Here is a 54,656-nt window from a genome sequence, read left to right on the forward strand (position 1 = left end):
GGGTGTGTGGCTTGGTGAGCGTGTCCTATGCCACCACTCACTCCTCCCCTCTTCCCCCCCCCCCTCACTCTGACGCGATCCCGCGGCCCGGTTGGGTTTAAAAAAGTGTTGGGGGGAGATTAGTTGGGGGGAGAGAAGTTAGCGGGTTAGGAAGGCTAGGACGGTGGCTTCCCAGGCGGCTTTTTGTTCGATCATTACCCAGTGGCCGCATTTCGGGAAGATGTGGATTTCGCCTTCGGGGAGGGTGCGCATGGGGAGCAGGGCCATGTCGACGGGGCTGACTCGGTCGTCTCGGCCCCAGGTGATCAAGGTGGGGATGGTGAGGTTGTGCAGGTGTGCCCAGGGTGGGGTTTCTGGGCTGCGCGAGGCCATTTTGGCCAGGGCTGTTGCGCCGTACATTCTGCGGGAGTTTTCCAGGGTGGCGGGGTCGGTGGCTTGGGTCCAGCGTTCTTCGATGAGTTCCTCGGTGATTGTGGCCTGGTCGTAGACCATCGAGCGCAGCCAGGCTACTAGGGCTTCGCGGGTCGGGTTTTCTGCGAATTCGCTGAGGCGGACGATGCCTTCGCCTGGCTGGGAACTGAAAATCGGGGTTCCGATGCCGCCGATTGTGACCAGGCGTTCGACGCGTTCGGGGGCTGAGAGGGCGAAGTCCGTCGCTACGAATCCGCCCATCGAATTGCCTATCAGGCGTACGCGGTCGAGCCCTAGACCGTCCAGGAACGCGCGTACTGCGGTCCTGGCGGACTGCATTGGATGCGCGGCGCCGAAATCGTCGCTGACTCCGAAACCGGGGAACTCCAGCACGATCGTGCGGTAGTGCGGGGCGAACGTCGGCAGATTAGCGCCGAAGTTGCGCCATCCGGTCACGCCGGGGCCGGAACCGTGCAGCAGCACCAGCGGCGGGCCGTCGCCGCTTTCGCGGTAGCGCAGGACGCCGTGTTCGGTGGGGAGTTCGAGCAGCTCGGGGGTCATGGTTCGACCTTGCCAGCGAGAACCGGGGTATCCGCGCGGCTCTCCCGATCAGCGGACGCCCGCGCTGATCCGCCCGTAACGGCCGCGGAAGAAGACCAGCGGCTCGAGATCCGACGAGTGCAGATGCCGCACCCGGGAAACGACGATCGTGTGGTCGCCCGCCGCGTGCTCGGTGTCGAGTTCCGCTTCGATCCATGCCAGGGAATCAGTCACTACTGGCGCACCTGACGGTGACGGCGTCCAGCCGATTCCGGCGAACTTGTCGGCGCCGCGGGCCGCCAGCCGACGGCACACTGCTTCCTGGGATTCGGACAGGATGCTGATCGCGTAGCAGCCCGCGGCCCGTACTCGCGGCCATGAGGTGCTGCTCGCGGCCACGCAGAACGCGACCAGCGGCGGATCGAGCGACACCGAGGTGAACGAGTTCGCCGCCAGGCCGGCCGGCGAACCGGTTTCCGGGTCGATGCCGGTGATCGCCACGACGCCGGTCGCGAAATGACCCAGCACGGTCCGCATCCGCGCAGGGTCCGATGTGGACGGTCCGGTCATTCGGCTTCTCCTTTCGCCGCGGCGATTCCGGCCCTGCGCCCGTAGAAACTGCCGTCTCCCAGCGAAGCGCCGCTGACGTAACCTCCGGTGCAGATGCCCGCCGTACAGCGTCCGGCGGCGAACAGGCCCGGGATCGGCTCCCCGGATACGTGCAGCACCCGGGAGTCCAGGTCGGTCCGCAATCCTCCCAAAGGGAATCCGGCGGTGGCGCCTCGCAGGTCGAACGCGGCGACCGCGCCGGTCAGCGGGCGCAGCCACTCCGGTTTCTTGCCGAACAACGGGTCCCGGCCAAGCGCGGCATAGGTGTTGTAGACCTGGACCGTCGTTTGCAGCGCCAGTTCCGGCAGGCCCATGTCGGCCTCCAACTCGGCGACAGTCTCTGCGGCCCAGGTCGGCGGCACGCGGAAGATCGGCGTGGCGGTCTCGGTCGCGAGCGCTTCCTCGTGCGCCTGTTCGTCGATCACCAGGAACGCCTGGTTGTCCTGGTGGAACAGCGTCGCTTGGCCGATCCGGCCCGGGTACGTGTCTTCGGTGACGTAGCGCTGGCCCTGGCCGTTGACGAGAATGCCGCGCGCCATCATCTGCGGATCGGCGAAGAACGCGACTTCGGTGGCGTCCATGTGCGCGGTGGCCGCGCCGAACGCGGTCGCGGCCAGGATGCCGACGCCGTCGTGTTCCTCGATCGCGGCTCCCGGACGGCCGATCAGCCGCGGCGCATGGTCGGCGACCATGCGCTCGGAGTAGGCGAATCCGCCGGTCGCCAGGACGACGCCGAGCTCGGCCCGGACGGCGATCTCGCGGCCGTAGCGCCGCGCGAGCACGCCGACGACCCGTTCGCCGTCCACGATGAGACGGCTCAGGCGGACGTCGTAGGAAACGCGTACGCCGAGCGCTTCGGCGGTCTCCGCGAGCGGCTTCATCAGCATGTAGCCGCCGCCTCGCTCCCCCGTGCGCTTGTTGTGCATCTGCGGCACGTGTCCGCGCGGCGCCGGGCTGGCGACGGCGTTGAACGGAGCCGCGTTCTCGCCGCCGGAATAGGCCAGGCCTTCGTCGTGCGGCGGCTCCCAGCCGGGCTCGTCCCAGAGCGCCTCGAGGAAGGGCACGCCGTTGCCGACCAGCCAGTCGTAGTGCTCCAAGCTGCCCCGGCAGTAATCGGCGATCTTGGCTTCGTCCGCTCCTGGACCGACGGCCGCGAGCAGGAACTTCTCCATGTTCTCCACGGTGTCCTCGACCCCGAGGGCGCGCTGGAGCGGAGTGCCGCCGCCGAGGTACACGAACCCGCCGGCCAGCGCCGCCGCGCCGCCCCAGCCGCTCGTGCGTTCCAGGATCAGCACCTGCGCGCCGGACCTCGCGGCCTCGATCGCCGCGGACACGCCTGCGATGCCGTACCCGGCGATCACCACGTCCGCGGTCTCGTGCCATTCGGCGATCGAGGCGGCCGGGACGGGACGCAGCTTGTCGGTCGTCATGGATCAGTCCTTCCTAGGCCAGGAGGTCCCGCATCATCTGCCAGAGCTTTTCGCGCGCGGGTTCGGTCAGGGACAACGCCGGGATCGTCAGGAAGCCGTGGAACAGGCCCTCGAACCGGTGCGCGGTGACGGCTGTCCCGGCTTCCCGCAGGCGCGCGGCGTAGTCGTCTCCGGCCGTGCACAACGGATCCAGTTCCGCGGTCGCGACCACTGCGGGAGGAAGGTCCACAAGAGACTCCGCCCGGGTTGGCACCAGGTAGGGACTGTCGGTTCCGTTCGGCGCGTATTGCGCCCAGTACCACCGCATGGCGGTCTCGGTGTTGTAGTAACCCTCGCCGTAACGCTGATAGGACTCGGTGGAGAAATCGTCGTCGATCACCGGGTACAGCAGGACTTGCGCGGCGACGCGCGGGCCGCCGCGGTCGCGGGCCGCGAGGCACACCGTCGCGGCGAGGTTGCCCCCGGCACTGTCGCCGGCCACGCCGATCCGCGCCGGGTCTCCCCCGTATTCAGCGGCGTGCTCGGTGGCCCAGACCAGCGCCGCGTACAAGTCCTCCATCGCTGCGGGACCTGGATGTTCCGGGGCTAGCCGGTAGTCGACCGCGATCACCACGGCCTCGACCGCATCGGCCATCGAACGGCAGAACTCGTCGTGGCTGTCGAGGTCGCAGAACACGAAACCGCCGCCGTGCGCGAAGACCACTACCGGAAGCGGCGTTTCGTGGTGCGGCGCGTAGATCCGCAGGGCCAGGTCCCCGCCGGGGCCTTCGATGACGCGGTCTTCCGCTATGCGCATCGCGGGCTGATGCGTCAGCGGTGCCCGGCGGGAGCGGATGAGCAACCGCAGGTCCGCGGGATCGTGCTGGGTCACGTCCGGGAAGTCGGCCAGACCCGCCAGCATCGCCTTCACCTCGGCGGCGGGATCGTCGAGGACGAACCCGCGGTAGCCGGCGGACGCGACCTCGTCGCAGATCGCGCGGTACTTGCCGAGCCCGCCCACGTACGGCATGAACACCCGGGGCTTGCCGGGGATGTTCGCGCCGAGGTACCAGGAATTGGCTGCCGGGAACAACGTCGCCGCAGCGTTGGCGTTGCACGTGGACACCCATTCCGCGACGGCGTCCTCGCTCGCCTCGATCGTCGTCGCGCGGTTCTCGTCGAGATAGTCCACACAGGACGCGATCCAGTCCACGTGCTGTTCGGCGGTCAGCACCATGTTCGCCAGCACGCTCGGACTTCCGGGACCGGACACGACGAACATGTTGGGGAATCCGGAAACCGCCAGCCCGAGGTAGGTGCGCGGGCCTGCCGACCATTCGTCGCGCAGCGTGCGCCCGTCCCGGCCGCGGATGTCGATGCGGGACAGCGAACCCGTCATCGCGTCGAAACCGGTGGCGAAAATCAGCATGTCGAGTGCGTGAAGCCCCGCCGAGGTGCGGACGCCGTCCGGCACGATCTCGGTGATCGGCGTGCGCCGGAGGTTGACCAGTTCGACGTTTTCCCGGTTGTACGCCTCGAAATAGCCGCTGTCGGTGACGATCCGTTTCGTGCCGATCGGATGGTCGTCCGGGATGAGCTGCTCGGCGATCTCCGGGTCGTGCACGAGTTCGCGGATCTTGGCTTCGACGTATTCGCGCGCGGTGTCGTTGGCGGCGAGATTCGTGGTCTGGTCGGGAAAAGCCTTGGCGAACAGGTATCCCCCGCGTTCCCACCACTGGTCGTAGATCCGGGTCCGCTCGGCGGCGTCGACCTCGAGCGCGCCGCGCGGATGCGGGCTGTTGGGCGTGCCGCCGCCGCTGATCCGCGACAGCCGCCGACGCTCGGGATAACTGGCTTTGACTTCCGCGAGGTACTCCGGCGTCAGCGGGCGGTTCCGCGCGGGAATCGAATAGTTGGGGCTGCGCTGGAAAACCGTCACCTGTGCCGCGGTTTCCGCGACAACCGGGATCGTCTGGATTCCGGACGACCCGGTCCCGATCACGCCGACGCGCTTGCCCTCGAACTCCACGGCGTGGTGCGGCCAGGCTCCGGTGTGGTAGAGCTCGCCCGCGAAACTGTCCCGGCCGGGAATCTCCGGCAGATTGGTCGCGGACAGGACACCGGTGGCCAGCACGAAAAACCGCGCGCGGACGGTCCGGGCGGTGTCGGTGCGGATCGTCCACCGTCCGGACCGGTCGTCGTAGTCCGCCGCCGTCACCCGGGTCGAAAACTCGTACGCGGAGCGCAGGTCGTGCCGGTCCGCGACATGGCCGAGGTACCGCAGGATCTCCTCCTGGGCCGCGAATCGCTCGCTCCACGTCCATTCCTGCTGCAGGTCTTCGTCGAACGAGTACGAGTAGTCGATGCTTTCGACGTCGCAGCGCGCACCGGGGTACCGGTTGTGGTACCAGGTGCCGCCCACCCCGGCCGCGCTCTCGAAGCCCCGCACGCGCATGCCGCGGCTGCGGAGTTTGTGCATCGCGTAAAGACCGGCGATACCGGCCCCGACGACGACTGCGTCGAAACTGTTCTCCACGTCAGGCATCCACAGTGGACTCGGCGGCTTTCCGCGCTTCCTTCATTTCCTTCATCCAGAGCCATTCGTGGCCCCAGTAGCTGTCCGCGGTGATTTCCTCGGCGGTGTAATAGCTTTCGTCGACGAGCTGACCGCCGTAGCCGTACTCGATGTCCCAGCCTCCGGGGACGCGCACGTAGAAGGAGATCATCTTGTCGTTGGTGTGCCGGCCGAGAGTGGAGGACACCGGGAAATCGCGCGCCAGCACCTGGTCGTAGGCGCGGCCGACCGCGTCGAGCGAATCGACCTCCACCATGACGTGGATCAGGCCCGGGTCGCGGCCTTCCAGACTCGGCATGATCGCCAGGCTGTGGTGGCGCTGGTTGATCCCGAGGAACCGGATGCGCAGCGGACCGGCTTCGGGCGGGCCGGGCATCCGGAACGCGCCGCGCGAGAGGAAGCCGAGCGTCTCGGTGTAGAAGTCGAAGGACTCGTCGAAGCTGGTGGTCGGCATGACCACGTGACCGAGGCCCTGCGCGCCGGTGACGAACTTGTGGGCGTACTTGGTGACCACGGGGCTGTGTTCGAGCACCGGCCCGTGGAAGAACTCGAGCGGCGTGCCGCCGGGATCCTTCGCGGAGAAGCCAGCCTCGACCTTGCGCCGGTCCGCGAGTTCCTGCGACATCGGCGTGCACTCCACGCCAGCGTCCTCGAGCGTCGCGCGAAGCCGACGCAACGCCGGAGCGTCGCGCACTTCCCAGCCGACGGCCGTCACGCGATCCGCGTCGCCCTGCTCGACGGTGATCCGCGACGGGCGCTCGTCCATCCGGAAGTGCAACGCGTCCTTCTCGTCGCCGAAACCCGGCGCGAAACCGAGCACGTCGAAGCCGAGTTCGCGCCAGCGCTCCAGATCGGTGGCGATGACCCGGACGTAGCCGAGTCCCTTGATTTCGCTCATGAGGGAGTCCTTTCTCAGATCATCACGCGCAGGGGACCCTGCGGGACTTCGACGTTCAGCGACGCCAGCGCGGCGGCGTGGTAGGTGGTGCTGGTGACGTGGATCGCGTGGTGGAGACCGGCGTGCGCGTCCCGCCAGAAACGCTGCAGAGGGTTGTCCATCCGCAGCGCGTTCCCGCCGGCGCGGTCGAAGATCTCGTCGGCGGCGCGAACCGCTCGCCACGCCGCGCGGGCCTGGTCCCGGCGGATCTGGGCACGCGTGGCGAAGTCGATCTCCTCGCCGCGGTCGACTTTGTCCCACACCCGGTCCACATTGGACAGAAGCTGCTGGCGCGCGGCGTCGATCTCCGAAGCCGAATCGCTGAGCGCGTGCAGCACGTACGGGTCGTCTTTGACGAGGGTTCCGGTGGCACCGACCCGGTTGCGCTGGTAGTCGACCCCGGCGGCCAGCACTCCCTCGCAAATGCCGATGGTGGCCGAGGTGATGCCCAGCGGGAAGATGGTCGACCACGGCATCTTGTACAGCGTCTCGGTGACGCCGAACTCCTTCGCCGCTGAGCCGTCGATGACCTTGTCCGCGTCCATCACCCGGTACGCCGGGACGAACGCGTCCTTGACCACGATGTCCTTGCTGCCGGTGCCGCGAAGACCGACGACGTCCCAGGAACCGTCGATGATCTCGTAATCCGAGCGCGGCAGGATCACGTGCATGCTGTGCGGCGGCATCAGCGGCTGCCCGTCCTGGCCGCCGAGCATCGCGCCGAGGAAGATCCAGTCGCAGTGGTCGGTTCCCGACGAGAACTGCCAGCGGCCGTTCAGCACGAATCCGCCGTCCGCCGGAACCGCGACACCGGCGGGCATGTACGGCGACGCCTGCCACGTGTCGGTGTCCGTGCCCAGGATTTCTTCCTGCACCTTCGGATCGGCGAAGGCGAGCTGCCACGGATGCACTCCGACGATGCCGCCCACCCAGCCCGCCGATCCGTAGATGCTCGCGGTCTTCATGACCGTCTCGGCGAACTCGCGCGGGTGGGCCTCGTAGCCGTTGTACTTCTTGCGCTGCAGCAAGCGGATGAGGCCCGCCTGCTTGAGCCGCTTCGCCATGTCGTCGGGAAGGCGGCCGAGCGACTCGCCTTCCTCGGCGGCGGCGCGGAGTTCGTCGGCGATCGCCTCGATATTGTCGAGCACTGAATTCGGCACACGGGCCTCCTAGGTCTTCGCAGTGGGTCGAGCTTGCCAACCAGGAAGCCGGATCGGACCAGGTCTCCTGATGAGTGGAACAGCGGCCTCAGTACTCGATGGCGATCTCGTCGCCGACCGGTTCCGCCTGGCACGCCAGGATGTAGCCCTCGGCGAGATCGTCTTCGGTGAGAATCTCGTTGCGCGCCAAGGCCACCTTCCCTGAGGTCAGCGAGCACACGCACGCGCTGCAGGCGCCTTCACGGCACGAGTACGGCGCGTCGACGCCTGCAGCCAAAAGGGCGTCGAGGAGTTTTTGCCCGGCCGTCCACGGCACGACGTGGTCGGCTCCGTCGAGGGAGGCCCGCACTGTGCAGACGACCTCGCCGCTGCCTGGCTCTGGCTCGTCGGCGAACGGATCTTGCTGCAGAGAAAGGAATCGCTCCGAATGCACCCGGGTCCCGGGCAGCCCGGCGCAGACTTCCGCCGCCAGGTCCATCAACGGCTCCGGGCCGCAGAGGTAGACGTCGCGGCCGGCGAACGGGCGCAGCAGCACGGTCAGCAGGTTCCGGCCGGGATAGCCCTGCAGCGACTCCAGCAGGTGGATCACGGTGAAGCGGTCGGGAAACTTGCTCTCGAGGGCGGCCAGTTCCCCGGCGAAGATCACCGACGCCTCGTCCCGGTTCGCGTAGACCAGCACGACGTCCCCGCTGCCGCCGAACAGGATCGACTTCGCGATCGCGATCACCGGCGTGATCCCGCTGCCGCCCGCGAGCAGCACCACCGACTGGTCCAGCGACGCGGGCGTGAAAGTCCCGGCGGGCGGGAGCACGTCCAGTTCGTCCCCGGCCGCGACCGTGTCGCAGAGCCAGTTGGATCCGTGCCCGCCGCGCACCCGCTTGACGGTGAACTTCATCGCCTGGTCGCTGTGCGGCGAGCTCGACAGCGAATAGCAGCGGGCGGAACCCCTTCCGGCGTCCGGGACCCGCACGGTCAGGAACTGTCCCGCACGGTAGCCGAACGCGGTGCCCCCGACCGGCTCCACGACGAACGAGCGCGCGTCGGCGGTCTCCTCCACGACGTTGGTCACCCGGACCCTCGTCCCGCGCGAACCCGGCACGGTCTCGCGGCCGGTACTCGTTTCGGTGGACATCCACCCTCCTGGTCGTCGTCGCCTGATCGGGACCTGGGGAAGGTTAGGGCCGCACCCGGACGCCGGATGGCCGTCGTTTCGCTGACTGGGAGACCGGTCGGTTCCCACCAAGCGGTTGCTCGGGCTTTTTCCCGGTCGCGGCTGTGCTTGCATCCCCCGCATGCTGAGCATCGACAAGATCACCCAGACAGTCGCGGAGTACGCGCGCAGGCTCGAAGCAGGCGATTCGGCCAAGATCGCTGAGCTCTACGCCGAGGACGCCACCGTCGAAGACCCCGCGGGCAGCGCTGTCCGCAAGGGCCGTGACGCCATCGCCGCGTTCTACGGCGAACTCGACGGCCTCGCTCTCACGGCCGAACTGCTGACCGTCCGGGCTGCCGGCGACACGGCGGCCTTCCACCTGCGCGTGATCACCACGACCGACGAGTTCGTCAGCTCGATCGAGCCGATCGACGTCATGACGTTCGACGAACGCGGCCGGATCACGAGCATGCGCGCGATCTGGAGCCCGGCCGACGTCGTGCACCGACGGCGTTCCAGTCAGTGAACTGCGACCGGGTTCGTCACCCCGGCTCTTGTTACAACCGGAACGCACCGGACCGACAGCCCCCGCCTACCCTTTCCAGGAGAGCGCGATGACTTCTCTGCAACCGGACGAGATCCGCCTGATCGAAGCGGATTCGGCGCCGTCCCGCTTCGCCCGCGGCTGGCATTGCCTGGGTCTCGTCCGCGATTTCGCCGACGGGAAACCGCATACCGTGCACGCCTTCGGCACGAAACTCGTGGTGTTCCGCGGAGCGAACGGAAAGATCAATATTCTCGATTCCTACTGCCGGCACCTCGGCGGCGATCTGTCCCAGGGCGAGGTCAAGGGCGACGAGATCGCCTGCCCGTTCCACGACTGGCGCTGGGGCGGCGACGGCCGGTGCAAGCAGATCCCGTACAGCAAACGCGTCCCGATGCTCGCGCGCACCCGGGCGTGGACCACCTCGGAACAGGACGGCTTGCTGTTCGTCTGGCACGACCCGGAAGGCAAGAAGCCGACCGAGGAGGTCGCCATCCCGCGCATCGAGGGCGCGGAAAGCGACGAGTGGACCGACTGGCACTGGTACACGACCGTCGTGAACACCAACTGCCGCGAGATCATCGACAACGTCGTGGACATGGCGCATTTCTTTTACGTGCACGGATCGCTGCCGACCTATTTCAAGAACGTCTTCGAGGGCCACGTCGCGACCCAGTACATGAACGGCGACGCCCGCGACGACTACCCCGCGCCCGAGGGGCAGCCGAAAATGCTCGGCACCACCTCCGTCGCGTCGTATTACGGCCCGTCGTTCATGATCGACGACCTCACCTACCACTACGAGTTCGGCGATCACCACACGGTTCTGCTCAACTGCCATTACCCGATCTCAGCGGATTCGTTCGTGCTGCAGTACGGGATCATCGTCAAGAAATCGGCGTCGCTGCCGGAGGACGCGGCGATGGCGTCGGCGATCGCGCTCGGCGACTACATCAAGGTCGGCTTCGAGCAGGACGTCGAGATCTGGAAGAACAAAGCCAGGATCGACAATCCGCTGCTGTGCGAGGAAGACGGGCCGGTGTACCAGCTCCGCCGCTGGTACGAGCAGTTCTACGTCGACGTCGCGGACATCCGGCCGGAGATGGTCGACCGGTTCGAGTACGAACTGGACCTCACCCGCCCGACGAAGGCGTGGCACGACGAGGTGGCCGCCAACATCGCCCGGCAGGCCAAGCCGACGGAGACCGCGCCGTGAGCGAACTCAGGACCGACAACCGGCTCGACGACGTGCCGATGCAGCCGCTGCGGTGCCGGCACTGCGCGGCACGGCTGCTGGTGCGCAAGAGCACCGTGCACCAGACGAGCTTGCAGTGGAACGCCGACGCCGTCGAAGCCTGCGCGGAACTCGGCGCTTCGCCGATTCCGGGACCCGCGCTGGCCGGATGTTCGCGGCTCAAGGAATCCCTCGAGGCCGAGGTCGCCGCAGGGCGGCTTCGGATCGTGCAGACGGTGTGACCGCACAGGTGCGCCGTGCCCGGTTTGCCCGGACACGGCGCACTTCTCTGTCCGCGAGCCGGTTTACAGCCGAGTGTCGATGTGCCTACACTCCAAGGTGTCAGATTCTGACAGGTAGTCTTAATCTGACACACGCAGTCTCTGGAGGTGGTGTTGCAATGGCGCACATCGAGGAAGCCCCCGCGGCGATGATCGACCGCGTCGCGTCGCTGCTGGAGTCCTTCGTGGGCGAACGGCCGCTGACCCTGGCCGAACTCGCCCGCCGCTCCCACGTGCCGCGGTCGTCGGCGCACCGGATCCTGCAGCGGCTGGTCGAACTGGGCTGGGTGGAGCGCAAGGAGTTCACCTACACGCTCGGCGTGCGGATGTTCGAACTCGGCTCGCAGTTCACCCGGCGGCGCACCGTCCCCCGCGCCGCCGTGGCGGTGATGGCCGAGCTGCACCGGCGCTGCGGGCTGACGGTGTACCTGAGCATGCTGGTCGGCTCCGAGATCATGCACCTCGAACGGATCGGCTCGTGGCCGTCCGCCTCCGGGCAATGGAGCGCGGGCGCGCGGCAGCCGGTGCCGCTCACCGCCCCCGGCCGGGCGCTGCTCGCCACTCTGTCCCCCGATCATTGGCCCGAACTGCATTTCGGGTACGCGCCCACGCAGTACTCCATTCAGTCGCGCAGCCAGCTCCTGCGCGACCTCGCCCGCATCCGCGACCGCGGCGGGGTGGCGGTGGACGAACAGGGCACTCATCACGGCGTCACCGTGGTGGCCGCCCCGATCACCACGATGGACGACGACGGGCACTTCGCATTGTCGGTGTGCGGGCCGACCCGGGCACTCGATTTGGTCTCGACGATCACCGAGGTGCGCAACGCCGCCGCGACGGTATGGCGGGTCGCCAACGGGGTTCCGACGCTGCGACCTCGGGCGGTGCCGGACCTTCCGCGGTCCACCGAGCCTTCCTCCGCGGTCGAGCTGCAGCTGGCCAACGGCGGATCCGCGTAGCCTTCACCGTCGGGGACGCCGACGGTGAAGGCCGCTCGTCAGGCTGTTTGGCCGCCGTCGATCACGAAGTCCTGTCCGGTGCAGTAACTGCTGGCGTCGCTGGCGAGGAAGGCCACCAGCGAGGCCACCTCGGCAGTCGTACCAGGACGACGGATCGGCTGACCCGCCACCGCTCCCCCGCCCGCCCGCGTCGTCTCGGAAATCATCTGCGTGTCGATCGCGCCCGGGCACACGCAATTGACCCGGATGCCGAACTCGCCAAGCTCCTTCGCCGCGGATTTGCTCGCGCCGCGCAGCCCCCATTTCGAGGCGCTGTATCCCAGCCCGCCTGCGAAGCCGGTCAACCCCGCGGTCGAAGCGACGTTGATGATCGAACCGCCGCGTTCGCGCATCAACGGCAGCACGGCCTGCATCCCGAGAACCGGCCCGATCAGGTTGACGCCCAACGTTTGCGCGAGGTGCTCCTCCTCGAAACTCTCCAACGGCGCCTTGCGATAGAACCCAGCGTTGTTGACGAGCACGTCGACCCGGCCGAACTCGGCGCGCGCACGTTCCATCGCGGCAGCCCAGTTTTGCTTGCTGCGCACGTCCAATCCGACCGTGAGCGTCTCGCCGTCGATCTCCGCCGCCACTGCGGCGACGGCGCTTTCGTCCAGATCGGCCAGGACGACGCGTGCACCTAGCCGCGCTGTTGTCCGGGCATGCTCGGCGCCCTGCCCTTGCGCGGCACCGGTGACGAACACGATTTTGTCCCGCAGGTCCACGAGTTGATCGGTCACGTTCCACTTCCTTCGGCTCGGAGCGCTCAGTCGCGCGAAGGTACCTTCGCCGGAAGGGAGACCGGAGGGCATGCGTCGGCTCAGCGGACACCTCTTTTGGTTGACCGGCACGGCGTGAGCTCGTAAGCTCCACCAAGCGCTTGCTTGTTGTCGGCCGACGGGAGAAGCGGACTTGTGAGGGATTTCCACGGCAAGCGGGGCGTCGCGGTCGTGACCGGAGGCACCGGAGGGCTGGGCACGGCGATCTGCCGGACTCTCGCCGAGCGCGGCTGCGCGATCGCTTTCACCTACCGCAGCAATCAGGAAGCAGCGGACAGTCTGGCAGCTGAACTCGGAGCGACCGCCGATCCCCTCGACCTCACCGATCCCGCGCAGACCAAGGCGTACGTCGACAGCGTGCTCGAGCGCTTCGGGGCGATCCACACCCTCGTCCACGCCGCCGGACCGCTCGTCCCGCAGCAGCACCTGTCCACAGTGGACCCCGACGACTTCGGCAGGCACCTCGCCGCGGAAGCCGCCGCGTTCTTCAACCTCGTCCATCCCGCGTTGCCCGCGCTGCGGGCCAGCAAGGGATCGATCGTCGCGGTCACCACCGCGGCGACCAAGCGTTACCCGGTCCGCGACGGTCTTTCCGCCGGGCCCAAGGGAGCGGTCGAAGCCACCGCCCGTGCGCTCGCGGCCGAGGAAGGCCGGTTCGGCGTGCGCGTCAACTGCGTCGGGCCCGGGATGCTGACCGACGGCATGGCAGCGGACCTGATGGCGCGCGGCGATCTCGACGAACGCGCTCTCGAAGCCGCCCGGCACGCCATCCCGTTGCGCGCCTTCGGAAGCGCGCAGGACGTCGCGGAGGCAGTGTGTTTCCTGGCCTCCGACCGGGCCGGGTTCATCAGCGGGCAGAAACTCGACGTGGACGGCGGATACGGGGTCTGACCGCCGCCGGGGCCCCGGGTCTCCCCGAGGCCCCGGCACAGGTCACTTGGCTTTGTTCTTCATTTCTTTCGCTTTCCCCTTCACCGAACCCTTGGCGTCCTGCGTCGGCGAATACGTCCCGTACAACGCCGGATCCGGCTTCGGCGCAGTACCGGGACCGCCGAGCGGCTTCGGCTCGGCGAGGTACTCGATGCCTTCCCCTCCGAAACTCCAGCCCGCCTTCGCCCCGTCCGGGCCGTCCGACAGATGCCACACAGTGTTGTTGTGGTCCTGGTTTTCCTCGTCGAACAACGCGTTCGGCGCGATGTCGCTTTCCAGGCCGTCGGCTTTCAGCTCTTCGATCGCGGCCAGCCACTGCTTCTGGTGCACGGTGTCGCGGGCGAGGTTGAACTGCAGCATCGCCTTCACGCCGGGGTCGTCGGTCATCCGGTACAGTCGCGCGGTCTGGAGCCTGCCCTGCGCCTCGGCCGCCGCGTTCGCGCGGAAGTCGGCGAGGAGGTTGCCGGAGGCGATGATGTACTTGCCGTTCCACGGCGTGCCGTTCGAGTCGGCGGGCAGCGCGCCGCCGCCGGCCACGATCGCCTGCTGCGGGTCCATTCCGCCGAGCACCGCCGCCATCACCGGGTCCTTCGCGGCTTCCGCCGTCGCGGTGGCCGGTGCTCCTTCGAGCAGCCGCGCGACCATCGTCGCGAGCATTTCGACGTGCCCGATCTCCTCGGTCGCGGTGTCCATGATCAGGTCCTTGTACTTGCCCTCCACGCGGCAGTTCCAGCCCTGGAACAGGTACTGCATGGTCACCGTCATCTCGCCGAACGCGCCGCCGATCAGCTCCTGGAGCTTGCGCGCGTACACCGGATCCGGCTTCTCGGGCTTCGCCTCGAACTGCAGCAGCTTGGTGTGTCGGAACATCAGGGTCCTTCCCCGGGGATTCGAGCCGGGCGGAATACCCGGCGAGTCCGGCACGGATGCCCGCGATCAGCCGGCCTACACGCCGCAATCGGGGTGTGTTCTCACGGAGTCCGTCGGGGCAGCGGCGCGGTGGCGGGTCCTTCGAGCACAGCGCCGTCGACGTCGAACCGCGAACCGTGGCACGGGCAATCCCAGCTGCGCTCGGCGGCGTTGAACCGCACGAAACAGCCGAGATGCGTGCAGCGCAGGGAAATCGCGTGCAGTTCGCCCTCACGGTCGCGGTAGACGCCCTTGCGGCCGCGTCCGTCCGGGAGCACCTTCGCCTGGTCCACGGCGATGTCGTCGGTGCTCGTCGCGTCGGCGTGGGCGAGCCGGTCGCCGACGAAGTCCTTCGCCACCTTCGCGTTCTGCTGCACCAGCTTCGAGGCCGACCTGAGCGAAATCCGTTGCGGGGAAAAGAGATCCCGATGCGGATGCGACGATCCGGTGATCCCGTCGGCTACCACGGCCGCCGCCGCGGTGCCCATCGCCAGCCCCCATTTGCCGAACCCCGTTTCGATCCACAGGCGCCGCGCGCCCAGGAAGTACGGTCCGGCGACCGGGATGCCGTCGTAGGCCTTCGGATCCTGCGCGGACCACCGGTGAGTGACCTCGTCGACGTCGAAGTGGCGGGCCGCGAACTCCCCCAGGCCGGTGTACCGCTCGAAGTCCGCCGGGTCGCCCGCCGGATGGCCCTGGCCGCCGAGGATCAGCCGGTCCCCGTACGAGGCGAAAGACCACAATGGACTCCCGGCGCTGATCGCCAGCTCCTGCGGCGGGGTGCCGGACCGCAGCGTCGCGGCCACGCAGTACGACCGCTGTACCTCCAGCCGGGGGAAGAACAACCCGCGATCGAGGATCGGGTAATGCGTCGCGACGACCACCGTCTCGGCATCGAGCACGCCGTCGTCGGTGGTGAGGCGATACGGCGATGACGAACTCACCTTGCGCACGCGGCTGTCCTCCAGCACGCGCCCGCCTGCGGTCTCGACGGCATCAGCGAGCCCGCGCACGTAGTCGGCCGGATGGAGAGCAATTTGCCCGGGCAGCCGCACCGCGCCGTGCACCGGTACCGGAAGATCCAGCGTCGTCGTCCACTCGACCGGCAGGCCGGCCCGCTGCGCGGCTTCGTACTCCGCGCGCACGGTGTCCACTTCGTCGGCGTTCATCGCGAACGTCGCGGCGGACAGTCTCCGGAGCCCGCAGTCGATGGATTCAGCCAGCTCCGCCACCAGTTCCACCCCAGCGAGCGCGGCTTCGGCATAGACCGTCGCGGTGGCAGCGCCGTGCTTGCGGACGAGCGTCGAGTACACAGTGGACTGCAACGCGGTGACCTTGGCGGTGTTGTTGCCACTGGCCCCTTCGGCGACGCGTCCCGCTTCGAGAACGGCCACGCGCACACCTCGGCGCGCGAGCAGCAGCGCGGTGGTCATCCCGGCGATGCCACCGCCGATGACGGCGACTTCGGCGCGTTGCCTGCCGCGCAGGGATGCCCGGCTGCTCTCCCGGGCGGTCGCGAGCCACAGGGACTGGTCGGCGGTGGTGGTCATCGGAGGCTCCGCCGGATGCCGCACGCCCGGTGCTCAGCGTCCGCGAGCTGGGTGTCGTGCCTGGTGACGAGCTTGCGCGGGGTGCGCCGCGCGACGGCGGAAGTCATGACCGGAACCCTCCCTGAATCGCCCGCGCCGGGTCCGGCGCGGAGCTAGCCGGGTAACCGGTCCGGCCCCGGGCAAACCTCGGCCCGGCTGCCGTCGTCCGGAAGGCGGTTCGAAGCGGGCTGCCGTCACCCACGCGACGAGGAGAAGCGCGACTGGGTGCTCGCGCCGGCCGGGGAACTGCCGGGCGTCCGAGGCTCGATCCGGAAGGATTTGCCTCGACGGCACCTCGACCGCCTGCGATTCTCCGCCGCCGCGCTGATCGCCGTCGTGGTCGTGACGCTGGCGCGGGTCCGACGTCAGCGACACGAACGCGACGTACGCGGCATCCGGGTGGAGCTGCGCAGAACTCGTCGGCGAGGAGTTCACGGCGAAGGACCCGCGCACCTGGCACGCAACGGTCTTCGCCGCGACGAAGGAGGTCGCGGAAGAGGAACTGCGGGAGCGCATCGAGAGGGCCGTGCTCCGACTGTTGCGGCCGGTTTAGCTGCGGCCGATGTCCTGACGTGAGGATTTGCCCCTTAAATCATACGCACCACTAATGGTATGTTGCGCTCACGACGCCTGCTGACCCCGTTCGCCCACCCGAAAGGACCCCGGCCATGACTCTCGCCGGAAAGACCGTCCTGATGTCCGGCGGCAGCCGCGGCATCGGCCTGGCCATCGCGACCCGCGCGGCGCGGGACGGGGCGAACGTCGTCCTGCTCGCGAAGACCGCCGAACCGCATCCGAAGCTCGAAGGCACCGTCTACACCGCCGCGAAGGAGATCGAGACGGCCGGCGGGCAGGCGCTGCCGATCGTCGGCGACGTGCGGTCCGAGGACGACGTCCTCTCCGCGGCCGAAGCGGCGGCGGAGCAGTTCGGCGGCATCGACATCGTCGTGAACAACGCGAGCGCGCTCGACCGGTCCGGCACCGAAGAGCTCTCGATGAAGCGCTACGACCTCATGCAGGACATCAACACCCGAGGCACGTTCTTGCTCAGCAAGGCGGCCATCCCGCAGCTGCGCAAGGCCGCGAACGCGCACATCCTGACGCTGTCGCCGCCGCTGAACCTCGCCCCCGCGTGGATCGGCGCGCACCTGGGCTACACGCTCTCCAAATACGGCATGAGCCTCTGCACGCTCGGCCTCGCCGAGGAGCTGAAAGCAGACGGAATCGCGGCGAATTCGCTGTGGCCGCGCACGCTGATCGACACCGCGGCGGTGCGCAACATCATCGGCGGCGAGAGCCAAGCGCGTACGCCGTCAATCGTGGCCGACGCCGCGTACGCGATCCTCACCCGGCCGTCGCGCGAGTGCACCGGGAACCTCTTCATCGACGACGAGGTGCTCGCCGCCGAGGGTGTCACGGATCTGTCCGGCTATCAGCGCGGCGAGGGCGAGCCGGCGCTGGACATCTTCGTCGACCCGGCCTGATCCCGCATCCGGTCGAACTCCCCCGGCAACACGGCGCCCTCGTTCATCTTGGCGAGCAGCTTGTGCAGGGAATCGTGGGAACGCTGCGGAAGGTCGCTGAGCACGTGCTGGTCGAGATCGGCCAGCAGCGTGTTCGCCTTGCGCAGCGTCTCCCGCCCCGCGTCGCTGAGGTCGACGACGTAACGCCGCCGGTCCTCGGGATCCCGGGCGCGCGCGGCGAGCCCGAGCGACTCCAGGTCGTCCAGGCTGCTGACCATGGTCGCCGGGTCGATCCGCAGGTACGCGCCCAGCGACAGCTGCGACATCGGCCCGTTGTCGGCCAGCGCCTGCAGGACGCTGTAGTGGCGGACCCGCAGGCCCAGGCCGTGCAGCCGGTCCTCGGCGAGCCGGAACACGACCTGGCCGAGCTTGACCAGGAGACAGCTGGTGTGCTCCCCGATCCCACCGGGCACTAACGGACCTGACATCGTTTCCCCTGCCCATCGTTAGCGGACCGTACGATCGCCGATGATACGGGCGCTCCGGGGACCAGGCTGGCGCGCGGGCCCGGGCCGGGTGCGCCGCGCCGGGCCCGGGAGGCGTTAATCTGGCCTGACCCGTCAGCGCGAGAACACGGAACCCAGGTGAACCAGACCGGAGCACAGCCACCAGCCGGAACCCAGGCGATCCGCCGAGCGCTCGGCATCCTGCGGCTCCTCATGGACGAGGACGGGGAACTGACGCTCTCCGCGATCGCCCGCAAGCTGGACCTCACGCCGGGCACGACGCACCGGGTCGTGCGCGCACTGAGCTCCGACGGGCTCGTCGCGCACAACCCCCGCACCGACAGCTACCACCTCGGCCCCGGCGCGATCCTGCTCGGCCAGGCCGCCCAGCGCGTGCACGGGCTCCAGCTGGCGTTGCCGGTCATCCAGCGGATCAACGCGGACACCGGCGAGTCGGTCAACATCACGATCCGCGAGGGCGCCGAGTCGGTGGTGCTGCTGCGCGCGCAGTCGACGCTCCCGCTGCGGTTCGAACAACATCCCGGCGCACGGTTTCCGTTGTACGCCACGGCTTCCGGCAAGGCGATGCTCGCGAATTCCCTCGACGCGGAGTCCTATCTCGCGAGCCTGCCGGAGAAGCTGCCCGCGCTGACGTCGCACACGCTCGCCACCCGGGACGCCCTCGCGCTGGAGCTGACCGAGACGCGCGATCGCGGGTACAGCATCGACAACGAGGAGAACGTCGCCGGGGTGCGGTGCGTGGGTGCGGGGGTCCTGGACGAACGCGGGCTCGCGCGGGCCGCGGTGGTGATCCAGGTGCCTACGGTGCGGTTGCCGGAGGATCGGGTTTCGGAACTGGGTGCGCTCGCGATCGAGGCGGCGAAGGAGATCGCGCCGTTCCTGCCTCCGGACCGGCTCACTCGGTACTGACCTCCGACGCACGGGCGGCCGGGCCGACGAGGCCGCAGCGCACTACAGGGCTCCTCGACGGACACCGGCTCGCCCGGATCACTCCCCATCGACCCCCAACGCACGCGCAGTCAACGAAGCAAGATGCGCGGGCTCGCGGTCAGACAACTGCCGAATCTGCGTCCGGCAGCTGAAACCGTCCGCATGCACCACCGTGTCCTCCGACGCCGCGCGCAACGCAGGCATCAGCTGATGCTCCGCGACAGCAACAGAAACGTCGTAGTGCCCCCGCTGAAACCCGAAGTTCCCCGCCAAACCGCAACAACCCTCGCGCAACACCTGTGTCTGCGACGACAACCGCCCGAGCAATGCCGAGTCGGCGTCATAGCCAAGGTCCGCGTGCTGGTGACAGTGAACCTGGGTAAGCACAGGCGCCGAGGACTTCTTCAACGCAGGAAGCTCCCTCTCCCCCAGATGCTCGGCGAACGTCCGCACACTGCGCTTCAGCAAGGCAGTCCGCGAATCCTCCGGCAACAGCTCAGCCCCGTCCTCCCGCAGGGTCGCGGTGCAACTGGGCTCCAGGCCGATCACCGGAATCCCCTCCCGCAGCCACGGGTCGAGCGCATCCAGCGACCGCCGGAGGACCCGGCGCGCTGCGCCCAGCTGGCCGGTGCTGTGCCAGGTCAGTCCACAACAGACAGTCCGCTCCGGGATGACCACCTCGTGCCCCAGCGCTTCCAGCACGGCGACCGCGTCCCGGCCGACCCGGGGGTCGAAGAAGTTCGTGAAGGTGTCCGGCCACAGGACGACCTTCGACGACGACGCCACCCGTTCCCGGCGGCGGAACCACGAGGCGAAGGTCGGCGAAGCGAGCTGCGGCAATTCGCGTTCGGCGGCGATTCCGCCCAGTCGGTTCAGAGCCGGTCGCAGCGGTCCCCGCGACACGGCGTTGATCGCGCGTGCGAAAGGCGCGCCCAGCCGGAGCCATCGCGGCAGCGCGCCCATCGTGTAGTGCGACATCGGGCGCATCCGGCGTTCGTAGTGGCGGCTGAGGAATTCCGTCCGGTAGGAGGCCATGTCGACGCCGACCGGGCAATCGGATTTGCACGCTTTGCAGCCGAGGCAGAGGTCCAGCGCGTCGCGGACCTCGGGGGAACGCCAGCCGTCCTCGATGACGTCTCCGGCGAGCATTTCGAACAGCAGGCGCGCCCGGCCGCGGGTCGAGTGTTCCTCCTGACCGGTGGCGCGGTAGCTCGGGCACATCATCCCGCCGGACGCCGACACGCATTTGCCCACGCCCACGCATCGACGCGACGCCGCGGCCAGGTCGCCGCCGTCGGCGTGCAGGGCGAGGCGGGCGCGGGTCGGCAGGACGGGCGGGGCGATGACCGTGCGCAAGTCAGCGTCCAGCGGCGCGGGGTCGACGATCCGGCCGGGGTTCATGCCGTTGGCGGGGTCGAAGGCTGCTTTGAAGTCGGCGAAAGCCTGCATTAGCCGCGGCGGGAACATCAGCGGCAAGAGTTCGGCTCGGGCTTGGCCGTCGCCGTGTTCGCCGGACAGCGAGCCGCCGTGGGACACGACCAGTTCCGCGGCCTCGACCATGAACGACCGGTAGGCTTCCTTCGCTTCCGGCGCGGCCATCGGGAAATCGATCCGCACGTGGAGGCAGCCGTCGCCGAAGTGGCCGTAGACCACGCCTTTGCGGCCGTGCTTGTCCAGCAACAGCTCGAATTCGCGCAGGTACGCGCCGAGCCGGTCCGGCGGGACCGCCGAGTCTTCCCAACCCGACCAGGCCTCGGATCCGTCGGCCAGCCGGGTCGCGAGGCCGGCGCCTTCCTCGCGGATACGCCAGAGTTTCCGTTGGGCGACAGGATCTTCCACCACCAAAGCAGTAGCGCCGACCTGCGGGGCGCGGGCCGCGACCTGGTGGGCGACCGCCGCCGCCTCCGCCGCGTCGTCGCCGCCAGTTTCCAGGTACAGCCACGCCGTTCCGTCCGGCAGGGTGCTGCGGTCGCCGGGTTTGCGAGCATCCAACGCGGCGACGAGACCGGCCTCGATGCCTTCCATCGTGAGCACCGGAAGGTCGAGCAGCGCAGGGACCGCGTCGGCGGCGGCGATGCTGTTCTCGAAGCCCAGCACGGCGAGGGCGCGCGTGGCCGGGATCGGAGCCAGGTCGACGACCGCGCTCAGCATGGTCGCACAGGTCCCCTCGGAACCGACCAATGCCTTGGCGACGTCGAAACCGTTCTCCGGCAACAGGTATTCGAGGTTGTATCCGGAGACCCGCCGGGGCAGCTTCGGGTAGCCGAGGCGGATGTCGGCCAGGTATTCGTCGCGCAGGTCTCGCAGGCCGCGGTACAGCGCGCCGGCCGAATCCCCGCGGGCGCAGAATTCCTCCAGCTCGGCCGGAGAGGTGGGGCCGACCTCGAGACGGGTCCCGTCGGGGAGGGCGATTTCCAGCGCGCGGACGTTGTCGACGGTCTTGCCCCACGCCACGGAATGCGAACCGCAGGCATTGTTGCCGATCATGCCGCCGATCGTGCACCGGCTGTGCGTCGACGGGTCCGGGCCGAAGGTGAGCCCGTGCTCGGCGGCCCGTTCGCGCAGCCGGTCGAGCACCAGCCCGGGTTCGACGCGCGCGGTGCGGGAAGCGGCGTCGATGTCCAGCACGCGGTTGAGATGCCGGGTGAAGTCCAGGATCACCGCGCGGTTCGCGGCCTGCCCGCCGATGCTGGTCGCCGCGCCGCGCGGGAGGACCGGCGCGCCGTGCTCCGCGCACACCTTCAGCGCCGCGACCACGTCTTCGGCACTGCGCGGCCGCACAACGAGCAGCGGGATGTGCCGGTAGTTCGACGCGTCGGCGGAGTGGGTGGCGAGCGTGGCCGGGTCGCCGGCGACTTCGCCGGACACCGCCCGCGCGAGGGCTTCCTGCAGTGCCGAATGCGGACGGGCTCGGGCCGGCATGGGCGTCTCCTGGGAAATCGGGGGTTCACAGCGCCGCGGTCCTCGGGCTACCGTGAAGGCTCGCCACATAGTGGATATAGCTTCCACATGTTGTCAATATCGACGTGAGGAGTGGTCTCCTTGACCGACATGCCCCGCAACGAAAGCGTGTTCACCTGGGCAGCGCCCCCGCTGAAGTTCGGTGCCGGCGCGCTCGACGAGCTGGGCGCGGAGGTGGCCGCCCGGCAGGCCAAGTCGTGCCTGATCCTCACCGACCCCGGCGTCCGCGGCACCGGCATCCCGGACCGGGCGCTCGACTCGATCCGCGCGGCAGGCGTGAAGAGCGAGATCTTCGACGGCGTCGGCGTCGAACCGACCGACGCCAGCATCGACGAGGCCGTCGCCTACGCCCGCCAGCAGGAATGGGACTGTTTCGTCGCGATCGGCGGCGGCTCGGCGATCGACACCGCCAAGGCCGTCAACCTGCTGACCGCGCACCCCGGCGAACTGCTCGACTTCGTGACGCCGCCCATCGGCGCGGGCAAGGCTCCGTGGCTGCCGCTGAAGCCGCTGATCGCCGTGCCGACCACCGCCGGCACCGGCTCCGAATCGACCACGATCTGCGTCGTCGACCTCCTCGGCCTGCACCTCAAGGCCGGGGTGAGCCATCCGTCGCTGCGCCCGTCGCTGGCGGTCGTCGACCCGCGCACGACGATCAGCCTGCCGTCCGAGGTGACCGCGGCGAGCGGCATGGACGTCCTGTCGCACGCGCTGGAGAGCTACACCAGCGTCGCGTTCGACGCGAAGCCCGCGCCGGAAGACCCGATGAAGCGACCGGCTTTCTGCGGCTCCAACCCGATCAGCGACGTCTGGTGCGAGATGGCGTTGACGTTGGTGGGCAAGCATTTGCGCGCCGCTGTCCTCAATGGACGCGACCTGACCGCGCGCACCCAGATGGCGCTGGCGTCCACCTACGCCGGAACCGGTTTCGGCAACGCGGGCACCCACCTTCCGCACGCCAACGCGTACCCGATCGCCGGGGCGGTGAAGCAGTACCGCGCCGCGGGCTACCCGGAAATGCCGATGGTCCCGCACGGCCAGGCCGTGTCCGCGACCGCCGCCGAGGTGTTCCGCTGGACGTATCCCGCGTCGCCGGAACGCCATCTGCACGCCGCGCACCTGCTGTCCGGCGGGCAGACGTTCACCACGACGGACGGCGCCGACGCTCTCCCGCACGTACTCGCCGAGCTGATGGCCGACATCCAGATGCCGAAGGGACTGCACGCGTTCGGTTACGGCGACGAGGACATCGACACCCTCGTCGACGGCACGCTCAAGCAGACCCGTCAGCTGGCTGTCGTGCCCCGTCCGGTCACCCGGACCGCGCTCGAAGACATCTTCCGCCGCTCGCTCTGACCACCGGGAGTTATCAATGGCGACAACTCCTCCGCGCACCGGCGAAACCGACGTCCGCCTGGTGGTCGCGTCCAGCGTGTTCGGCACGACCGTCGAGTGGTACGACTTCTTCCTGTACGGCACCGCCGCGGGACTCGTCTTCAACAAACTGTATTTCCCCGGCTCCGATCCCCTGGTCGGCACCGTGCTGGCCTTCGCGACCTTCGCACTCGGCTTCCTCGCCCGTCCGGTCGGCGGCTTCATCTTCGGCCACCTCGGCGACCGGATCGGGCGCAAGAAAATCCTCGTCGCGACCATGCTCATCATGGGCACCGCGACCTGCCTCATCGGCCTGCTGCCCGATTACCAGATGATCGGACCGGCCGCGCCGATCATCCTCGTCGTCCTCCGCCTGGCCCAAGGCGTGGCCGTCGGCGGAGAATGGGGCGGCGCGGTGCTGATGGCCACCGAATACGCCCCGCCCGGGAAACGCGGTCTCTACGGCAGTTTCCCGCAGATCGGGCTGGCCATCGGGCTCACCCTCGGCACCGGCGTGCTGGCCCTGCTCAACGCGATCACCAGCGACGCGGCGTTCCTCTCGTGGGGCTGGCGGATCGGCTTCCTGCTTTCCGCCGTGCTGGTGCTGGCAGGCCTGCTGATCCGGGTCAAAGTCATGGAAACCCCGGCCTTCCGCACCATGGCGGCCGAGGAGGGCACCGCCACCGTCCCGGCCGTCGAACTGGTCCGCGACCGGCTCTCCCGGCGGCATTTGCTGCTCGGCATGGGCAGCCGGTTCACCGAGGGCGTGGCCTTCAACGCCTGGGCGGTCTTCGTGATCTCCTACGGCAGCGGAACCCTGAAACTGGACCGGCAGCCGCTGCTGGTCGGCGTGATGATCGCGGCCGCGGTGATGGTGGTGTTCATCCCGGTGTTCGGCAGAGTGTCCGACCGCTTCGGCCGCCGGCGGACCTTCACGACCGGAGCCGTCACGACGCTGGTGCTGGCGATCCCCGCACTGGCGGCACTGCACAGCGGAAATCCCGTGCTGATCACGCTCTCTTTGGTCGCGGTGCTGGGCATCAGCTACCCGGTGATGTACGGCCCGCAGGCGGCGTTCTATGCCGAACTGTTCCCGATTTCGCGGCGGTGCACGGGGATTTCGGTCGTGTACCAGCTCTCCGGCGTCGTGGCTTCGGGGCTGACCCCGCTGATTCTGGCCTACCTCGCCGGGAAGACCGGCACGACCGGCATCCTGATCTACCTCGCGGCGACGACCGCGGTGAGCGTGGTCTGCACACTGGCGATCCGGCAGAGCGATCTGTTCGACGACGACGTGCGGGTTTCCGCACCGGCGAAGGAGGTTCCCCGCTTCACCTGAGCGACTGCGTTCCGGGCGGCTGGACCGTCGCCCGGAACGCGGTGATCGCTGATGACGTCGAGGATCCGCTGCCGGTCTTCGGGCCGGAGGTAGAGGCGATGCCCGGCTTCGGGGAGAATTTCCGCCTTTGCGTGCGAGGGCACCAGTCGCGGTCTCGGTTCAGCACCATCGCTTTCAGCGCGCGCCATTGGGTGGCCGCCGAGATCGGCTGGACCCGGCAGCACCTGACCGTCCGCTTCCGCGAGTACATCGGCCTCTCGCCCCGGATCACCGGCTGACTCACGCCCTCGGCACCATCCCGAACCGCCGCATCAAGAACGCGAGCCAATGCGCCGCATGCACCACGCTGTCCGACCGGCCCGTGGTGGTCCCGTGGCCGACGTCGTCCCAGACGCGCAGCAACACCGGCGCGTCCGTCCCCGGCACCGCCTGCACCCGCGCGACGAACTTTCGCACCGGCCCCGGCGGGCAGGCGATGTCCGCGCCACCGGCGTGCACGTAGAGCGCCGGGTAGCGAACGTCCTCCTCGACGAGCTGATACGGCGACATCCGCGCGAGCCGGGCGACGTCGTCCGGATCGCCGAGATCTCCGTACTCCGCGCTGACGGCGAACCGGCCGTACGGATGCCGGTGGCAGCCGAGGACGTCGAGGATCGGGCATTGGGCCACCACGGCCGACCACAGGTCCGGGCGCTGGGTATAGGCGATCCCGGCCATCATCCCGCCGTTGCTCCACCCCGTGACCGCGAGCTGCGAACGGGTCGTGACGCCGATGGCGAGGAGGTGTTCGGCGATCGCGTACAGGTCGTCGAAGCTGTTCTGCTTGTGCTCGACGCGTCCGGCATCGGCCCAATCGGAGCCGAGGTCGCCGCCGCCGCGCTGGTGGGAGATCGCCAGTGCTCCCCCGGATGCGACGAAAGCCGCGATCGGACCGGGGAATTGCGCGGGCCAGGCGACCCGGCCGCCGCCGTAGGCGGTGATGAGGGCCGGGAGCGCGCCGTCCGCTCCCTGCGGCAGGACGAGGTGGTAGGGCACGCTCGTGCCGTCCGCGGATTCGGCCCACCGCAAGGACACCGTCGCGCCCGGCAGGTGCACGCGCGGTTCGCGCAAGGTGCCGACGTGTCCGGACCCGAAGCGGTAGCGGTAAAGCCCGGGCGACGAGACGGGAGTCGAGAACACGAACACGAACTCGTCCGGATGGCCGTCGGGCGCCAGTGCCGCGCTCGGCAGCACGTCGAGCGGCAACGCTCCCCGGCCGGGGAGCGGCACCTCCTCCAGTTCCCGCCCGGCGCGGTCGAAAACCCAGGCGCGCGCCTCGGCGTCCACCGAACCCGTCACCACCAGGCGGTCGCCGATCAACCGGACCTGGTTCAGCACCCGGCCGGCTTCCGGAACCAGTTCGAGCCAGGTCTCCGGGTCCGAGGGATCCGGCTCGCCGAAAGCGATCGCGACGAGCCGTCCGCGCGGGGCGCCGTGGTTGGTGACCGCGACGTACCGATCGCCGTCGACGACGCCCGCGACCGACGACTCGATGCCCTGGACGAACGGCCGCCACGTCCGGTCCGGCAGGTCGCACACGTACTGCGGGAGCGGCCAGACCGCGGTCACGACGGCGTGTTCGCCGTCCGCGGCGACCTGAACGGTCGGCGCGTTGGCGACGTCGACCGGTTCGGGTTCCGCGGCGGGCTCCTCGCCCAGCGCGTGGAAGTACGCGCGGAACGCGAACGATTCCGCGGACAGGTCGCCCGCGGTGTAGAAGAACCCCGAACCGTCCGGCAGCCATTGCGGGGTGACCAGCGGGCCCATCGTCGGATGCGGGATCCGGTCCGGGAGCCTGCCGCCGGTTTCCGTGTCCAGCAACCAGATTTCGCCGAGTTCGGAACCGTCCGCACAGACCCCGCAGGCGACGGTTTTCCCGTCCGGCGACGGCGAGAACCACGAGATCTGCCGGTTTCCGTCGCCGTTGGGGTCGTACAGCACCCGGCCCGGGCCGTCCGCGTCCGCGGAGACGACGAGGACGGCGCGCTCCGGGTAGTCCGGTTCGGGCAGCCGGTCGAGGCGGAACCACCGGCCGCCGGCGAAGCGCGGGGCCGGTTCGACCATCCAGTTCGGCGAGCCGGTGCCGTCCGCGACGCACTGGCTCACCAGACCGCGCAGCGCGGCCAGATGCGGCCATTCCCCGACGAACCCGCCGGTCAGCGAGTTCTGCGCGGCCTGCCAGGCTTCCGTTTCGGCGGAGTCGTCCTCCAGCCAGCGGTAAGGATCGGGGAAACTGAGGCCCGCGACGGTGTCGAGATCCTCGACAGTCCTCGCCGCCGGGTAGTCCAGCTGTTCGCCCGTCATCGTCCCGTCCTTCCCGCATCCTTTGTGGACGTTCACCGTAGTGCGCCGGGCGCGAGCGCGACCCGCCACGATTGCCGGACGTTTCGCCGGACCGGTGCGGCGCCGGTCGAAAATCCCGGCGGGACGACAAATGTCGCGGCCTGCCCGCCGCACGTCCGGTGAAAGCCTGATGCCCCGGCCGTCCGCGGCCGCCGACAATGAGCCCCACAGATCCGGAGAGGGGCGAGTCATGGCGACGGACGTTGTGGTGATCGGCGCGGGCGTGATGGGCGCGTCGATCGCGCTGGAGCTGGCACGCGGGGGCCGCCGGGTGACGGTCGTCGACAAGGCGGGCGGGGCCGGGCACGGGTCCACGAGCGCGTCGAGCGCGGTGGTGCGCTTCACCTTTTCCACGTTGACCGGCGTCACCACGGCTTGGGAAGCGCAGTTCTGCTGGCGGGAATGGGCCGAGCACCTCGGGTGCGACGTCGGCGAACGGGCGCGGTTCGTGCGGTGCGGGATGGCGATGCTGGACGTCGGTCTCCTGCCGCGGCAAGCGTATCTGCCGCTGTTCGACGAGGTCGGGGTCCCGTACGAGGAGTGGACCGCCGACGAGTTGCGGAAGCGGATCCCTGGCATCGACACCGGCGCGTACTGGCCGCCCAAGCGCATCGACGACGACCGGTTCTGGCACGACGCCGAGGGCACGCTCGGCGCCGTCTACACGCCGGACGCCGGGTACGTCAGCGATCCGCAGCTCGCCACGCAGAACCTCGCCGACGCGGCACGGGCGCACGGAGCCGAATTCCGGTTCCGCGCCGCCGTGCGCGGCGTCGAGCAGGCGAACGGCCGGGCGACCGCGGTGTCGCTGGAGGACGGAACCCGGATCCCGTGCGGGGCGGTGGTGAACGCCGCGGGCCCGTGGTCGGGGCGGGTCAACGAACTGGCCGGGGTCGGCGCGGACTTCGCCGTGCGGACGCGGCCGCTGCGCCAGGAGGTCGCGCACGTCCTCGCCCCGGAGGGCCGCCGCTCGGGGGAAGGGATCGCGGTCGCGGACCTGGACCTCGGCATCTACCTGCGCGGCGAATCGGGCGGCGGCCTCCTCGTCGGCGGCACCGAACCCGCGTGCGATCCGCTCCAGTGGGTCGACGATCCGGACGCCGTCAGCGCGCATCCGACCATGGCCGTGTTCGAGGCCCAGGTGACGCGTGCCGCACGCCGGTTCCCCGCCTTGCCGGTCCCCAACCGCGCCCGCGGCGTGGCCGGGGTCTACGACGTCGCCGACGACTGGACGCCGATCTACGACCGCACCGGCCTCGACGGGTTCTACGTCGCCATCGGCACCAGCGGCAACCAGTTCAAAAACGCGCCCGTGGCGGGGAAATTCCTCGCCGCGATCATCGAGCACGCCGAAAACGGGGCCGACCACGACGTGACTCCGGCCCGGTTCGCCGGCGAGCACACCGGGCGGGAGATCGACCTGTCCGCGTTCTCCCGCAAGCGTCCGGCGAACGCCGGAAGCTCGGGCACGGTGCTGGGCTGACCCGGACGAAGAGAAAGGACGACGACTCCTTCCACGAAAAACGTCAGCGCGCACCAGCTTTCCGGCTCGAGCGGAGGCCTGGCCAGTGCCCGGCCGTCGGGCATCGGCCGGGCGGCGTGCGACGTTCGTCGCGGCGGGCTGGTCAGGACACCGACCGGATCCTCGGCAGCGCGCCGCCCGGCGACGTTTCCGCGCGGTAGCCCTCGGCCAGCCGGCGCATTTTCAGCCCGAGGTGCAGGGTCAGCCGGTCGTCGCCCCGGTTCAGTTCGCAGCCGGTGAGCTGTTCGATCCGCTTCAGTCGGTGATACAGCGTCGCACGGTGGATGTTCAGCTGCTGCGCGGTGCGGGCGACATCGCCGGCGTTGTCGAGGAACTTTTCCAGCGTGGCAACGAATCCGGAGTGCGAGGCTTCCCGTTCGAGCGCGTCGAGTGCGGGGGTGTGCGAGGCGGCGACGAGGTCGTCAGCGGGCATCCGCAACAGCAACTCGTACGGGCCGAGCTCGCCCCACCGGGCGACTGGCCCGAGCGACGGCACGAACCGGGCCGCGCGCGCCGCGAGGAAAGCCTTCCGATACGAAACGTCGATCTGCTCAATGCCGTCGACAACGCTGCCGGCGCCGAACACGAGCTTCCCGCTCTCGCCGGTCAGCCGGTCGAACCGGGCGGTCAGGCGCGCGCAGGTCTCGTCCAGCTCTCGCCGGGACAGGGCTTCCCTCCCGCCGAACAGCAACCACCCCCGGGACTTGTTGGCGGCCGTCAGCGCGTCGCCCGAAGCGTCCTCGACCGCCGACTCGAGAGCCACGTGCTGCGGCGCCGTGCCTCCGTCCGGACCCGCGTGCTGAACGCCGAGCACCTGAAATCGCGTCGCGCCTTCCGGGAACAGCTGCTCGGCCCGCAGATCCTCGACGGCCTGCGCGCGGATGCCGCGGTCGGACGAGACGAGTTCCCACAGGATCGCCTCCTGCCGGGCTTGGGTGCGCTCGTGCACGACGAGCCGCCGGTACAGCACCGCGCCCGCGCGGCTCGCGGCGTCCTTGGCCAGCTCCAGCTGCTTCTCGTCCAGCGCCGAACCGGGGTCGATCAGCCAGAGGTACCCCAGCAGCAGCCCGGCGCAGCGCACCGGCGCGCACACCCGCGGCCGCACGCCGGCCGCCGGCGGCAGCACCCGCCCCGGCCCGGTCCATTCCGCGATGCCCTGGGCGAGGACCTTGTCCCGGACGTCCGCGTCGACCGACCGGTTCAGCACCGACGACACCCGGACGCCGTCCTCGTCCCCGAAGTGGCGGCTCGCGGCGAGCAGCCGGATCGAGGGGTCGTCGATCGCCACCGAGCGCTGCAGCCGCTCGGCCAGGTCGTCGACGATCTCCTGCAGGTCGTCTGCCATGGCGGGCACCTTTCCGGGTTCCGGCGTGCCTCCACTCTCCCCCGGCCGGGCCCGGATTGCGAGCGACAGATGACGCGGCATCTCCCCTCCGGCGCGACAGATGTCGCACGACGTCTGTCGCAGCTCCGCCCGCGAGGTTCCCGACGCCCGCCGGAAGCGCCGGTGCGGCCGTGCGCCCGATACTCGCTCCGAACGGCGAAGGAGTGATCCCCTTGGACATCCCCGGATTCATGTCCCCGGCGCACGTCGACCGGATGAACCAGCTTCTCGCGGAGTCGGCCGAGGTGCGGGCCGCGGCGGCCGAGCTGGGCGGGACCTGCACGATGACCCACCAGCTCGACGGCGCTCCAGGCGGAACCGAATACTGGACGGCGGTTTTCGGCCCGGCCGGCCTGCGGTTCGAACTGACCGCGCAGCCGGAGCCGGACGTCCTGGTCCGCGCCGACTGGACGGCGACCATGCGGGCGCTTCACGCACGGCAAGACGGCCGCGAAGCAGCACCGATCGGAGAAAAAACCACCGGCGACGAAGCGCTCGTCAAGCGGCTCCAGCACGTCCTCTCGCTCGGCCGGCGAGTCGCGACGATCAAGACCCGCCTGCCCGAGCTCACCGTGCCGAGGACTCAGCCGCCTCGGTGAGCTGCTCCCGCAGGGTGCTCAGCGTCCGGGCCAGCAATCGCGACACCTGCATCTGCGACAACCCGACCCTTTCGGCGATCTGGCTTTGCGTCATGTTCGAGAAAAACCGCATGACGACGATCGCGCGTTCCCGTTCCGGCAAGCTCCGCAAAAGCGGCTTGAGCATTTCCCGGTCTTCGAGCTTCTCGATTTCGGGATCGTTTTCGCCGAGGGTGTCGGCCAGGGCGATCGAGCCGGTGTCGTCGTGGGCCGGGTAGTCGATCGACGCGGCCTGGTAGGCGTTTCCGGCGTGCAGGGCTTCGGCGACTTCGTCGAGGTCGAGGTCGAGATGGTCGGCGAGCTCGCGAGCGGTGGGCGCGCGGCCGAGGCGCTGGCCCAGTTCGGTGGCTGCTTGGCCGATCGTCAAATGGAGTTCTTTGAGCCGCCGCGGGACCCGGACCGACCAGGTGTGGTCGCGGAAGTACCGGCGCACCTCGCCCATCACCGTCGGGACGGCGAACGCGACGAAATCCGTCTGCCGCGCCGGGTCGTAGCGGTCGACGGCGTTGATCAGGCCGATCCGCGCCACCTGCAGGAGGTCTTCGGACGGCTGCCCGCGCCGGGCGAACCGCCGGGCGATGTGCTCGGCCAGCGGCAGGTGTTCCTCGATGAGGCGGCGCCGCAGCCGGGCGTGCTCGCCGGTGTCCTCGGCGAGATGGCTGATCTCCTCGAACAGCGCGGCGCAGTGCCGGTAGTCGTCGCTGCGCCGGGTGCGGTTCATGGTCGCCGCGGTCATGTAGATCCTCCTGGCTGCCGAAGGGAACGTGACTCGTGTAGTGCCATGGGGCGCATCGCGTTGCCGACGCTAATCATCCTTAGTGGACAGTGCCCGGCGTCGCAAGGCGAGCGGGCGGCGGACAGCGCGCTCGCCCGGGGCGCCGGGCAGCCGGAACGTCATGGCCGGGAGATACCCGCCCGGCGGCGAGATCAACCGGGCGGCCACCCGAATGGGGGCTCAAGTCGGCTCGCGCTGGCGCGGCAGAGTGTCGAGCTGCGCGGAACTGCCGACGGAACGAAGGGTCGGCGGCGCGAGCTGCCCGATGCGGTGATCGTCGGAGCGCACTGCGGTGACGAACCGGAGGAGCCGCGCGGGCGGCGGTGCCGAGACAGCGGAGACGATGCGGTCTTCGCCGGAATGGGTTTCGACCGCGGCCCGGGGTAACCCGGGAGGCAATCGTCGAGGGCGACGTACGCCGAGAGCGGCGGGCGCTGGTCGACGGTGCAGGATTCCTGGCCGACGCCGAGCGCCCGCGCGACCTCGGCCAGACAGTCGCGCAGCGCGGCGACGACGGCGTGCGGATGGCGGTCACGGGCGTTTCTCGAGGGCGATCAGCTTCCGGACCGCCAGCGCCCGCGCGGCGAGCGGTGGTCGGTGCGGCTGAGCACGCCCGCGGTGTCCCGGGTCCAATGGCCGCCGCGAGAATCAGTGAAGGACAGGCCGGGCACGGCGGCCGCCGAGTACAGGTCGTCCACCGGCATGGCGTCCTCGCCGAAGGGCAGCGCCCGGACGGCGGTCGCGCCGGGCGGGATGATCGCCAGCCGGGCGCGGTGCGGTTCGTCCTCGTCCGGCCTGGCGACCTCCAGCGTGCAGTCGAACACCGGTGCGTCGCCGCTGTTGTGCGCGCACAAGACGTAATCTTCTTCACGATCGTGCCGGGCGCCTTCGTCGAGCCACGCGGAGACCGACTGCGCCTGCTGCTCCTGCCGGACCTCCGCCTGGTCCTTCCGGTTGAGCAGCATGATCCACACATACGAGGCGAAGCCCAGCAGCGAGCCCGCGCTCCCGATCGCCGATACCCACGTCGCGGTCAGTTGTGATCCCATTTGCGGCGGGGTTCCCCGATCCGGGCGCGGCGAAACCGGATCCGGCAGAGGTTTAGACCTTGCGGCTACGGGGAAGAAAGCTCGCTTCCGCTGTCCTCAGTGGACAAAGCTCAGACCTTCAGCCAGCCCGGTCGCTTGCCCTTCCGCAGCGTGCGCCACTCCTCGGCGAACCTGTCCCGCAACCCGCTCGCCGCTGCTTCGTCGCGGCCGTAGAGGAGGCCGAAGGTGAACGTGTTCTGGTTCTCGCCGAAGCCGTCGATCGCGAAGTGCCGCAACGCTTCGCGGTCCACCACGGTGTCCTGGTGCTTGCCGAGCGTGCGTTGCACGGCCTTGACATTCTTGCGCCAGGTGCGCAGCTTCTTGCCGAACACCGGCCGGATGGCATCGGCGGCGTAACGGGCGCGTTTGGCCTTCTTCCGGACGTTGTGCAGCGCCTTCTCCAGCTCGGCGCCGCTGAGCCCCTCGGTCGCGGCGGTGGCCCGATACAGCTTCCGCGCGGTCTTGCGCATCGGTTTCCGCAAAGCCTTCTTGCCTGCGGGCCGGACCGTGTCGAGCAGTGCGGCGATCGACTGCAACAGGGTCACGTATCGAGTGCTGGACAAGGCTTCCGTCGCGCGGGCCAGCTCCGTGTGCGAGGTGCGGGCATAGTCGCGGGTCAGGTATTGCCGCAGCGGTCCGAAAACCAGCTCCGAGGGGACTTCGTCGAGACAAGTTTCGAGGCGGGCTTGGCTGACCTCGGCGTCCCGCGCGGGAGCGAGTTCGCCTCCCAGCCACTTCAGCTCCTCCGCGACCGCGTCGGCCTTCTTCTTGCCCACCAAGGGTTTGAACGTCTGCAGGGCGCTCCGCAGCTTCCGCGCCGCCACCCGCAGCTGGTGCACCGAATCGTCCGCCCCGACCCGGACTCCCAAGTCAGCGCGACGCAACCGCTCGAACTGCTCGCTCAGATACGCCGGCAAGACCGCACGCGATCCGCGCGCATCGCCGGTGTCCTCTCCGAGCAACCGCTGCAGTTTCGACGGCCACCAGGCGTTCTCGGCCCCGCGCTTGCGCAGACTGCGATCCAGCCGGTCGAGAAGCCCGGGAGCCGATTCCGGAGCGAGTTCGACGTCCAGCTCACGCCAGCGATCCAGCCGAAGCTCCTGCCCACCGAGGACTTCAGCGGTGACGTGGTCGTCCGCCAGCGTCGCCAGCGTGCGGCCGGACGCGTCGGTCAGACGGTGGACGAACCGGTCGGTCCGTACCTGCGCGACCGGACACAGCTTCCGGTCCAGCGTGAACGCGCGCACCAGCGTCGCGATCGGAGCGGGCACCTTGGCGTCCTCGCCGAGGGGAAACCGCAGTTCCTGGCCGGTGCCCGCGGAGAAGGGCAATCTCAGGCACCACCCGGTGCCGCTGCTTCTCAGCAGCATGATTCCCGCCCTGGCCAACCGGAAATCCTTGGTGTCGTAGTAGTCGGCCGCCAGCGTCTGCTCGGCGGGAGCTTCCTGAGTGATCCCCTTGCCCGCCAGCTGCGGCACCCGGGCTTTCAGGCTCAGCTCGTACTTTCGTTCGGACACAACGCTTTTCATTCCCCGCTCCTGATTCGGTTCAGTCGTTTTCCGCCGCGCCGCCGACGCCTTCGGCGATCGCGGGCACCAGGCCCTCGTCGAAGACGCTCGGCACGATGTGCTCCCGGTCGAGGTTGTCGCCGACTGTCGCGGACAGCGCGTGCGAGGCGGCGAGCAGCATCCGCGCGGTCACCCTCGGCGCGCCCGAGTCGAGCAGCCCGCGGAACATCCCCGGGAACACGAGGACGTTGTTGATCTGGTTGGGCAGGTCGCTGCGGCCGGTGGCGACGATCTCCGCGTGCTCGTGCGCGACGTCCGGGTCGACCTCCGGATCCGGATTGGCCAGCGCGAACACGATCGCCCGGTCGGCCATCCGGGCGAGGTCGTCGCCCTTGAGCAGGCCGCCGACGCTCACGCCGATGAAGACGTCCGCGTCGCGCAAGGCGTCTTGAAGGCTCCCCTGGGCCGCGTCGCCCCGGTTGGTGTTCTCGGCGAGCCACTGCTTCTCGCCGGTCAGATCGCGTTCGCCGTGCAGGACGCCCTCGCTGTCGCAGACGACGATCCGCTCCGCGCTGAAGTCCGCCTTCAGCAGGAGCCGGGCGATGGCGGACCCAGCCGCCCCGGCGCCGGAGATCATCACCGACGTGTCCCCCGGCGTGCGGTCGGTCAGCTTCAGCGCGTTGTCCAAAGCGGCCAGCACGGCTACCGCGGTCCCGTGCTGGTCGTCGTGGAAAACGGGGATGTCCAGCTCGTCGTGCAGCTGCCGCTCCACAGTGAAGCACCGGGGCGCGGCGATGTCCTCCAGGTTGATCGCGCCGAAGGACGTCGCCAGGTCCTTGGCGGTGCGCACGAGGTCTTCCGGGTCGCGGCTGACCGGGCAGATCGGCCAGGCGTCGACGTCGGCGAACCGCTTGAGCAGCGCCGCCTTGCCCTCCATCACCGGCAGCGCGGCGGCCGGGCCCTGGTCGCCGAGGCCGAGCAGCGCGGAACCGTCGGAAACGATCGCGACGGAATTGCCGCGCACGGTCTCGCGCGCCAGCACCGAGGGGTCCTCCGCGACGCGCTTGGCCAGCTCGGCGACGCCGGGCGTGTAGTGCTCGGCGAGGTCGTCGGCGTCGTCGAGCCGCACTCGGGTGGTGACTTGGATCTTTCCGCGACTGCTCATGGCAATCGGATACCCGGCGGCGCGGCGGAGGAATCCTGGGTCAGGCGAGGACGACCGCCGCGTCCGGCTCGGTCACGCGGAAGCTGAAGCTCTCCTCCAGGTACAGCGTGAGCGTCTCGGCGTCGTGGTGGCGGTAGCCGACCGAGAGATCCTGGCCGAGCTCCAGCACGAAGTCCCCGCCGGCAAGACTCAGCACGACCGCGCCGGTCAGCCCCGGCGTCCGCTTCACCCGGCCTCCGCCCAACGCCCGGCGAAGGTGGTCGAGCACGAGAAGGCCGCCGTGCTCGGTGGCCTCCACGATGCCTTGGTAGCCTTCAGGATTGATCGCCAGCGCGTACGGCCCTTCGATCCCGTTGCGCCGCAACGTGTCCACCGCGTTAGCCACCACATGCGGGTACCGTTCCGGATCGCTGCCCAGCGTCCCGTGGTCGTACGGGCTCGCCTCCGCGATGCCGGTGATCCCGGCGTCCGGCCAGCCGTGGAACACCGCGCGGTTCTCCAGCAGACCCACCTGGGCGGCGGCCTGGTCGAGGTCGTCGAACTCCAGGTCGTCGGCACCCCGCTCGGCGTCCTCCAGTTCCTTCCGCTCGACGGTGAACGGCACGCGCACCTCCACCAGCGGCAGCACCCGGCGCTGCCGCGCGAGGGTTTCGCGTTCCCGCGCGGTTTCCGGCGGCTCGACGCGCCGGGTCCGGCCGAGCGGCGTGGCCGAGTGCGTCCAGCCGTGCGGGCCTTCGACGTCGACCATCTTGCGGGCCGCGAGGTGGGTCGCCAGCCGCTCCCGTGCCTCGTCGTCGATCTGTTTCCAGCCCTCGGCCGGAATCGGCGCGAGTTCGCGCATCAGGTGGTTCATCGTGCTCCCTTCAGGCCGCCGATGCCCAGCGAACCGTCGTCCGGCGGGGTTTTCCCGGCTTTCCGTTCCTGTTCCTCGACATAGCGCTCCGGATCGACGTCCCCGGTGTCGACGCCCTTGCCGCCCTCGTGCTCGGCCTTGAACGCGAGGAACTTCCGGCCGAGTTCCTCGCGCAGGCCCGGATCGGCGTGCTTGCGGAAGTCGGCGAGCGCGTCGTCCTCCTCCTCGGCCATGTGCTCGCTGTTGGCGGTGCGGGCCTGCCGGACCGCCGCGTGCCAGGCCGCGCTGCCCGCCGGGTGCCGCCGGGTTTCGGCGACGGCGTCGCGGATGTCGTTGTGGTCGCCGACCGCGTCGAGCGTCTCGTCCTCGGCGTCGGCGCCGCGCCGGATCAGCTCGGGGTAGAAGACCGCCTCCTCGGCGGCCGCGTGCAGGTCCAGCAGGTCGGCGAGCGGCTCCCAGGCCCGCGCCAGCTCGTCCGGGCGCTCGAGGTCGTCCAGTTCCGCGAACGCCCGCCGGAACCGCTCGTGATCGTCGAGGATCAGGCTGGTGATGTCGGTCATGGCCCTCGACGTTAACCGGCCCGGCGGCGTCGCGCTCGTCGTGTTTGCGCGAGGCTTCTTGCGGGTAAAGGGTTCCGATGGTCTCGCGTCAGGAACCGGGAGCCGAGCCGCCGGACACCACCAGCCTCGACACTCTCCGCGAAGCGGCCCGCGATTGCCGCGGTTGCGGGCTGTACCGCGACGCCACCGCCACGGTTTTCGGCGCGGGCCCCCCACGCGCGGAGATCTTCGCGCTCGGCGAGCAGCCCGGCGACCAGGAGGACCGGCGCGGCGAACCCTTCGTCGGCCCCGCCGGAAAGCTGCTCGACCGGGCGCTGGCCGACGCGGGGTTGGAGCGCGATTCCTTTTATGTGACCAACGCGGTCAAGCATTTCAAGTTCCAGCTCCGCGGCAAACGCCGGATCCACGACAAGCCCTCGCGGTCCGAGGTCGTCGCGTGCCGGCCGTGGCTGGTCGCCGAACTCCAGGCGGTTCAGCCCCGGATCGTGCTGCTGCTGGGCGCGACGGCGGCGCAATCGGTGTACGGCAGCAGTTTCCGGCTCACCCGGCATCGCGGCGAGCAGCTGGATCCGCCGGAAGAGTTCGCCGGCCTGTTCGCCTCGGCGGTCGCCACCGTGCACCCGTCCGCCGTACTGCGCGCACCCGATCGCGACACGGCCTACGACGAGTTCGTCGCCGACCTGCGCGGCCTCTGACCTGCGGACGTTTGCCCGTCCCGGCAAGGGGAATCCGGCCGCCATGAAAGCAGTGACCTGGCACGGCAAGCGGGACGTGCGAGTCGAGGCCGTCCCGGACCCGAAGATCGAGGAGCCGACCGACGCCGTCGTGCGAGTGACCTCCACCGGCATCTGCGGTTCGGACCTGCACCTGTACGAGGTCCTCGGCCCGTTCATGACCGAGGGCGACATCCTCGGCCACGAGCCGATGGGGATCGTCGAGGAAGTGGGCAGCGGCGTGAGCGCGCTGAAGCCGGGCGACCGCGTGGTGGTGCCCTTCAACATCTCCTGCGGCCACTGTTGGATGTGCTCGCACGGGCTCCAGTCGCAGTGCGAGACCACCCAGGTCAAGGACCAGGGCAAGGGCGCGGCGCTGTTCGGCTACACGAAGCTCTACGGCCAGGTGCCCGGCGGGCAGGCCGAGTACCTCCGAGTCCCGCAAGCGCAGTACGGGCCGATCAAGGTGCCCGACGGCCCGCCGGACGAACGGTTCGTCTATCTGTCCGATGTGGTCCCGACGGCGTGGCAAGCCGTGGCGTACGCGGACATTCCCGACGGCGGCTCCGTCGTGGTCTTCGGGCTCGGCCCGATCGGCCAGATGGCCGCGCGGGTCGCGCAGCACCAGGGCGCGGGCGAGGTGATCGGCGTCGATCTCGTGCCCGAACGGCTCGCGCGGGCCCGCGCGCACGGGGCAACGACGCTGGATCTGCGCGACCACCGGCGGATCGGCGACGCGATCCGCGACCTCACCGGAGGCCGCGGCGCGGATTCCGTGATCGACGCGGTCGGCATGGAAGCACACGGCGCGCCGCTCGGGAAACTCGCGCACAACCTGGTCGCGCTGCTGCCGCAGGCGGTCGGCGCGAAAGTGACCGAGAAGGCCGGAGTCGACCGGCTGAGCGTGCTGTACGCGGCCATCGACAGCGTCCGGCGCGGCGGCACGATCTCGCTGTCCGGGGTGTACGGCGGGATGGCCGACCCGATCCCGATGATGGAGCTGTTCGACAAGCAGATCCGGCTGCACAGCGGGCAGGCGAACGTGCGCCGGTGGATCGACGACGTCCTGCCGGTGCTCACCGCGGACGGCGACCCCCTTGGCGTCGAAGGATTCGCGACGCACAAACTCCCGCTCAGCGAAGCGCCCCGGGCGTACGAAATGTTCCAGAAGAAGCTGGACGGCGCCCAGAAGATCCTGCTGGAGCCGGCGGCATGAAGGCCCCGCTGAAAACCCTGCGCAAGGCGGTCGCGAACCGGTCGCGGCTGCGGATCCCGGACCGCGCGTCCGACACCGAAACCGCCACGCTGCGGTATCTGCTCTACGGCATCCTCCCGGCCTGGTTCGTGCCCGGGCTGCTGGACTGGTGGCAGCACCGCCGCACCCGGATCGAGGACACCGCCGGCGTGCGGGAATCGCTGATCCACCTGCTGATGATGGCCGAGGTCGGGCTGCCGATCACGCTCGCGCTGCTGTGCGAGATCAACCCGCTCGTCCTCGCGATCATGGCCGCCACGATCGCCGCGCACGAGGCGACAGCGCTGTGGGACGTCAAGACGGCGGTGGACAGCGACCGCGAGGTGAAGCCGATCGAGCAGCACATCCACAGTTTCCTGGAGTCGCTGCCGTTCATGGGGACTGCCGCGATCGCTTGCCTGCATTGGAAGGACGTCCGGGAGCTGCTGGCCGCCGACGACCGGCGCAGCGCTTGGCGGCTGCAGCTCAAACGACGCCAGCTGCCGGGCGGTTATCTCGCGGGGATCGGGGCGGCGATCACCGCGCTGATCGCGGTGCCGTACGGCGAAGAACTGTGGCGATGCGTTCGGGCCGCTCGTTAACCCCCCGAACGCTTCTCCGCAAGCCGTTCCCGCTGCGGCACCACGATATACTTCGGGTCCTTTGTGGACTCGACACCGGCCGCGTAAACCCCGAACCGCGTGCACAACCCCGACGCCAGGTAAGCCGCCCCCGCAGCCACCCCCGCCGCGCGATGCTTCCGTGCGGCCAACGACAACGTCGCACCCGCCGCAGTAAGCACCTTGGCCGCCTTCAACAACCGCCCGGCCCGGCCGGTCCGATACGGCTCCGAAGCCAGCCCCAGACCGGTCTCCAAGTGATGCTCAGCAGCCAGCTCCGCGACAGCCCCGGCAAGCCCAGCCCGCACCACCGGCCCGTTTTCCTTCCGCGGCACCGAAATCAGCGCGATCCCGGCCCCGCTGGTCACCGCGCTTCCCGCGAACAGCACCGGCAGCGTCCCGTGCGCTTCGTGCCAGGACGGCGTCGCCGTGTCGGCCAGCAGCACCGCGGTGTACGTGCACATCGCCGGGCCCAGCACGCCCGCACCCGCTCCGGCCAACCGGCCGATTCGCGGGAAACGCCCGGTCACCGCGGTAAAAGCGGCCGCCGCGGCGAGGCCGGAGAACGGCGACAGGATCCACGACCCCACCGACAGCGGCGAAGTCGGCTTGAGCACGCGCAGCATGTTCAGGAACCGCGTCGGCTTGCCGAGGTCGTGGATCAGCGCGACGACACTGGCGATCGACCCGCCGGAAGCCGCGAGCCGGCCGACCTTGGCCAGCTCCGGACGGCCGGTCGCGTCGGCAAGGGCGGCCATCGACGCCGAAGCGCCGGCCGCGCCGCCGAGAAACAAGTACAGCGGGACGTCCGGCTGCTTCCAGGCGGGCTCCTTGAGAATCGGCCTGCCGTAGTAGGAACGGAACTCGGCGGGCTCGACCATCGCCCGTTCGCGCCGCGGGCTCATCGCCGCCGCCCCAGGAACGACACGACCAGCGCCGCCGCCACCCCGGCCGCGGTCGTCGCGGCGCGCTTCCACATCTGCGGAAGATCACGGGTCGTCACGACCGGGTCCGGCGGGAAGCCGTAGACCTCGGGTTCGTCCAACAGCAGGAAAAACGCGCCGTCGCCGCCGACCCCGTCCTCGGGATCGTGCCCGTAGAGCCGCGCCTCGGAAACGCCTTCCTCGTGCAGCGACGAAACCCTGGCGGCGGCGCGTTCGCGGAGTTCGTCCAGCTCGCCGAACTGGATCGAGTCGGTCGGACAAGCCTTGGCACACGCGGGTTCCATCCCAGCGCCGAGCCGGTCGTAACAGAGCGTGCATTTGAAGGCGCGGCCGTCGCTCTCGCGCTTTTCGATGACCCCGTACGGACACGCCGGAACGCAATAGCCGCACCCGTTGCAGATGTCCTGCTGCACCACGACCGTATCGAATTCGGTGCGGAACAACGCCCCGGTCGGACAGACGTCGAGGCAGGCCGCGTGCGTGCAGTGCTTGCAGACGTCGCTGGACATCAGCCAGCGCACGCCCGGTTCTTCCGGCTGCTGCTCCGGCGCCCCGACGGTCGGCATCCCGAGATCCACCGCGGGCTGTTCGATGAACGCCACGTGCCGCCAGGTGTTCGAGCCGAGGTCGCCGGTGTTGTCGTACGACAGCCCGAGCAGGTCCTGCCCGCCCGCCTCCGGGACGCCGTTCCACTCCTTGCACGCGACCTCGCACGCCTTGCATCCGATGCACACCGACGTGTCGGTGAAAAACCCCATCCGGGGCTGGGCGCCGTACTCAGCCATGGGCTCGCCTCCGGTACTCCGCCACGAACTCCAGCAGCGCCGGCCCGCGCGGCCGCCGTCCGGGACGGATGTCGCAGGTGGCCGCTTTGGCCTCCTGGATGTGCACGTTCGGGTCCATCACGATCGACAGCAGGTCGTTCGCCGCGTCGCCGCGCGACAGGCCGTTCGGGCCCCAGTGATACGGCAGCCCGACCTGGTGGACGGTGCGGCCGCGCACCTTGAGCGGTTTGACGCGGTCGGTGACCAGCACACGGGCCTCGATCGCGGTCCGGGCCGAGACGATGGTCGCCCAGCCGAGGTGCGCCAGCCCGCGTTCGGCCGCCAGCGCGGGCGAGACCTCGCAGAAGAACTCCGGCTGCAACTCGGACAGGTACGGCAGCGTCCGGCTCATCCCGCCCGCGGTGTGGTGCTCGGTGAGCCGGTAGGTGGTGAACACATACGGGTAGACCTCGCTTCGGGCCGGGTTGTACTGGTTCACCGGGCTGTCCAGCGTCTGCCGCACCGGCGATTCCTGCTGGCCGTACAGCGCGTTGGCGACCGGGCTTTCGAAGGGCTCGTAGTGCGTGGGCAGCGGTCCGTCGGCCAGCCCGGCGGGGACGTACAGCCAGGCTTTGCCGTCGGTCTGCATGATGAACGGATCGCGGCCGCTCAGCGCGTCCTGTGCCCGTGCCCCCTCCGGCGGCTGGTAGCCGGGCGGCTTGGTCGCCTCGAAATCCGGGACGTCGGGGCCGGTCCATTTGGCTTCCGAGGCGTCCCAGTAGACCAGCTTCTTGCGTTCGCTCCACGGCTTCCCGTCCGGATCCGCCGAGGCGCGGTTGTACAGGATCCGCCGGTTCGCCGGCCACGCCCAGGCCCAGCCGTTCGCGATCCAGTCCTGTTCGGACCCCGGCTGCCGGTTCGCGGCGTGGTTGTGGCCGTCGGCGCGGACGCCGCAGTAGATCCAGCAGCCGCACGACGTCGAACCGTCGTCCTTCAGCTGGGTGTAGGACGAGAGCGGGCCTTGAGGACCGTGGCCGTTGATCTCCGCGAGGACGGATTCCGCGCTAGGCTCGGCCGTCGGCCCCTCGGTCGGGTAGCTCCAGGCGAGGTCGCGGAGCGGGGCGTCTCTCGCATCGCCGCCGATGCGTTCCCGGATCAGCCTGCCCAGGTGGTAGTAGAACCACAGGTCGCTGCGGGCGTCGCCGGGCGGTTCGACCGCTTTGTGGTGCCATTGCAGCAGCCGCTGGGTGTTGGTGAAGCTGCCGTCCTTTTCGGTGTGCGCGGCGGCGGGCAGGAAGAAGACCTCGGTGCCGATCTCCTCGGGCTTGAGCTCGCCGGTCTCGATCTCCGGGCCGTTCTTCCAGAACGTCGCGCTTTCGATCAGCTGCAGGTCGCGGACCACCAGCCAGTCGAGATTGGCCAGCCCGAGCCGCTGGAACTTCCCGTTGGCCGAGCCGACCGCCGGGTTCTCGCCGACCAGGAAGTACCCCTTGCACTCCCCCGCGATCTGCTTCTGGACGGTCGCGTACGTCCCGTGGTCGCCGGTCAGCCTCGGCAGGTAGTCGAAGCGGAAATCGTTGTGCGGCTGGGCATTGTCGCCCCAGTACGCCTTGAGCAGGCTCACGGTGTAGGAGCGCATGTTGCCCCAGAAACCGGTCTTGCCCGCGTCGGCTTCGACGAAGCTGTCGAGGTCCAGGTGCTGGTGCGCGTGCGGCATCGGGATGTAGCCGGGCAGCAGGTTGAACAGCGTCGGGATGTCGGTCGAGCCCTGGATGCTGGCGTGCCCGCGCAGCGCGAGGATGCCGCCGCCCGGACGGCCGATGTTGCCCAGCAGCGTCTGCAGGATCGAGGCGGTGCGGATGTATTGCGCGCCGACCGTGTGGTGCGTCCAGCCGACCGAATACACCCACGCCGTGGTGCGGGCGCGGCCGGAGTTCGCGGTGATCGCCTCGGCGATTTCGGTGAACTGCTCGACCGGCAGGCCGCAGACGTCCGCGACCGCCTCGGGGGTGTAGCGGGCGAAATGCCGTTTGAGGACTTGGAAAACGCACCTCGGGTGTTGCAGGGTCTCGTCGGTCTTGGGCTTGGTTTCGATCGTCGCGCCGCCGCTGCCGTAGGACTCGGCGCGCGCGGAACTCTGGTGCTTCTCACCGCCGTGGTGCCCGCCCGGCTGGTCAGGGTCGCGGGCGCCGGCGGCTGGGGTCGCTTCAGCGTCCTCGTACGCCCAGGTCGAGTTGTCGTACTGGCGTTTTTCCGGGTCGAAGCCGGAGAACAGGCCGTCGAGGTCCTCGGCGTCGGCGAACTGCTCGGTCAGGATCGCGGCGGCGTTCGTGTAGGCCACGACGTACTCGCGGAAGTCAAGGTCGTGCTGCAGGACGTAGTTGATCAGGCCGCCGAGGAAGGCGATGTCCGAACCGGCCCGCACCGAGGCGTGCACGTGCGCGACCGCGCTCGTGCGGGTGAACCGCGGGTCGACGTGGATGATCTTCGCGCCGCGGGCCTTCGCCTCCATCACCCACTGGAACCCGACCGGATGGCATTCGGCCATGTTCGAGCCCTGGATGACGATGCAGTCGGCGTTGGCGAGGTCCTGCTGGAACGTCGTGGCGCCTCCACGACCGAAGGAGGTCCCCAGACCGGGAACCGTGGCGGAGTGTCAAATACGGGCCTGATTTTCGATCTGTATCGCGCCGAGCGCGGTGTACAGCTTCTTCATCAGGTAGTTCTCTTCGTTGTCCAGCGTCGCGCCGCCGAGGCTCGCGAAACCGAGCGTGCGGTTGAGCTTGCGGCCCTGGTCGTCGGCGTCCTGCCACGTTTCGGCGCGCGTCTTGAGCACGCGGTCGGCGATCATGTCCATCGCCTGGTCGAGGGACAGCCGCTCCCACTCGGTGCCGTACGGCCGCCGGTAGAGGACTTCGGTGACGCGGCTCGGGCTGGTCACGAGCTGTTTGCTGGCCGAGCCCTTCGGGCACAGCCTTCCCCGGGAAATCGGCGAATCCGGGTCGCCCTCGATCTGGGTGACCGCGCCGTCCTTGACGTACACCTTCTGCCCGCAGCCGACAGCGCAATACGGACAGATCGAACGGACTACCTTGTCGGCGTCCTCGGTGCGGGCGTGCCATTTCTCCGAACCGGCGGACTTGGCCGCCGAGGCGCGCGCAGTGCGGTCGGGACCGGCCAGCTGCCGGTACACCGGCCAGCTCTCGATCCACTGCCGCATGCCCACGCTGTCACGGTAATCCGTTCTCCGGGCGCTCGCAGCATGTCCGGCGGGTCCCGTCGCCGAGCGGTTCGGTGAGCCCGGCGGCGTCGAGATGCTCCAGCAGCGGGATCATCACGCGACGGGTGCTGTCCAACGCCTGCCGGGCCCGCGACACCGTGAACGGCTCCCCAAGCCCGGCCAGGACTTCCACCGCGCGTTGCGGCGCGTCCGGGCCCAGCACCACTCCGTCGGCGATCGCCCGCAACCGGCCTACGCGGACGGCGGCGGCCAATTCCCGTTTGCCCAGACCGAGTTTCCGCAGCTCGTCCGCTTCCGGTGCGCGGAACGGATGCTCGGCGAATCGCGCTTCGAGGACTTCGACGGCGTTCTCTACTTCAGCGGTCAACCCGGCACCGGGCTTGCGGACGAGACCGTCCTTGAGGGCCAGCCCGTCGCTGAGGACTGCCGGGACGAGTTCCGCGTCCGGCAGACCGAGCCGGTGCCGGAGCGCCTCGGCCGGGATTCCCGCCGCCAGCGGATGCTCACGGGTCCAGGCCGCGACCACCTCCGCGACCTTCGCTCGCAACCGGGCGAGGCGGGCCGGGTCGGCGTGCCACCCGCCGAGCCGCTCGCCCACTGCGGGCAGCCCCAGCGCGCGGAAGTCCTCGTGGCGCACGAAACCTTCGCGACGGAGGTAATCCCAGCCCGGTTCCACGGCGGTCAGCTCTTCACCCCGGGCTCGCGCGGCGCCGCGGCGCGCGAGCGACGGCGGCCGGACGTCCACCACGTCGAACCCGGCCGGGATCCGGTGCTCCCCCGGGTCGCGCAACAGCCCTCGGTCGCCCACCCGAAGCGGCAGCGGGTGCGCGAGCAGCAGCCGCGCGGTGTCCGGCCCGAGCGGACGAACCCGGGTGGGCACCGCTGCGGATCCGAAATGCAGCACGAGGTTCCGATGCAGCTCGCCGGACGGTGCGCCACGCAACCGGACATCGACTTCTGTCGCTGGACGCCACGCGCCCGGGGTCAGGAGGACATCGCCCCGGCCGACGGAATCCTTTGCCACGCCGCGCAAATTCACCGCGACCCGAGCCACTGCGGACGCACTTTCGCGCGGTTCGCCGAGGGCCTGCAGACCGCGGATCTGGACTCGGTCCTCGCCGAGCGTCAACTCGTCGCCGACCCTCAGCGTTCCGCCGCCGAGGGTTCCGGTGACCACCGTGCCCGCGCCCTTGATCGTGAACGCCCGGTCGATCCAGAGCCGGACGTCCGCGTCCAGATCCGGCGGCGGCAACCGGCTGGCCAGCTTGGCCAGTTGAGCTTGTAATTCATCGAGCCCTTCGCCGGTCGTGCCGCTGACGCTGGCCGCGGGCACCTCGCCGAGCGCCGTCGCCGCGATCTCCTCGAGCGCCGCCGCCGTCGCCTGGGACGGGTCGGCGCGGTCGGATTTGGTGACCGCGAGCAGGCCGTGCCGGACGCCGAACGCGTCCAGCGCCGCCAGGTGTTCCGCCGACTGCGGCATCCATCCCTCGTCCGCCGCCACGACGAACAGCGCAGCCGGGACCGGGCCGACACCCGCCAGCATGTTCGGCACGAACCGCTGATGCCCGGGGACGTCCACGAAGGCGAGTTCTTCGCCGCCCAGCCGGGTCCAGGCGAAGCCGAGGTCGAGGGTCAGGCCGCGGCGGCGTTCCTCGGCCCACCGGTCGGGCTCCATGCCGGTGAGGCGGCGGATCAGGGTGGATTTCCCGTGGTCGACGTGCCCGGCGGTGGCGATCACCCGCATCGGGAGACCGCCTCCCGGACCGTCGCGTCGTCCGCCGGGGGAACCGTCCGCAGGTCGAGCAGGCACCGGTCCCGCACGATCCGGCCGACGACGGCTGGCTCGCCCAGCCGCAACGCCTCCGCATACCGGGCCGGCAACGCGACCGCCGCGCTGGGCAGCTCAACGCCCGGCGCACCACCCCCACCGACAACCGCCGTCGAGTCCACTGCCTCGGCGTCCACCCCCGCCGAACGCAGCGACTGGGCCAGAGCTTCGGCACGCTCGTGGAGGCCCTCCGCGAGAAGCGCCGCCCGCACGGGCGGTTCCGGCCCGCGCAGGGTGGCTTCGAGCGCGGCGAGGGTCAGCTTGTCGACCCGGAGCGCACGAGCCGCTGGATGCCTCCGGAGCCGTTGCAGCAGTTCGGCATCTCCGAAAAGCAAGCCCGCCTGCGGACCGCCGAGAAGCTTGTCGCCGCTCGCGGTGACGACGTTCGCGCCGTCGGCCAGCGCGGTCGTGACGTCCGGTTCGTCCGGCAGCAGCGGATGCGGCGCGAGCAGCCCGGACCCCACGTCGGCGACGACCGGCACGCCGAGCCCGGCCAGTTCGGCGACGCTCGCTTCCGAGGTGAACCCGGTGACCCGGTAGTTCGAGGGATGGATCTTGAGCACGAATCCGGTGTCCGGACCGATGGCCGCCGCGTAATCGTCCGCCGAAGTCCGGTTGGTGGTACCGATTTCGCGCAACCGGGCACCGGTCGCGGCGAGCAGATCCGGGATGCGGAACCCGTCGCCGATTTCGACCAGCTCGCCGCGGCTGACCACGATTTCCTTGCCCGGAGCCAACGTCAGCGCGCACAGCAGCAAGGCAGCCGCGTTGTTGTTGACCACGTGCACCGCCTCCGCGCGCGGCACCGCCTCCGCCAGCGCCGCCAGGGTGCCGCGCCCGCGTTTCGCCCGTTCCCCGGTCTCGAGCGCGAACTCGACGTCGGTCGCACCGCCCGCCGCGACGATCGCGTCCAACGCGGCCGCGGAAAGCGGCGCTCGGCCGAGGTTGGTGTGCACGAGAACGCCGGTCGCGTTGAGCACCGGCCGCAGCGACGACACCGTCGCGGGCAGCCGGGCCACCACCTCCGCGACGACCTCGCCGGGCTCGATCTCGCCGTCCCGCGCCCGCTGCTGCGCCGCCGCGACCAGCGATTTCACCAGGTCGCGGCCCAGCGTCCCGGCGGCTTTCGCGATCCTCGGCTCGCCGAGCACCGCGTCGGTGCGTGGGATCGCTCGACGCGGGTTACCCATGACCGGCCCCTGTCACCGGCAACCGCGCCACGACAGCTTCGCCAGGCTCGAACTCCCCAGGCCTGCTCCGCTCAAGCACCGCCACACCCCACGACTTCACCACGCCCCGGCCAAGCCTCCCGGCGGCTTTCGCGATCCTCGGCTCGCCGAGCACCGCGTCGGTGCGCGGGACCGCCCGGCGCGGGTCACCCATGGCGGAGGCGGACGGGAATCGAACCCGCCAGCGGCAGGACCTGCCGCTCAACGGTGTTGAAGACCGCGCCGGTCACCAGGCCGGATACGCCTCCCTGGGGCATTCCGCCATCCTGCCAAGACCGTCGCGCCCCCGCATCATGAAAACCATGAGGCTGACCCAGTACGCCCACGGCGGCGGCTGCGCGTGCAAAATCCCGCCCGGAGAGCTGGAAACCATCGTCCGCGGCCTGTCCGGGGCCGTCCCGGAAAACCCGCCCGGCGAGCTCCTGGTCGGCCTCGACGACGGCGACGACGCGGCGGCCGTCCGCATCGCCGGGAACGTCGCGCTGATCGCGACCACGGATTTTTTCACCCCGGTCGTCGACGATCCGTACGACTGGGGCCGGATCGCCGCGGCGAACGCGCTGTCCGACGTCTACGCGATGGGCGGCGTCCCGGTGGTCGCGGTCAATCTCCTCGGCTGGCCTCGGGAAGTGCTGCCGTTCGAGCTGGCCGCGGAGGTGCTGCGCGGCGGCCTGGACGTCTGCGCCAAGGCCGGATGCCATCTGTCGGGCGGGCACAGCGTCGACGACCCGGAGCCCAAGTACGGCCTCGCGGTCACCGGCACCGCGGACCCGGAACGCTTGCTGCGCAACGATTCGGGCAAGCCGGGCACGCCGCTGACGCTGACCAAGCCGTTGGGGATCGGCGTGCTGAACTCGCGGCACAAGGCCACCGGCGAACGGTGCGAAGAGGCGATCGCCGCGATGACCATGCTGAACCGCGCCGCGTCGGCCGCCGCGCTGGAGGCGGGCGTGGTGTGCGCGACGGACGTCACGGGCTTCGGTTTGCTCGGCCACCTGCACAAACTGGCCCGGGCGAGCGGCGTCACCGCCCGGCTCGACCCGGCGGCGGTCCCCTATGTGGACGGTGCCCGGGAAGCGCTGCGCGACGGCTACGTCAGCGGCGGGACCCGCCGCAACCTCGACTGGGTCCGCCCGCACGCCGACCTGTCGCGGATCTCCGAGGACGAGGCCCTGCTGCTGGCCGACGCCCAGACCTCCGGCGGCCTGCTGGTGGCGGGCGAACTGCCGGGCTACCCGGTGATCGGCGAACTCGTGCCCCGCACCGGCCACACCATCGTCGTGGGCTGAGGTCCGTGAAGGGCTCCTTGAGGGAATTAGATTCCCTCAAGGAGCCCTTCACGGACCTGGAGCCGGTGGATTGGCCGGTCGCCGGAGTGGGTAGCCCCTGCCCGAGGTGAGACATGCGCGCTGCGACCGAGATTCCGCTGTGGTGGCTTGCCCTGACCGGGCTGTGGACACTCACGCTGTCCACCCCGTCGGCCCCGGAACTGATCGTCGGTGCCGCAGCCGCGGCGGTCTGCGCGGTCGCCGCCCGTTCCGCGCGCCGAGCGATGCGGGGTTCGTGGCAGGTCAAAGCCCGCTGGCTGACCTGGCTGGCCCCGCTCCCCAAAGCCGCAGTCAGCGAGTCTGTCGCCGCGCTGCGCACAGTCTTCCAACACCCCGTCGCCGGAAAGTTCGAGAAAGCCACCGTCCCCTCCGCACCTCGCGCGGAACACGAAGCACGGCTCGCCGTCGCGACGGTCGTCCTCGGCTGCACACCCGGGGCGATGGTCGTCGCGAGCCCGCCGGACAGCACGGACGTCGTCATCCACCGGCTGCTCCCCGGCTCCCCGACCCTCGATCGGGTGACGCGATGACGTGGCTCCTCCTCGCCGCGCTGCTCCTGATGGCGGGCGGCCTCGGCTCCGCGTTGTGGCTCGCCGCCCGGGGCACCGCGATCGAGCGCCTGGCCGGAATGCAATTCGCCGGCACCGTCACCGTCCTGACGCTCCTGCTGCTCGTCCAGGCGTACGGCCCGTCCAGCGCCGTCATCCTCCCCCTGACGCTGACCGTCCTCGCCTTCGCCGGGACGCTCGTCTTCGCACGGCTCCTGGGGACCCGATGACGCTCGCCGCCCAGATTCTCGTCTTCGCCGGGGTGTTCGTCATCCTCGCCTCCGCCGCAGGCCTGGTGCGCGCCAAGGATTTGCTCACCCGCCTGCACCTTCTCGCCCCGGCGACCACCCTCGGCGCGCCGCTGATCGGCGTCGGGCTCGTCCTGGTCAACGGCGTCCAGCTCGGCTCGGGCGCGATCCTCGCGACAGTCGTGCTGCTGGCGGTCACCAGCCCGATCCTGCAGTCGGCCACCGCCCGGCTCGAAGCCCGCCGCCGCGGCGAGATCGACGAGGATCTCCCAGCATGACGGCCGCCGTCCTGCTCGTCGCGCTCGCGCTGGTCGCAGTGGCCGGTTTCGCCGTCGTCGCGACGCACGACCCGAAACGGCAGGCGATCACGCTCACCGTGTTTTCCCTGTGCCTGACTGTGCTTTTCGTCGTGTTCCAAGCCCCGGACGTCGCGTTGTCCGAGCTCGCCGTCGGCGCGGCCATCGTCCCGCTTCTCGTCCTGCTGACCCTGCGGAAGACGGGCAAGCGATGAGGACCCGCGACGTCGTCGGCACCGCCGGGCTGATCGGGGCCGCCGCGCTGTTCGTCGCCGCGTTCGCCCGGATGCCGGCCGCCGGGGCCGCCGCTCACGCGTACCGGGATCTGGTGCTGCCCTGGGGTTTCCGGGAGGCCACCCCGAATCTGGTGTCCTCGGTCAACTTCGACCTCCGCGCGCTCGACACCCTCGGCGAGGAAACGATCGTCGCCGCCGCGGTAGTCGGCACGCTCGCCTTGCTGCAGCCGCCCAAGAACGAGCCGAAACCGGACAATGACGGCTATGTCCTGCCCGCGGTGAAGCTCGCCGGATTCCTGCTCCTGCCAGTCTCGGTGCTGCTGGGTCTCGACATCGTCCTGCACGGACACTTGACGCCAGGCGGCGGCTTCCAGGGCGGCGTCGTCCTCGCGACCGGCTGGCATCTGCTCTACCTCTCCGGCAGCTACGGCGCACTCGCCCGGCTGCGCCCGATCGACTGGTGCGAATACGCCGAAGCGGCGGCCACCGGCCTGTACGTCGTGACCGGTCTGATGGGACTGGCCGTCGGAGGCTCCTTCCTCGCGAACGTGGTGCCGCTCGGCCAATTCGGCTCGCTGCTCTCGTCCGGGACCGTTCTGGTGCTGAGCGTCCTGATCGGCATCGAGGTCGCCGCCGGGTTCGTCGTCCTGCTGTCGCGGTTCTTCGTGCACGGGCTGGAGGAACAGTGACCGGTGTCGTGTCGGCGGCCTGCTACGGCGTAGCGGCCTGGCTGTTGCTGCTCGGCTGCGCCGGGATCATGCGCAGCCGGCACCTCGTGCACACCGTGGTTTCGCTGTCGGTCGCGCAATCCGGCACCTACGTCCTGCTGCTGGCGATCGGCTATCAAGACCAGGCCACCGCCCCGATCGTGTCGCAGGGGCAAGCACAGCCGGTAGTCGACCCGATGGTGCAGGCCATGACGCTCACCGACATCGTCGTCTCGGCGACCATTACCGCGCTCCTGCTCGCCTTGACGCTGCAGATCTCGCGCCGCCACGGCACGGTCGACCCCGACGAACTGCGTGCGCTGCGCGGCTGACCATGACGACCCTGCCCGTACTCGCCATCGCCGTCCCGCTGCTGGCCGCCTGCCTGCTGCTCGGCCTCGGCGGCAAACTCCCCCGCGTCGTGGTCGACGTAACGGCCACGGTGACCGCCGCGGCGGTCTGCGTACTGTGCGTGGTCCTGCTGACCGCGGCGCACCACGACCGAGTGGTCACCTGGCTCGGCAGACAGGGTCCGGAGGGCACCCGCTCGGTCGGCATCGTGCTCGTCGCGGATGGGATGAACACGACTTTCGCCGCGCTGGCGGCATTCCTGACGGTCTGCGCGTTGCTCTACAGCTGGCATTACTTCGAAGCCGTCGAAGCCCGCTACCACGCGATGATGCTGCTCTTCCTGACCGGAATGCTCGGGTTCCTCTTCACCGGCGACCTGTTCACGCTGTTCGTGTTCTTCGAGCTGATGAGCGGCGTCGCCTACGCCCTCACCGGGTACCGGGTCGAAGAAGCGGACTCCGTGCAGGGCGCGCTGAACTTCGGCGTCGTCAACTCCCTCGGCGCGTACTTCACGCTGATGGGCATCGGCCTGCTCTACGCGCGCGGCGGCCAGCTCGGCCTCGCCCAACTGGGAGTCGCACTTGACGGACATCCGGCGGACGCACTCGTCATCGCCGCGTTTGTCTTGGTGTGCACCGGATTGCTGGTCAAAGCCGCGACCGTGCCGTTCCACTTCTGGCTCGCCGACGCGCATGCCGTCGCGCCGACGCCGGTGTGCGTGCTGTTCTCCGGCGTCATGGTCGAACTCGGACTCTACGGCGTGCTCCGCGTCCGCACGACGGTCTTCGGCTCGGTGCTCGACGACGCGACCGTCAGCCGGATCTTCCTCACCGCCGGGATCGCCAGCGCGGTGCTCGGCGCGGTGCTCTGCTTCACCCAGCGACATCTCAAACGCCTGCTGGCCTACTCGACCATCGCCCACATCGGACTGTTCCTTTGTGGACTGTCCGCCACCGGCGGCGAGGCGACGGCCGCGTTCGTCCTCTCGGTGCTCGGGCACGCCGGAGCCAAAGGCGCGCTCTTCCTCCTGACCGGAGTGCTTAAGGACCGCTACGGCAGTGTCGACGAGGACGATCTCTTCGGCCGCGCAACGCATTCGCGGACGGAAGCCGTGCTGTTCCTGATCGCCGCAGCCGCGCTCGCCGGACTGCCGCCCTTCGGCCTGGCGCTGGGCAAAGACGCCGCCGAGCGCGCAGGACCGGGCTGGCTCATGATCGTGTTCGCAGTGATTTCCGCGGTCACCGCCGCAGCAGTGCTGCGAGCCGGGCTGCGAGTCTACTTCGGACTCGGCAGGCCGCCCGCCGACGATTCCGCCGACACGACCACCGGTTCCGGCGAGGAACCCGAGACCGGCCGGCCGATCCAGCGCACCCCGGTGCCGATGCTCGCCGCCATCGTCGTCCTGCTCGGTTTCGCGCTGGCCGCCGGAATCGTTCCGTGGATCCGTGACGTCGCAGCGGCGGCCGGAGCGCAAGCGGTCGACCGCGCGGGCTATCTGCACGATGTCCTGCCTATGCTGCCGCCGTCCTCTCCGACAACGGGGTCTGAGCTCTCCTGGACCGGCCCCGGCCTGCTGTCCGCCGCGGTAACCGCCCTGCTCACCCTCGGCGCCGCAGCCTTCGCGTTGTGGTCGCGGCACCGGGCCCCGAAACCAGTGCACGAGGCCCTGACCGTCTTGCATCGCGCGCATTCCGGCCAGGTCGGCGACTACGTGGCCTGGTTGCTCGCGGGCGTCGCCGTGCTCGCCGGGCTGGTCTGGCTCTGACCTCGCCGGGTTACCCGGACGGCGGTCCGTGACGGCGGCCGCGGTGCTGCCGAGCCGCCGGCTGCAGACGCAGATGTTCTGGGTGCACGCCGAGAACGGCAAAATCGTGCTCAACACCGAGACTCACCGGGCGAAGTACCGCAACGTCGCCCGCGACGACCGGATCACCGTCCTCATCCGCGACGAGCAGGACCCCCTACCGCTGCGCGGAGGTCCGCGGGCGCGAGACCGGCGAACAGGCCCGTCGTCGTCACGAATGCGGATCGAGGTCTTCGCCGAGCAGCCGGTGCACCGCCTCGACATTCTCGTACCGCTGCTCGGGCAGCTTGCCGAGATGGCCGATCACGTCGTCGCCCGCGCCCTTCGCGGCGGCCCGGCGGAGGAGCTCTTCGCGCTCGCACGGGTACCCGACTTCCGTCAAAAACTCCCGGACGTCCGACATGGCGCTCCCTTCCTCGGGTTCTCCCTCCGCATACCCGCCCGGTCCCGGATCAATGCGAGCTACGCTCGACTGGTGAACGACTCCCCGAAGCCGGCCAAGATCGGGAACGTGCTGCACCCGGTCGCCGATGTCAGCTCAGCCGTGCGGTTCTACGCCGAGACCTTCGGCCTGCCGACGAAATTCGTCGACGGCGACCGTTACGCCGCCCTCGACGCGGGAGGCACGACGCTCGCCCTCGCCGGCCCGGACGAGGACGTCACCGACGGCGTGCCTGCCGCGTCGTTCAAGGTGCCCGACGTGGCCGCCGCACTGTCCGCATTGGTCGCTGGCGGCGGAACCGTTGTGCGGCAACCGGAACAAGGACCGCACGAGGTCCGGGCGGTGGCGCGCGATCCTTGGGGCAACACTGTCGTGGTTTACGGACCGCAGTAGCTGCTGAGAGGCGGGAGCAGGACCCGCCCCTTCCCTAGCGCGGCCTCCGTACGTGATCCGCGATCGCCGCGTCGTCGTCCACGCCGTACATCTCGCTGATCAATCCCGCGAACGAATCCACCACAGCCGCGCGTTTCACCTTCCCGTTCGCCGTCCGCTCGCCGCGTGAAGCCGCCAACGGCCGCGGCAGCACCCGGAAGTCCTTCAGCTGCTCCACCCGCGCGAGGTCGGCGTTGACCCGGTCCAGCTCCTCCCTGAGCCGACCAGCCAGCTCCGCACCGGCGGCAGCGCCCGGTTCGATGAGGACAGTCAGATACTTCCGCCCGTCCCCGACCACGATCGCTTCCTCGATCAGCGAACTCTCCCGCAGCCGGATCTCGATCGGTTGCGGATCGACTGTCTTGCCGCCCCGGGTGATGATCACGTCCTTCTTCCGGCCGATCAGCCGGATGTCCCCTTCGGACGTCCGCTCCATCAGGTCGCCGGTGCGGAACCAGCCGTCCTCGAACACCGCTTCGGTTTCCTCGGGATTCCGCCAGTACCCGCTGAACAGCAGCGGCGCGCGGAGCAGCATTTCACGGTCGTCGGCCAGTTTCACCTGGAAACGCGGGTCCGGGAACTCCCGGCCGATCCGTCCCGGGCGCGGGAACGGCTGGCCGAACTGCCCGATGGGACAGCCGCCGGTCTCGGTGAGCCCGTAGTTCTCGCGCAGGTCGAGTCCCCAGATCTGCCACAGCGCCACGACACTCTCCGGCATGGCTGCCGAAGCCGTCCACGCGACGCGCAGCCGGTCCATGCCGTGACTCGCCCGCAGCGGAACGAAAACTCCGCGAACCGCGGCGGCGTAAAGGATTCTCAACAGCACAGAGGCACGGCTGTCGGACCAGCGCCGCTCAGCCATCCGGCGACCGACGCGCATCGCGATCCGGTAAGCGAGACGCCGGATTCCGGTCCAGGACTCAGCTTGCGCGATAAGCTCAGCAGCGAGCTTCTCGTAGAAGCGAGGCGGCCAGAGCACGACTGTCGGCCGTACCGCGCGCAGTACCTCGCCGTACTCCTCGATGGGGCAGAAAGTCACGACGAGCCGAGTGTGCAGCGGGGTGAAGACGAGCAGCACCGCCGGCGCCACATGCGCCAGCGGGAGAAAGCCGACCACGTCGTGCCGCGTGGTCCGGCTCTCCGGGTACAGGCCGATGACACTTT

At 69.7% G+C, this 54,656-nt stretch carries 53 protein-coding genes and 1 tRNA gene (1 of these 54 running past the window's edge); 24 read left to right on the plus strand and 30 right to left on the minus strand.

What is annotated here, in order from left to right:
- Positions 1 to 138: 138 nt before the first annotated feature.
- The 7 genes from ACZ7OI_RS17470 to ACZ7OI_RS17500 all read right to left on the minus strand — a co-directional run bounded on the left by ACZ7OI_RS17470 (position 139) and on the right by ACZ7OI_RS17500 (position 8,773).
- On the minus strand, positions 139 to 972 hold the full coding sequence (locus ACZ7OI_RS17470; protein WP_470265233.1) for an alpha/beta fold hydrolase: 834 nt from the start codon (positions 970 to 972) through the stop codon (positions 139 to 141).
- Between the two features lie 48 nt (positions 973 to 1,020).
- Positions 1,021 to 1,488, minus strand: a complete 468-nt coding sequence (locus ACZ7OI_RS17475; RefSeq protein WP_470265234.1) for a flavin reductase family protein — start codon at positions 1,486 to 1,488, stop codon at positions 1,021 to 1,023.
- 29 nt (positions 1,489 to 1,517) lie between these two features.
- Positions 1,518 to 2,990: an FAD-dependent oxidoreductase gene (locus ACZ7OI_RS17480; RefSeq protein ID WP_470265235.1), complete on the minus strand. Its 1,473-nt coding sequence runs from the start codon at positions 2,988 to 2,990 to the stop codon at positions 1,518 to 1,520.
- Between the two features lie 13 nt (positions 2,991 to 3,003).
- Positions 3,004 to 5,505 (minus strand): flavin-containing monooxygenase, encoded by a 2,502-nt coding sequence (locus tag ACZ7OI_RS17485; protein WP_470265236.1) that lies wholly within the window; start codon positions 5,503 to 5,505, stop codon positions 3,004 to 3,006.
- 1 nt (position 5,506) lies between these two features.
- Positions 5,507 to 6,442, minus strand: a complete 936-nt coding sequence (locus ACZ7OI_RS17490; RefSeq protein WP_470265237.1) for a VOC family protein — start codon at positions 6,440 to 6,442, stop codon at positions 5,507 to 5,509.
- Between the two features lie 14 nt (positions 6,443 to 6,456).
- A complete protein-coding gene (locus ACZ7OI_RS17495) occupies positions 6,457 to 7,641 on the minus strand; it encodes an acyl-CoA dehydrogenase family protein (protein ID WP_470265238.1) in 1,185 nt (394 codons plus the stop codon).
- A gap of 88 nt (positions 7,642 to 7,729) precedes the next feature.
- On the minus strand, positions 7,730 to 8,773 hold the full coding sequence (locus ACZ7OI_RS17500; protein ID WP_470265239.1) for a 2Fe-2S iron-sulfur cluster-binding protein: 1,044 nt from the start codon (positions 8,771 to 8,773) through the stop codon (positions 7,730 to 7,732).
- A gap of 160 nt (positions 8,774 to 8,933) precedes the next feature.
- Between ACZ7OI_RS17500 and ACZ7OI_RS17505 the strand changes: the two genes are divergently transcribed.
- From ACZ7OI_RS17505 to ACZ7OI_RS17520, 4 genes are all read left to right on the plus strand, one after another.
- A complete protein-coding gene (locus tag ACZ7OI_RS17505) occupies positions 8,934 to 9,320 on the plus strand; it encodes a nuclear transport factor 2 family protein (RefSeq protein ID WP_470265240.1) in 387 nt (128 codons plus the stop codon).
- 88 nt (positions 9,321 to 9,408) lie between these two features.
- Positions 9,409 to 10,554: a Rieske 2Fe-2S domain-containing protein gene (locus ACZ7OI_RS17510; protein WP_470265241.1), complete on the plus strand. Its 1,146-nt coding sequence runs from the start codon at positions 9,409 to 9,411 to the stop codon at positions 10,552 to 10,554.
- On the plus strand, positions 10,551 to 10,814 hold the full coding sequence (locus ACZ7OI_RS17515; protein ID WP_470265242.1) for a ferredoxin: 264 nt from the start codon (positions 10,551 to 10,553) through the stop codon (positions 10,812 to 10,814). Before ACZ7OI_RS17510 ends, ACZ7OI_RS17515 begins: the two co-directional genes overlap by 4 nt.
- A gap of 158 nt (positions 10,815 to 10,972) precedes the next feature.
- Positions 10,973 to 11,812, plus strand: a complete 840-nt coding sequence (locus ACZ7OI_RS17520) for an IclR family transcriptional regulator (RefSeq protein ID WP_470265243.1) — start codon at positions 10,973 to 10,975, stop codon at positions 11,810 to 11,812.
- Between the two features lie 38 nt (positions 11,813 to 11,850).
- Here the strand turns inward: ACZ7OI_RS17520 and ACZ7OI_RS17525 are convergent, their stop codons facing one another.
- Positions 11,851 to 12,591, minus strand: coding sequence for an SDR family NAD(P)-dependent oxidoreductase (locus tag ACZ7OI_RS17525; RefSeq protein ID WP_470265244.1), 741 nt, complete (start codon positions 12,589 to 12,591; stop codon positions 11,851 to 11,853).
- 174 nt (positions 12,592 to 12,765) lie between these two features.
- Between ACZ7OI_RS17525 and ACZ7OI_RS17530 the strand changes: the two genes are divergently transcribed.
- On the plus strand, positions 12,766 to 13,521 hold the full coding sequence (locus ACZ7OI_RS17530; RefSeq protein WP_470265245.1) for an SDR family NAD(P)-dependent oxidoreductase: 756 nt from the start codon (positions 12,766 to 12,768) through the stop codon (positions 13,519 to 13,521).
- 42 nt (positions 13,522 to 13,563) lie between these two features.
- On the opposite strand, the gene ACZ7OI_RS17535 is transcribed toward ACZ7OI_RS17530, so the two are convergent.
- Both ACZ7OI_RS17535 and ACZ7OI_RS17540 read right to left on the minus strand, forming a co-directional pair.
- Entirely contained in the window at positions 13,564 to 14,430 is an 867-nt protein-coding gene (locus ACZ7OI_RS17535; RefSeq protein ID WP_470265246.1) for a manganese catalase, read from the minus strand.
- Positions 14,431 to 14,531: 101 nt separating this feature from the next.
- A complete protein-coding gene (locus tag ACZ7OI_RS17540; RefSeq protein ID WP_470265247.1) occupies positions 14,532 to 16,019 on the minus strand; it encodes an FAD-dependent oxidoreductase in 1,488 nt (495 codons plus the stop codon).
- A 707-nt stretch (positions 16,020 to 16,726) separates the two neighbouring features.
- Here ACZ7OI_RS17540 and ACZ7OI_RS17545 point away from each other — a divergent pair.
- Positions 16,727 to 17,542 (plus strand): SDR family oxidoreductase, encoded by an 816-nt coding sequence (locus ACZ7OI_RS17545; RefSeq protein WP_470265248.1) that lies wholly within the window; start codon positions 16,727 to 16,729, stop codon positions 17,540 to 17,542.
- Here ACZ7OI_RS17545 and ACZ7OI_RS17550 read toward each other — a convergent pair.
- Entirely contained in the window at positions 17,491 to 18,009 is a 519-nt protein-coding gene (locus ACZ7OI_RS17550) for a MarR family winged helix-turn-helix transcriptional regulator (RefSeq protein ID WP_470265249.1), read from the minus strand. The two genes, ACZ7OI_RS17545 and ACZ7OI_RS17550, sit on opposite strands and share 52 nt — an antisense overlap.
- A 156-nt stretch (positions 18,010 to 18,165) precedes the next feature.
- Here ACZ7OI_RS17550 and ACZ7OI_RS17555 point away from each other — a divergent pair, with 156 nt between their 5' ends.
- On the plus strand, positions 18,166 to 18,957 hold the full coding sequence (locus ACZ7OI_RS17555) for an IclR family transcriptional regulator (RefSeq protein ID WP_470265250.1): 792 nt from the start codon (positions 18,166 to 18,168) through the stop codon (positions 18,955 to 18,957).
- A 78-nt stretch (positions 18,958 to 19,035) separates the two neighbouring features.
- Here the strand turns inward: ACZ7OI_RS17555 and ACZ7OI_RS17560 are convergent, their stop codons facing one another.
- A complete protein-coding gene (locus ACZ7OI_RS17560; RefSeq protein WP_470265251.1) occupies positions 19,036 to 21,900 on the minus strand; it encodes an FAD-binding and (Fe-S)-binding domain-containing protein in 2,865 nt (954 codons plus the stop codon).
- A 129-nt stretch (positions 21,901 to 22,029) separates the two neighbouring features.
- Here ACZ7OI_RS17560 and ACZ7OI_RS17565 point away from each other — a divergent pair, with 129 nt between their 5' ends.
- Genes ACZ7OI_RS17565 through ACZ7OI_RS17575 form a run of 3 tightly spaced genes read left to right on the plus strand, consistent with a single transcriptional unit; the run spans position 22,030 to position 24,930 of the window.
- Entirely contained in the window at positions 22,030 to 23,295 is a 1,266-nt protein-coding gene (locus ACZ7OI_RS17565; RefSeq protein ID WP_470265971.1) for a hydroxyacid-oxoacid transhydrogenase, read from the plus strand.
- Positions 23,296 to 23,311: 16 nt separating this feature from the next.
- Positions 23,312 to 24,652, plus strand: coding sequence for an MFS transporter (locus tag ACZ7OI_RS17570; protein WP_470265252.1), 1,341 nt, complete (start codon positions 23,312 to 23,314; stop codon positions 24,650 to 24,652).
- Positions 24,653 to 24,693: 41 nt separating this feature from the next.
- Positions 24,694 to 24,930, plus strand: coding sequence for a hypothetical protein (locus tag ACZ7OI_RS17575; RefSeq protein WP_470265253.1), 237 nt, complete (start codon positions 24,694 to 24,696; stop codon positions 24,928 to 24,930).
- Position 24,931: 1 nt separating this feature from the next.
- Here ACZ7OI_RS17575 and ACZ7OI_RS17580 read toward each other — a convergent pair whose 3' ends face one another.
- Positions 24,932 to 26,995 carry a prolyl oligopeptidase family serine peptidase gene (locus ACZ7OI_RS17580; RefSeq protein ID WP_470265254.1) on the minus strand — a complete coding sequence of 688 codons (2,064 nt, stop codon included), beginning with the start codon at positions 26,993 to 26,995 and terminating at the stop codon, positions 24,932 to 24,934.
- A 229-nt stretch (positions 26,996 to 27,224) separates the two neighbouring features.
- Between ACZ7OI_RS17580 and ACZ7OI_RS17585 the strand changes: the two genes are divergently transcribed.
- Complete coding sequence (locus ACZ7OI_RS17585; RefSeq protein ID WP_470265255.1) at positions 27,225 to 28,517, plus strand: NAD(P)/FAD-dependent oxidoreductase; 1,293 nt, start codon at positions 27,225 to 27,227, stop codon at positions 28,515 to 28,517.
- A gap of 142 nt (positions 28,518 to 28,659) precedes the next feature.
- Here ACZ7OI_RS17585 and ACZ7OI_RS17590 read toward each other — a convergent pair whose 3' ends face one another.
- Positions 28,660 to 29,901, minus strand: a complete 1,242-nt coding sequence (locus tag ACZ7OI_RS17590) for a helix-turn-helix domain-containing protein (RefSeq protein WP_470265256.1) — start codon at positions 29,899 to 29,901, stop codon at positions 28,660 to 28,662.
- Positions 29,902 to 30,113: 212 nt separating this feature from the next.
- On the opposite strand from ACZ7OI_RS17590, the gene ACZ7OI_RS17595 reads away from it, so the two are divergent.
- Positions 30,114 to 30,539 carry a hypothetical protein gene (locus tag ACZ7OI_RS17595; RefSeq protein WP_470265257.1) on the plus strand — a complete coding sequence of 142 codons (426 nt, stop codon included), beginning with the start codon at positions 30,114 to 30,116 and terminating at the stop codon, positions 30,537 to 30,539.
- Here ACZ7OI_RS17595 and ACZ7OI_RS17600 read toward each other — a convergent pair.
- The 7 genes from ACZ7OI_RS17600 to ACZ7OI_RS17630 all read right to left on the minus strand — a co-directional run bounded on the left by ACZ7OI_RS17600 (position 30,508) and on the right by ACZ7OI_RS17630 (position 36,527).
- The gene (locus ACZ7OI_RS17600) at positions 30,508 to 31,314 is read right to left on the minus strand and encodes a SigB/SigF/SigG family RNA polymerase sigma factor (RefSeq protein WP_470265258.1); all 807 of its coding nucleotides are present in this window, start codon (positions 31,312 to 31,314) and stop codon (positions 30,508 to 30,510) included. The genes ACZ7OI_RS17595 and ACZ7OI_RS17600 overlap by 32 nt on opposite strands.
- 191 nt (positions 31,315 to 31,505) lie before the next feature.
- Positions 31,506 to 31,856: a DUF6292 family protein gene (locus ACZ7OI_RS17605; RefSeq protein ID WP_470265972.1), complete on the minus strand. Its 351-nt coding sequence runs from the start codon at positions 31,854 to 31,856 to the stop codon at positions 31,506 to 31,508.
- A 51-nt stretch (positions 31,857 to 31,907) separates the two neighbouring features.
- On the minus strand, positions 31,908 to 32,402 hold the full coding sequence (locus ACZ7OI_RS17610; protein WP_470265259.1) for a hypothetical protein: 495 nt from the start codon (positions 32,400 to 32,402) through the stop codon (positions 31,908 to 31,910).
- 110 nt (positions 32,403 to 32,512) lie between these two features.
- A complete protein-coding gene (locus ACZ7OI_RS17615) occupies positions 32,513 to 33,970 on the minus strand; it encodes a CYTH and CHAD domain-containing protein (RefSeq protein WP_470265260.1) in 1,458 nt (485 codons plus the stop codon).
- A 19-nt stretch (positions 33,971 to 33,989) separates the two neighbouring features.
- Positions 33,990 to 35,114 carry an NAD(P)-dependent malic enzyme gene (locus ACZ7OI_RS17620; RefSeq protein WP_470265261.1) on the minus strand — a complete coding sequence of 375 codons (1,125 nt, stop codon included), beginning with the start codon at positions 35,112 to 35,114 and terminating at the stop codon, positions 33,990 to 33,992.
- A 40-nt stretch (positions 35,115 to 35,154) separates the two neighbouring features.
- A complete protein-coding gene (locus ACZ7OI_RS17625) occupies positions 35,155 to 35,967 on the minus strand; it encodes a family 1 encapsulin nanocompartment shell protein (protein WP_470265262.1) in 813 nt (270 codons plus the stop codon).
- Positions 35,964 to 36,527, minus strand: coding sequence for a hemerythrin domain-containing protein (locus tag ACZ7OI_RS17630; protein WP_470265263.1), 564 nt, complete (start codon positions 36,525 to 36,527; stop codon positions 35,964 to 35,966). The genes ACZ7OI_RS17625 and ACZ7OI_RS17630 overlap by 4 nt, the downstream gene beginning before the upstream one ends.
- A gap of 77 nt (positions 36,528 to 36,604) precedes the next feature.
- Here ACZ7OI_RS17630 and ACZ7OI_RS17635 point away from each other — a divergent pair, with 77 nt between their 5' ends.
- Genes ACZ7OI_RS17635 through ACZ7OI_RS17645 form a run of 3 tightly spaced genes read left to right on the plus strand, consistent with a single transcriptional unit; the run spans position 36,605 to position 39,076 of the window.
- Complete coding sequence (locus tag ACZ7OI_RS17635) at positions 36,605 to 37,222, plus strand: UdgX family uracil-DNA binding protein (RefSeq protein WP_470265264.1); 618 nt, start codon at positions 36,605 to 36,607, stop codon at positions 37,220 to 37,222.
- Positions 37,223 to 37,265: 43 nt separating this feature from the next.
- The gene (locus tag ACZ7OI_RS17640) at positions 37,266 to 38,456 is read left to right on the plus strand and encodes a zinc-dependent alcohol dehydrogenase (protein ID WP_470265265.1); all 1,191 of its coding nucleotides are present in this window, start codon (positions 37,266 to 37,268) and stop codon (positions 38,454 to 38,456) included.
- Positions 38,453 to 39,076, plus strand: a complete 624-nt coding sequence (locus ACZ7OI_RS17645; protein WP_470265266.1) for a diguanylate cyclase/phosphodiesterase — start codon at positions 38,453 to 38,455, stop codon at positions 39,074 to 39,076. The genes ACZ7OI_RS17640 and ACZ7OI_RS17645 overlap by 4 nt, the downstream gene beginning before the upstream one ends.
- Here the strand turns inward: ACZ7OI_RS17645 and nrfD are convergent.
- The 7 genes from nrfD to ACZ7OI_RS17680 form a co-directional block, all read right to left on the minus strand.
- The gene (nrfD, locus tag ACZ7OI_RS17650; protein WP_470265267.1) at positions 39,073 to 39,999 is read right to left on the minus strand and encodes an NrfD/PsrC family molybdoenzyme membrane anchor subunit; all 927 of its coding nucleotides are present in this window, start codon (positions 39,997 to 39,999) and stop codon (positions 39,073 to 39,075) included. The genes ACZ7OI_RS17645 and nrfD overlap by 4 nt on opposite strands.
- The gene (locus ACZ7OI_RS17655; protein WP_470265268.1) at positions 39,996 to 40,823 is read right to left on the minus strand and encodes a 4Fe-4S dicluster domain-containing protein; all 828 of its coding nucleotides are present in this window, start codon (positions 40,821 to 40,823) and stop codon (positions 39,996 to 39,998) included. The genes nrfD and ACZ7OI_RS17655 overlap by 4 nt, the downstream gene beginning before the upstream one ends.
- Positions 40,816 to 44,028, minus strand: a complete 3,213-nt coding sequence (gene fdh / locus ACZ7OI_RS17660) for a formate dehydrogenase (RefSeq protein WP_470265269.1) — start codon at positions 44,026 to 44,028, stop codon at positions 40,816 to 40,818. Before fdh ends, ACZ7OI_RS17655 begins: the two co-directional genes overlap by 8 nt.
- Positions 44,029 to 44,032: 4 nt before the next feature.
- The gene (selB, locus tag ACZ7OI_RS17665; protein ID WP_470265270.1) at positions 44,033 to 45,787 is read right to left on the minus strand and encodes a selenocysteine-specific translation elongation factor; all 1,755 of its coding nucleotides are present in this window, start codon (positions 45,785 to 45,787) and stop codon (positions 44,033 to 44,035) included.
- A complete protein-coding gene (selA, locus tag ACZ7OI_RS17670; RefSeq protein WP_470265271.1) occupies positions 45,778 to 47,061 on the minus strand; it encodes an L-seryl-tRNA(Sec) selenium transferase in 1,284 nt (427 codons plus the stop codon). The genes selB and selA overlap by 10 nt, the downstream gene beginning before the upstream one ends.
- Positions 47,054 to 47,254, minus strand: coding sequence for a hypothetical protein (locus ACZ7OI_RS17675; RefSeq protein ID WP_470265272.1), 201 nt, complete (start codon positions 47,252 to 47,254; stop codon positions 47,054 to 47,056). The genes selA and ACZ7OI_RS17675 overlap by 8 nt, the downstream gene beginning before the upstream one ends.
- Positions 47,254 to 47,348: transfer RNA gene (locus tag ACZ7OI_RS17680), tRNA-Sec, on the minus strand. Before ACZ7OI_RS17680 ends, ACZ7OI_RS17675 begins: the two co-directional genes overlap by 1 nt.
- 45 nt (positions 47,349 to 47,393) lie before the next feature.
- Between ACZ7OI_RS17680 and selD the strand changes: the two genes are divergently transcribed.
- The 8 genes from selD to ACZ7OI_RS17720 all read left to right on the plus strand — a co-directional run bounded on the left by selD (position 47,394) and on the right by ACZ7OI_RS17720 (position 52,579).
- A complete protein-coding gene (gene selD / locus ACZ7OI_RS17685; RefSeq protein ID WP_470265273.1) occupies positions 47,394 to 48,389 on the plus strand; it encodes a selenide, water dikinase SelD in 996 nt (331 codons plus the stop codon).
- Between the two features lie 113 nt (positions 48,390 to 48,502).
- The gene (locus ACZ7OI_RS17690) at positions 48,503 to 48,958 is read left to right on the plus strand and encodes a Na+/H+ antiporter subunit E (RefSeq protein ID WP_470265274.1); all 456 of its coding nucleotides are present in this window, start codon (positions 48,503 to 48,505) and stop codon (positions 48,956 to 48,958) included.
- Positions 48,955 to 49,206, plus strand: a complete 252-nt coding sequence (locus ACZ7OI_RS17695) for a monovalent cation/H+ antiporter complex subunit F (RefSeq protein ID WP_470265275.1) — start codon at positions 48,955 to 48,957, stop codon at positions 49,204 to 49,206. The genes ACZ7OI_RS17690 and ACZ7OI_RS17695 overlap by 4 nt, the downstream gene beginning before the upstream one ends.
- Positions 49,203 to 49,502, plus strand: a complete 300-nt coding sequence (locus ACZ7OI_RS17700; RefSeq protein ID WP_470265276.1) for a cation:proton antiporter — start codon at positions 49,203 to 49,205, stop codon at positions 49,500 to 49,502. The genes ACZ7OI_RS17695 and ACZ7OI_RS17700 overlap by 4 nt, the downstream gene beginning before the upstream one ends.
- Positions 49,499 to 49,735: a Na(+)/H(+) antiporter subunit B gene (locus ACZ7OI_RS17705; protein ID WP_037810690.1), complete on the plus strand. Its 237-nt coding sequence runs from the start codon at positions 49,499 to 49,501 to the stop codon at positions 49,733 to 49,735. The genes ACZ7OI_RS17700 and ACZ7OI_RS17705 overlap by 4 nt, the downstream gene beginning before the upstream one ends.
- Positions 49,732 to 50,445: an MnhB domain-containing protein gene (locus ACZ7OI_RS17710; protein ID WP_470265277.1), complete on the plus strand. Its 714-nt coding sequence runs from the start codon at positions 49,732 to 49,734 to the stop codon at positions 50,443 to 50,445. The genes ACZ7OI_RS17705 and ACZ7OI_RS17710 overlap by 4 nt, the downstream gene beginning before the upstream one ends.
- The gene (locus ACZ7OI_RS17715; protein WP_078870357.1) at positions 50,442 to 50,795 is read left to right on the plus strand and encodes an NADH-quinone oxidoreductase subunit K; all 354 of its coding nucleotides are present in this window, start codon (positions 50,442 to 50,444) and stop codon (positions 50,793 to 50,795) included. Before ACZ7OI_RS17710 ends, ACZ7OI_RS17715 begins: the two co-directional genes overlap by 4 nt.
- Positions 50,796 to 50,797: 2 nt before the next feature.
- Entirely contained in the window at positions 50,798 to 52,579 is a 1,782-nt protein-coding gene (locus tag ACZ7OI_RS17720; protein WP_470265278.1) for a complex I subunit 5 family protein, read from the plus strand.
- A 250-nt stretch (positions 52,580 to 52,829) separates the two neighbouring features.
- Here the strand turns inward: ACZ7OI_RS17720 and ACZ7OI_RS17725 are convergent, their stop codons facing one another.
- The gene (locus ACZ7OI_RS17725) at positions 52,830 to 53,021 is read right to left on the minus strand and encodes a DUF2795 domain-containing protein (protein WP_470265279.1); all 192 of its coding nucleotides are present in this window, start codon (positions 53,019 to 53,021) and stop codon (positions 52,830 to 52,832) included.
- 72 nt (positions 53,022 to 53,093) lie between these two features.
- Here ACZ7OI_RS17725 and ACZ7OI_RS17730 point away from each other — a divergent pair, with 72 nt between their 5' ends.
- The gene (locus tag ACZ7OI_RS17730; RefSeq protein ID WP_470265280.1) at positions 53,094 to 53,453 is read left to right on the plus strand and encodes a VOC family protein; all 360 of its coding nucleotides are present in this window, start codon (positions 53,094 to 53,096) and stop codon (positions 53,451 to 53,453) included.
- Between the two features lie 34 nt (positions 53,454 to 53,487).
- Here ACZ7OI_RS17730 and ACZ7OI_RS17735 read toward each other — a convergent pair whose 3' ends face one another.
- Positions 53,488 to 54,656, minus strand: the 3' portion of a protein-coding gene (locus ACZ7OI_RS17735; RefSeq protein WP_470265281.1) for an AMP-dependent synthetase/ligase. 706 nt of this gene lie beyond the right edge of the window; only the last 1,169 of its 1,875 coding nucleotides appear in the window; its start codon lies beyond the right edge, outside the window; its stop codon occupies positions 53,488 to 53,490.

This window comes from Amycolatopsis sp. NPDC114503, from assembly GCF_055633655.1.

Coding starts and splice junctions, on each gene's coding strand:
- ACZ7OI_RS17480 (WP_470265235.1), bottom strand. CDS start 2,990: ATGACGACCGACAAGCTGCGTCCCGTCCCGGCCGCCTCGATCGCCGAA.
- ACZ7OI_RS17700 (WP_470265276.1), top strand. CDS start 49,203: ATGACGCTCGCCGCCCAGATTCTCGTCTTCGCCGGGGTGTTCGTCATC.
- ACZ7OI_RS17720 (WP_470265278.1), top strand. CDS start 50,798: ATGACGACCCTGCCCGTACTCGCCATCGCCGTCCCGCTGCTGGCCGCC.
- selA (WP_470265271.1), bottom strand. CDS start 47,061: ATGGGTAACCCGCGTCGAGCGATCCCACGCACCGACGCGGTGCTCGGC.
- ACZ7OI_RS17640 (WP_470265265.1), top strand. CDS start 37,266: ATGAAAGCAGTGACCTGGCACGGCAAGCGGGACGTGCGAGTCGAGGCC.
- ACZ7OI_RS17630 (WP_470265263.1), bottom strand. CDS start 36,527: ATGACCGACATCACCAGCCTGATCCTCGACGATCACGAGCGGTTCCGG.
- ACZ7OI_RS17625 (WP_470265262.1), bottom strand. CDS start 35,967: ATGAACCACCTGATGCGCGAACTCGCGCCGATTCCGGCCGAGGGCTGG.
- ACZ7OI_RS17645 (WP_470265266.1), top strand. CDS start 38,453: ATGAAGGCCCCGCTGAAAACCCTGCGCAAGGCGGTCGCGAACCGGTCG.
- ACZ7OI_RS17500 (WP_470265239.1), bottom strand. CDS start 8,773: ATGTCCACCGAAACGAGTACCGGCCGCGAGACCGTGCCGGGTTCGCGC.
- ACZ7OI_RS17635 (WP_470265264.1), top strand. CDS start 36,605: ATGGTCTCGCGTCAGGAACCGGGAGCCGAGCCGCCGGACACCACCAGC.
- ACZ7OI_RS17725 (WP_470265279.1), bottom strand. CDS start 53,021: ATGTCGGACGTCCGGGAGTTTTTGACGGAAGTCGGGTACCCGTGCGAG.
- ACZ7OI_RS17695 (WP_470265275.1), top strand. CDS start 48,955: ATGACGTGGCTCCTCCTCGCCGCGCTGCTCCTGATGGCGGGCGGCCTC.
- ACZ7OI_RS17580 (WP_470265254.1), bottom strand. CDS start 26,995: ATGACGGGCGAACAGCTGGACTACCCGGCGGCGAGGACTGTCGAGGAT.
- ACZ7OI_RS17470 (WP_470265233.1), bottom strand. CDS start 972: ATGACCCCCGAGCTGCTCGAACTCCCCACCGAACACGGCGTCCTGCGC.
- ACZ7OI_RS17550 (WP_470265249.1), bottom strand. CDS start 18,009: ATGTCAGGTCCGTTAGTGCCCGGTGGGATCGGGGAGCACACCAGCTGT.
- nrfD (WP_470265267.1), bottom strand. CDS start 39,999: ATGAGCCCGCGGCGCGAACGGGCGATGGTCGAGCCCGCCGAGTTCCGT.
- ACZ7OI_RS17590 (WP_470265256.1), bottom strand. CDS start 29,901: ATGGCAGACGACCTGCAGGAGATCGTCGACGACCTGGCCGAGCGGCTG.
- ACZ7OI_RS17610 (WP_470265259.1), bottom strand. CDS start 32,402: ATGGGATCACAACTGACCGCGACGTGGGTATCGGCGATCGGGAGCGCG.
- ACZ7OI_RS17710 (WP_470265277.1), top strand. CDS start 49,732: ATGAGGACCCGCGACGTCGTCGGCACCGCCGGGCTGATCGGGGCCGCC.
- ACZ7OI_RS17540 (WP_470265247.1), bottom strand. CDS start 16,019: ATGACCACCACCGCCGACCAGTCCCTGTGGCTCGCGACCGCCCGGGAG.
- selB (WP_470265270.1), bottom strand. CDS start 45,787: ATGCGGGTGATCGCCACCGCCGGGCACGTCGACCACGGGAAATCCACC.
- ACZ7OI_RS17620 (WP_470265261.1), bottom strand. CDS start 35,114: ATGAGCAGTCGCGGAAAGATCCAAGTCACCACCCGAGTGCGGCTCGAC.
- selD (WP_470265273.1), top strand. CDS start 47,394: ATGAAAACCATGAGGCTGACCCAGTACGCCCACGGCGGCGGCTGCGCG.
- ACZ7OI_RS17475 (WP_470265234.1), bottom strand. CDS start 1,488: ATGCGGACCGTGCTGGGTCATTTCGCGACCGGCGTCGTGGCGATCACC.
- ACZ7OI_RS17615 (WP_470265260.1), bottom strand. CDS start 33,970: ATGAAAAGCGTTGTGTCCGAACGAAAGTACGAGCTGAGCCTGAAAGCC.
- ACZ7OI_RS17490 (WP_470265237.1), bottom strand. CDS start 6,442: ATGAGCGAAATCAAGGGACTCGGCTACGTCCGGGTCATCGCCACCGAT.
- ACZ7OI_RS17545 (WP_470265248.1), top strand. CDS start 16,727: ATGACTCTCGCCGGAAAGACCGTCCTGATGTCCGGCGGCAGCCGCGGC.
- ACZ7OI_RS17520 (WP_470265243.1), top strand. CDS start 10,973: ATGGCGCACATCGAGGAAGCCCCCGCGGCGATGATCGACCGCGTCGCG.
- ACZ7OI_RS17675 (WP_470265272.1), bottom strand. CDS start 47,254: ATGGGTGACCCGCGCCGGGCGGTCCCGCGCACCGACGCGGTGCTCGGC.
- ACZ7OI_RS17535 (WP_470265246.1), bottom strand. CDS start 14,430: ATGTTCCGACACACCAAGCTGCTGCAGTTCGAGGCGAAGCCCGAGAAG.
- ACZ7OI_RS17510 (WP_470265241.1), top strand. CDS start 9,409: ATGACTTCTCTGCAACCGGACGAGATCCGCCTGATCGAAGCGGATTCG.
- ACZ7OI_RS17705 (WP_037810690.1), top strand. CDS start 49,499: ATGACGGCCGCCGTCCTGCTCGTCGCGCTCGCGCTGGTCGCAGTGGCC.
- ACZ7OI_RS17560 (WP_470265251.1), bottom strand. CDS start 21,900: ATGCCGGCCCGAGCCCGTCCGCATTCGGCACTGCAGGAAGCCCTCGCG.
- ACZ7OI_RS17505 (WP_470265240.1), top strand. CDS start 8,934: ATGCTGAGCATCGACAAGATCACCCAGACAGTCGCGGAGTACGCGCGC.
- ACZ7OI_RS17600 (WP_470265258.1), bottom strand. CDS start 31,314: ATGACCGCGGCGACCATGAACCGCACCCGGCGCAGCGACGACTACCGG.
- ACZ7OI_RS17570 (WP_470265252.1), top strand. CDS start 23,312: ATGGCGACAACTCCTCCGCGCACCGGCGAAACCGACGTCCGCCTGGTG.
- ACZ7OI_RS17585 (WP_470265255.1), top strand. CDS start 27,225: ATGGCGACGGACGTTGTGGTGATCGGCGCGGGCGTGATGGGCGCGTCG.
- ACZ7OI_RS17690 (WP_470265274.1), top strand. CDS start 48,503: ATGCGCGCTGCGACCGAGATTCCGCTGTGGTGGCTTGCCCTGACCGGG.
- ACZ7OI_RS17565 (WP_470265971.1), top strand. CDS start 22,030: ATGCCCCGCAACGAAAGCGTGTTCACCTGGGCAGCGCCCCCGCTGAAG.
- ACZ7OI_RS17655 (WP_470265268.1), bottom strand. CDS start 40,823: ATGGCTGAGTACGGCGCCCAGCCCCGGATGGGGTTTTTCACCGACACG.